The sequence below is a fragment of the Microcoleus sp. N3A4 genome (assembly GCF_036701805.1).
Classification (GTDB): Bacteria; Cyanobacteriota; Cyanobacteriia; order Cyanobacteriales; family Microcoleaceae; genus Microcoleus.
The window spans coordinates 1-57671 of record NZ_JAUBRJ010000040.1; the positions used below are offsets into that span (position 1 = coordinate 1).

The 57671-nt window shown below is 45.6% G+C and carries 50 protein-coding genes (1 of these 50 running past the window's edge); 24 read left to right on the plus strand and 26 right to left on the minus strand.

Annotated features, from left to right (window positions below):
• Nucleotides 1-250 precede the first annotated feature (250 nt).
• The 4 genes from tuf to rpsL all read right to left on the minus strand — a co-directional run bounded on the left by tuf (nt 251) and on the right by rpsL (nt 4976).
• Nucleotides 251-1480: an elongation factor Tu gene (gene tuf, locus QUA56_RS21710; protein ID WP_333361359.1), complete on the minus strand. Its 1230-nt coding sequence runs from the start codon at nt 1478-1480 to the stop codon at nt 251-253.
• 100 nt (nt 1481-1580) lie between these two features.
• Entirely contained in the window at nt 1581-3653 is a 2073-nt protein-coding gene (fusA, locus tag QUA56_RS21715; protein ID WP_333361361.1) for an elongation factor G, read from the minus strand.
• A 330-nt stretch (nt 3654-3983) separates the two neighbouring features.
• Nucleotides 3984-4454, minus strand: a complete 471-nt coding sequence (rpsG, locus tag QUA56_RS21720; RefSeq protein WP_006632196.1) for a 30S ribosomal protein S7 — start codon at nt 4452-4454, stop codon at nt 3984-3986.
• Nucleotides 4455-4595: 141 nt separating this feature from the next.
• A complete protein-coding gene (gene rpsL / locus QUA56_RS21725; RefSeq protein WP_006632197.1) occupies nt 4596-4976 on the minus strand; it encodes a 30S ribosomal protein S12 in 381 nt (126 codons plus the stop codon).
• Nucleotides 4977-5448: 472 nt separating this feature from the next.
• Here rpsL and QUA56_RS21730 point away from each other — a divergent pair, with 472 nt between their 5' ends.
• Together QUA56_RS21730 and QUA56_RS21735 are read left to right on the plus strand one after the other, a co-directional pair.
• The gene (locus QUA56_RS21730; protein WP_333361363.1) at nt 5449-5652 is read left to right on the plus strand and encodes a hypothetical protein; all 204 of its coding nucleotides are present in this window, start codon (nt 5449-5451) and stop codon (nt 5650-5652) included.
• Between the two features lie 206 nt (nt 5653-5858).
• A complete protein-coding gene (locus QUA56_RS21735; RefSeq protein WP_333361365.1) occupies nt 5859-6710 on the plus strand; it encodes an Npun_R2479 family HD domain-containing metalloprotein in 852 nt (283 codons plus the stop codon).
• 562 nt (nt 6711-7272) lie between these two features.
• On the opposite strand, the gene QUA56_RS21740 is transcribed toward QUA56_RS21735, so the two are convergent.
• The 11 genes from QUA56_RS21740 to QUA56_RS21790 form a co-directional block, all read right to left on the minus strand.
• Nucleotides 7273-7788, minus strand: coding sequence for a transcriptional repressor (locus tag QUA56_RS21740; protein WP_333361368.1), 516 nt, complete (start codon nt 7786-7788; stop codon nt 7273-7275).
• 76 nt (nt 7789-7864) lie between these two features.
• A complete protein-coding gene (locus QUA56_RS21745) occupies nt 7865-8203 on the minus strand; it encodes a hypothetical protein (protein WP_333361370.1) in 339 nt (112 codons plus the stop codon).
• A 107-nt stretch (nt 8204-8310) separates the two neighbouring features.
• On the minus strand, nt 8311-9276 hold the full coding sequence (locus QUA56_RS21750; RefSeq protein WP_333361372.1) for a chlorophyll a/b binding light-harvesting protein: 966 nt from the start codon (nt 9274-9276) through the stop codon (nt 8311-8313).
• Between the two features lie 108 nt (nt 9277-9384).
• A complete protein-coding gene (locus QUA56_RS21755) occupies nt 9385-10419 on the minus strand; it encodes a chlorophyll a/b binding light-harvesting protein (protein ID WP_333361374.1) in 1035 nt (344 codons plus the stop codon).
• A gap of 137 nt (nt 10420-10556) precedes the next feature.
• The gene (locus tag QUA56_RS21760) at nt 10557-12047 is read right to left on the minus strand and encodes a chlorophyll a/b binding light-harvesting protein (protein ID WP_333361376.1); all 1491 of its coding nucleotides are present in this window, start codon (nt 12045-12047) and stop codon (nt 10557-10559) included.
• Nucleotides 12048-12069: 22 nt separating this feature from the next.
• The gene (locus tag QUA56_RS21765; protein ID WP_333361457.1) at nt 12070-13140 is read right to left on the minus strand and encodes a chlorophyll a/b binding light-harvesting protein; all 1071 of its coding nucleotides are present in this window, start codon (nt 13138-13140) and stop codon (nt 12070-12072) included.
• Nucleotides 13141-13527: 387 nt separating this feature from the next.
• Nucleotides 13528-14265 carry a response regulator transcription factor gene (locus tag QUA56_RS21770; protein ID WP_333361460.1) on the minus strand — a complete coding sequence of 246 codons (738 nt, stop codon included), beginning with the start codon at nt 14263-14265 and terminating at the stop codon, nt 13528-13530.
• A 192-nt stretch (nt 14266-14457) separates the two neighbouring features.
• Nucleotides 14458-14682 (minus strand): hypothetical protein, encoded by a 225-nt coding sequence (locus QUA56_RS21775; RefSeq protein WP_333361378.1) that lies wholly within the window; start codon nt 14680-14682, stop codon nt 14458-14460.
• A 417-nt stretch (nt 14683-15099) separates the two neighbouring features.
• Nucleotides 15100-16062, minus strand: coding sequence for an FTR1 family protein (locus QUA56_RS21780; RefSeq protein ID WP_333361380.1), 963 nt, complete (start codon nt 16060-16062; stop codon nt 15100-15102).
• Nucleotides 16063-16372: 310 nt separating this feature from the next.
• The gene (locus tag QUA56_RS21785) at nt 16373-16807 is read right to left on the minus strand and encodes a ferritin-like domain-containing protein (RefSeq protein WP_172186430.1); all 435 of its coding nucleotides are present in this window, start codon (nt 16805-16807) and stop codon (nt 16373-16375) included.
• A 353-nt stretch (nt 16808-17160) separates the two neighbouring features.
• Complete coding sequence (locus tag QUA56_RS21790; protein ID WP_333361382.1) at nt 17161-17502, minus strand: hypothetical protein; 342 nt, start codon at nt 17500-17502, stop codon at nt 17161-17163.
• Nucleotides 17503-18521: 1019 nt separating this feature from the next.
• Here QUA56_RS21790 and QUA56_RS21795 point away from each other — a divergent pair.
• From QUA56_RS21795 to QUA56_RS21805, 3 genes are all read left to right on the plus strand, one after another.
• Nucleotides 18522-19448, plus strand: coding sequence for an energy-coupling factor ABC transporter permease (locus QUA56_RS21795; RefSeq protein ID WP_333361384.1), 927 nt, complete (start codon nt 18522-18524; stop codon nt 19446-19448).
• On the plus strand, nt 19441-20097 hold the full coding sequence (locus tag QUA56_RS21800) for an energy-coupling factor transporter transmembrane protein EcfT (RefSeq protein WP_333361386.1): 657 nt from the start codon (nt 19441-19443) through the stop codon (nt 20095-20097). The genes QUA56_RS21795 and QUA56_RS21800 overlap by 8 nt, the downstream gene beginning before the upstream one ends.
• A gap of 92 nt (nt 20098-20189) precedes the next feature.
• On the plus strand, nt 20190-20924 hold the full coding sequence (locus tag QUA56_RS21805) for an ABC transporter ATP-binding protein (RefSeq protein ID WP_333361388.1): 735 nt from the start codon (nt 20190-20192) through the stop codon (nt 20922-20924).
• Between the two features lie 115 nt (nt 20925-21039).
• Here QUA56_RS21805 and QUA56_RS21810 read toward each other — a convergent pair whose 3' ends face one another.
• On the minus strand, nt 21040-22044 hold the full coding sequence (locus QUA56_RS21810) for an ion transporter (protein ID WP_333361390.1): 1005 nt from the start codon (nt 22042-22044) through the stop codon (nt 21040-21042).
• Between the two features lie 244 nt (nt 22045-22288).
• Between QUA56_RS21810 and QUA56_RS21815 the strand changes: the two genes are divergently transcribed.
• Both QUA56_RS21815 and QUA56_RS21820 read left to right on the plus strand, forming a co-directional pair.
• Nucleotides 22289-23296 (plus strand): 2-hydroxyacid dehydrogenase, encoded by a 1008-nt coding sequence (locus QUA56_RS21815; RefSeq protein ID WP_333361392.1) that lies wholly within the window; start codon nt 22289-22291, stop codon nt 23294-23296.
• Nucleotides 23297-23492: 196 nt separating this feature from the next.
• Nucleotides 23493-23930: a CAAD domain-containing protein gene (locus QUA56_RS21820; RefSeq protein ID WP_333361394.1), complete on the plus strand. Its 438-nt coding sequence runs from the start codon at nt 23493-23495 to the stop codon at nt 23928-23930.
• A gap of 274 nt (nt 23931-24204) precedes the next feature.
• Here the strand turns inward: QUA56_RS21820 and aroA are convergent, their stop codons facing one another.
• On the minus strand, nt 24205-25560 hold the full coding sequence (gene aroA / locus QUA56_RS21825; protein WP_333361396.1) for a 3-phosphoshikimate 1-carboxyvinyltransferase: 1356 nt from the start codon (nt 25558-25560) through the stop codon (nt 24205-24207).
• Nucleotides 25561-26002: 442 nt separating this feature from the next.
• On the opposite strand from aroA, the gene QUA56_RS21830 reads away from it, so the two are divergent.
• A complete protein-coding gene (locus QUA56_RS21830) occupies nt 26003-26497 on the plus strand; it encodes a hypothetical protein (protein ID WP_333361398.1) in 495 nt (164 codons plus the stop codon).
• A gap of 149 nt (nt 26498-26646) precedes the next feature.
• On the opposite strand, the gene QUA56_RS21835 is transcribed toward QUA56_RS21830, so the two are convergent.
• Nucleotides 26647-27132, minus strand: a complete 486-nt coding sequence (locus tag QUA56_RS21835; protein ID WP_333361400.1) for a hypothetical protein — start codon at nt 27130-27132, stop codon at nt 26647-26649.
• 288 nt (nt 27133-27420) lie between these two features.
• Here QUA56_RS21835 and QUA56_RS21840 point away from each other — a divergent pair, with 288 nt between their 5' ends.
• The gene (locus QUA56_RS21840) at nt 27421-28098 is read left to right on the plus strand and encodes a hypothetical protein (RefSeq protein ID WP_333361402.1); all 678 of its coding nucleotides are present in this window, start codon (nt 27421-27423) and stop codon (nt 28096-28098) included.
• Between the two features lie 74 nt (nt 28099-28172).
• Nucleotides 28173-29270, plus strand: coding sequence for a DNA methyltransferase (locus QUA56_RS21845; protein WP_333361404.1), 1098 nt, complete (start codon nt 28173-28175; stop codon nt 29268-29270).
• A gap of 11 nt (nt 29271-29281) precedes the next feature.
• On the opposite strand, the gene QUA56_RS21850 is transcribed toward QUA56_RS21845, so the two are convergent.
• Complete coding sequence (locus QUA56_RS21850) at nt 29282-29848, minus strand: hypothetical protein (protein ID WP_333361406.1); 567 nt, start codon at nt 29846-29848, stop codon at nt 29282-29284.
• A 116-nt stretch (nt 29849-29964) separates the two neighbouring features.
• Here QUA56_RS21850 and QUA56_RS21855 point away from each other — a divergent pair, with 116 nt between their 5' ends.
• Nucleotides 29965-30264, plus strand: a complete 300-nt coding sequence (locus QUA56_RS21855; RefSeq protein WP_333361408.1) for a putative quinol monooxygenase — start codon at nt 29965-29967, stop codon at nt 30262-30264.
• Between the two features lie 323 nt (nt 30265-30587).
• Nucleotides 30588-31391: an MOSC domain-containing protein gene (locus QUA56_RS21860; protein ID WP_333361410.1), complete on the plus strand. Its 804-nt coding sequence runs from the start codon at nt 30588-30590 to the stop codon at nt 31389-31391.
• A gap of 245 nt (nt 31392-31636) precedes the next feature.
• Here QUA56_RS21860 and QUA56_RS21865 read toward each other — a convergent pair whose 3' ends face one another.
• The 3 genes from QUA56_RS21865 to QUA56_RS21875 all read right to left on the minus strand — a co-directional run bounded on the left by QUA56_RS21865 (nt 31637) and on the right by QUA56_RS21875 (nt 35134).
• Entirely contained in the window at nt 31637-32464 is an 828-nt protein-coding gene (locus QUA56_RS21865) for a Uma2 family endonuclease (protein WP_333361412.1), read from the minus strand.
• Between the two features lie 40 nt (nt 32465-32504).
• Nucleotides 32505-33374, minus strand: coding sequence for a calcium-binding protein (locus tag QUA56_RS21870; RefSeq protein WP_333361414.1), 870 nt, complete (start codon nt 33372-33374; stop codon nt 32505-32507).
• A gap of 86 nt (nt 33375-33460) precedes the next feature.
• Entirely contained in the window at nt 33461-35134 is a 1674-nt protein-coding gene (locus tag QUA56_RS21875) for a methyltransferase domain-containing protein (protein ID WP_333361416.1), read from the minus strand.
• Nucleotides 35135-35503: 369 nt separating this feature from the next.
• Here QUA56_RS21875 and QUA56_RS21880 point away from each other — a divergent pair, with 369 nt between their 5' ends.
• The 7 genes from QUA56_RS21880 (at nt 35504) to QUA56_RS21910 (ending at nt 49888) form a co-directional block, all read left to right on the plus strand.
• Nucleotides 35504-39532: a glycosyltransferase gene (locus tag QUA56_RS21880; protein WP_333361417.1), complete on the plus strand. Its 4029-nt coding sequence runs from the start codon at nt 35504-35506 to the stop codon at nt 39530-39532.
• Between the two features lie 305 nt (nt 39533-39837).
• Complete coding sequence (locus tag QUA56_RS21885; RefSeq protein WP_333361419.1) at nt 39838-40587, plus strand: peptidylprolyl isomerase; 750 nt, start codon at nt 39838-39840, stop codon at nt 40585-40587.
• Between the two features lie 133 nt (nt 40588-40720).
• Nucleotides 40721-43729, plus strand: coding sequence for a peptidase domain-containing ABC transporter (locus QUA56_RS21890; protein ID WP_333361421.1), 3009 nt, complete (start codon nt 40721-40723; stop codon nt 43727-43729).
• Nucleotides 43730-43895: 166 nt separating this feature from the next.
• Nucleotides 43896-45902, plus strand: coding sequence for a chromosome partitioning protein ParA (locus tag QUA56_RS21895; RefSeq protein WP_445242936.1), 2007 nt, complete (start codon nt 43896-43898; stop codon nt 45900-45902).
• A gap of 239 nt (nt 45903-46141) precedes the next feature.
• On the plus strand, nt 46142-48073 hold the full coding sequence (locus QUA56_RS21900) for a hypothetical protein (RefSeq protein WP_333361426.1): 1932 nt from the start codon (nt 46142-46144) through the stop codon (nt 48071-48073).
• A complete protein-coding gene (locus tag QUA56_RS21905) occupies nt 48070-48831 on the plus strand; it encodes a glycosyltransferase family 2 protein (RefSeq protein WP_333361428.1) in 762 nt (253 codons plus the stop codon). The genes QUA56_RS21900 and QUA56_RS21905 overlap by 4 nt, the downstream gene beginning before the upstream one ends.
• Complete coding sequence (locus tag QUA56_RS21910; RefSeq protein ID WP_333361430.1) at nt 48824-49888, plus strand: NAD-dependent epimerase/dehydratase family protein; 1065 nt, start codon at nt 48824-48826, stop codon at nt 49886-49888. The genes QUA56_RS21905 and QUA56_RS21910 overlap by 8 nt, the downstream gene beginning before the upstream one ends.
• Nucleotides 49889-49975: 87 nt before the next feature.
• On the opposite strand, the gene QUA56_RS21915 is transcribed toward QUA56_RS21910, so the two are convergent.
• The 3 genes from QUA56_RS21915 to QUA56_RS21925 form a co-directional block, all read right to left on the minus strand.
• Entirely contained in the window at nt 49976-50599 is a 624-nt protein-coding gene (locus QUA56_RS21915; RefSeq protein ID WP_333361431.1) for a hypothetical protein, read from the minus strand.
• A 100-nt stretch (nt 50600-50699) separates the two neighbouring features.
• Complete coding sequence (locus QUA56_RS21920) at nt 50700-51299, minus strand: Uma2 family endonuclease (RefSeq protein ID WP_333361432.1); 600 nt, start codon at nt 51297-51299, stop codon at nt 50700-50702.
• A 133-nt stretch (nt 51300-51432) separates the two neighbouring features.
• Nucleotides 51433-52107, minus strand: a complete 675-nt coding sequence (locus tag QUA56_RS21925) for a methyltransferase domain-containing protein (protein ID WP_333361434.1) — start codon at nt 52105-52107, stop codon at nt 51433-51435.
• A 49-nt stretch (nt 52108-52156) separates the two neighbouring features.
• On the opposite strand from QUA56_RS21925, the gene rfbC reads away from it, so the two are divergent.
• The 5 genes from rfbC (at nt 52157) to QUA56_RS21950 (ending at nt 57515) form a co-directional block, all read left to right on the plus strand.
• A complete protein-coding gene (gene rfbC, locus QUA56_RS21930) occupies nt 52157-52702 on the plus strand; it encodes a dTDP-4-dehydrorhamnose 3,5-epimerase (RefSeq protein WP_333361436.1) in 546 nt (181 codons plus the stop codon).
• 2 nt (nt 52703-52704) lie between these two features.
• Nucleotides 52705-53577, plus strand: a complete 873-nt coding sequence (gene rfbD / locus QUA56_RS21935) for a dTDP-4-dehydrorhamnose reductase (protein WP_333361438.1) — start codon at nt 52705-52707, stop codon at nt 53575-53577.
• A 106-nt stretch (nt 53578-53683) separates the two neighbouring features.
• A complete protein-coding gene (locus QUA56_RS21940; RefSeq protein ID WP_333361440.1) occupies nt 53684-55492 on the plus strand; it encodes a hypothetical protein in 1809 nt (602 codons plus the stop codon).
• Nucleotides 55493-55585: 93 nt separating this feature from the next.
• Nucleotides 55586-56560: a glycosyltransferase family 2 protein gene (locus QUA56_RS21945; RefSeq protein ID WP_333361442.1), complete on the plus strand. Its 975-nt coding sequence runs from the start codon at nt 55586-55588 to the stop codon at nt 56558-56560.
• Nucleotides 56561-57128: 568 nt separating this feature from the next.
• The gene (locus tag QUA56_RS21950; RefSeq protein ID WP_333361444.1) at nt 57129-57515 is read left to right on the plus strand and encodes a hypothetical protein; all 387 of its coding nucleotides are present in this window, start codon (nt 57129-57131) and stop codon (nt 57513-57515) included.
• A gap of 31 nt (nt 57516-57546) precedes the next feature.
• Here the strand turns inward: QUA56_RS21950 and QUA56_RS21955 are convergent, their stop codons facing one another.
• On the minus strand, nt 57547-57671 hold the final stretch of the coding sequence (locus QUA56_RS21955; RefSeq protein ID WP_333361447.1) for a nitrate ABC transporter ATP-binding protein. The gene runs 721 nt beyond the window's last position; only the last 125 of its 846 coding nucleotides appear in the window; its start codon lies beyond the right edge, outside the window; it ends in the stop codon at nt 57547-57549.

Sequence of the window (57671 nt, forward strand, 5' to 3'; positions counted from 1 at the left end):
AGTTATTAGTTATTAGTTATTAGTTATTAGTTATTAGTTATTAGTTATTAGTTATTAGTTATTAGTTATTAGTTATTGAACATTGAATCAATAACCACTAACAACTGACCGCTAACAACTGACAACTGACCGCTAACAACTGACAACTGACCGCTAACAACTGACAACTGACCGCTAACAACTGACTAAATAGCAGAAAAGCCTATTGACATTTGCCGGCTTTTCTGCTATTTAGGCTGTTATCGGAGTCCTACTTGAGGATTTTGGAAACGACGCCGGCGCCGACGGTGCGGCCGCCTTCGCGGATAGCGAAGCGCATTCCTTGTTCGATCGCGATCGGGTGGATCAGTTCAACAGTCATTTTGATCCGGTCACCGGGCATCACCATTTCTGCTTCACTACCGTCATCAGCGGTGAACTGTGCGATCGTGCCGGTCACGTCAGTGGTACGGACGTAGAATTGAGGGCGATAGCCAGAGAAAAAGGGCGTGTGCCGGCCGCCTTCTTCTTTCTTGAGGATGTACACTTCAGATTCAAACTGAGTGTGAGGACTGATGGATTTGGGCTTGGCAATTACCATGCCTCTTTCAATATCCTCCTTTAAAATCCCCCGCAGCAGTAGACCCACGTTGTCGCCGGCTATGCCTTGTTCCAACGACTTCTGGAACATTTCCACACCAGTCACCGTAGTGTTGCGAGTGTCCTTAAGGCCGATCACTTCTACTGTTTCGCCGACTTTGATTGTGCCGCGCTCAATCCGACCAGTGGCAACAGTACCCCGACCTGTAATCGAGAATACGTCTTCTACAGCCATCAAGAAAGGCTTGTCAACTTCGCGTTCTGGGGTGGGGATGTAAGAATCTACTTCTTCCATCAGCTTGTAAATCTTGTCCACCCAAGGATTCTCGCCCTTTTTGGTCTTGGGGTTAGCAATCATCGCTTCGAGAGCTTGCAATCCCGAACCAGTCACGATGGGGATGTCATCACCCGGAAAATCGTAAGAGCTCAGGAGTTCGCGAACTTCGAGTTCGACGAGTTCCAGTAGTTCTGCGTCATCTACCATGTCTTCCTTGTTCAAGAAAACAACCAAGCTGGGAACGCCAACTTGCTTAGCTAGCAGGATGTGTTCGCGAGTTTGAGGCATGGGGCCGTCTGCCGCTGACACTACTAGGATGCCGCCGTCCATTTGAGCTGCACCGGTGATCATGTTTTTCACATAGTCCGCGTGTCCGGGGCAATCTACGTGGGCATAGTGCCTATCTGTGGTTTCGTACTCGACGTGAGCAGTATTAATCGTAATACCCCGTGCTTTTTCTTCAGGCGCGGCGTCGATGTCGGCGTAGTTCTTAGCCTTTGCTTGACCTAGTGCAGAGAGAGTCATCGTAATCGCGGCGGTCAAAGTTGTTTTGCCGTGGTCAACGTGACCGATCGTGCCGATGTTTACGTGGGGTTTATTCCGTTCAAATTTTGCGCGTGCCATTCTCGATTTGTTCCTTGTTTTTTTAGCGATTTTAGACTTGAGATTTTAGATTCTAGATTTTGGATTCAATCCAAAATCCAAAATCTAAAATCTAAAATCATTAGTTCCCTTTGTTCTTAGCGATGATGGCTTCAGCCACATTTCGCGGCACTTCTTCGTAATGGCTGAATTCCATTGTGAAGATGCCTCGACCTTGGGTTTTCGAGCGGATGTCGGTGGCGTAACCAAACATTTCTGCTAGTGGAACTTTTACAGAAACTTTGGCAATCCCCTGATCCGTCTCTTGACCCTCGATCTGACCCCGACGCGAGTTGAGGTCTCCGATGACGTTCCCGATGTAATCTTCGGGAACTTCAACCTCTACTTTCATCATAGGCTCTAGCAGCACGGGCGACGCCTTCATCACTGCTTCTTTGATCGCCATTGAACCGGCGATCTTAAATGCCATTTCTGAGGAATCTACGTCGTGGAAAGACCCGTCTACCATAGTAGCTTTGAGGTCTATCACGGGATATCCTGCTACAATACCTGATTCGCACGCTTCTTTCATCCCTTGTTCTGCCGGGCCGATGTACTCTTTGGGTACAGTGCCGCCGACAATTTTGGAGACAAATTCAAAGCCGGTTCCCACTTCGGTGGGTTCTAGTTCGATCACGACGTGACCGTACTGACCTTTACCGCCGCTTTGGCGGATAAATTTACCTTCGGCGCGGACGGCTTTGCGAATGGTTTCGCGGTAGGCTACTTGCGGCTGACCCACGTTGGCTTCTACTTTGAATTCCCGCAGCATCCTGTCTACCAGAATTTCCAGGTGCAGTTCGCCCATGCCGGCGATGACTGTCTGGTTGGTTTCTGGGTCAACGTTGACTCGGAAGGTGGGGTCTTCTTCCGAGAGCGACTGGAGGGCTTTGGAGAGCTTCTCCATGTCTTGTTTGGTTTTGGGTTCGACAGCCACGGAGATGACTGGCTCTGGAATAAACAGAGATTCCAGAATCACTGGCGCTCCTTCTTCGCAGAGGGTGTCGCCGGTGAAGGTGTCTTTCAAACCCAAGGCTGCTCCCAAGTCTCCGGCTCGGAGTTCCTCAACTTCTATGCGATCGTCAGCTTTGAGGACAATTAAGCGAGAAACCCGCTCTTTTTTGTCCTTGGTGGAGTTGAGGACGTAGGTGCCTTTTTTGAGGATACCCGAGTAAACCCTAACGAAAGTCAGCCTGCCGTAGGGGTCAGCCATGATTTTGAATGCCAGGGCTGACAGGGGCGCGCTGTCGTCTGCAAATCGTTCTGCGGTGTCGCCGTTGGGCAGGAGTCCTTGAATTGGGGGAACTTCCAATGGCGACGGCAGGTAGTCGATCACTGCATCCAACAACAACTGAACGCCTTTGTTTTTGAAGGCAGAACCGCACAGCATGGGGACGATCGTGCCAGAGATCGTGCCTGTTCGCAAAGCTGCACGAATTTCTGCTTCTGTTAACTCTTCGCCTTCGAGGTATTTCTCGGTGAGGGCGTCGCTGGTTTCTGCTACGGATTCGATCAGCTTGGTGCGGTATTCTGCCGCGAGCTCTTTTACTTCATCGGGGATTTCTACTTCCTCGATGTCGGTTCCCGTGTCGTTGTTGTAGATATAGGCTTTCATTTGCACTATGTCTACAATTCCCCGGAAGTTTTCTTCGCTGCCGATCGGGATTTGGATGGGTACGGCGTTCGCTCTCATTCGATCGCGAATTTGGGCGTGGACTTTATAGAAGTTTGCACCCATCCGATCCATTTTGTTGACGAACACAATCCGAGGTACGTGGTACCGATCGGCTTGTCGCCAAACTGTTTCGGATTGCGGCTGCACTCCCCCTACCGAGCAGAACACTGCGATCACTCCGTCGAGCACTCGCATCGAGCGTTCGACTTCGATCGTGAAGTCTACGTGTCCGGGAGTGTCGATGATGTTGATTTTGTAATCTTTCCAACTGGTGGTGATAGCAGCGGCAGTAATCGTAATTCCCCGCTCCCGCTCTTGCTCCATCCAGTCAGTGACTGCTGTTCCCTCGTGCACTTCACCCATTTTGTGAACCATGCCTGAATAGAACAGAATTCTTTCAGTTGTTGTTGTTTTGCCCGCGTCGATGTGGGCTGCGATGCCGATGTTGCGAGTTTTTTCTAGCGGGACGGTACGTGCCACAGCTACCTCCTTAATCTTGTGTTGCTGTTATAATACTATTATACTACACAGTAACCCTATTTTGCACTCCCCAGCGACTTACAAAAGTCTCTGGAGCTTATTGTTACATTTTAATATTTTTTGCAAGATTTGTTTACAAAAATATTAAGGATGCGACATGGAGGATTCAGAGAGTGCGTGAATTTTGATTTTGGGAGTGTTGAGTTTGCTTGCGCGATCGCAACTGCGCCAAGGGAAGCAATCTCAACACTCAAAATTTACACTTGCCAATTTCTCGCCCGATGCTTTTATACCGCACGATCGCGCTCTTCTCCATGCCCGAGTTGGCAATTAGTACCGGTAGTGAGCAAAAGCCTTGTTAGCTTCGGCCATGCGGTGTGTTTCTTCGCGCTTGCGAATGGCACTGCCTGTTTCGTTAGCTGCATCCATCAGTTCGTTGGCTAGCTTGGCGGCCATCGAGCGGCCGGTGCGGGCGCGGGCAAATCTGATCAGCCAGCGTAGAGCGAGGGTGGTACCGCGATCGGAACGCACTTCCATCGGCACTTGGTAGGTGGCGCCACCTACCCGGCGGGCCTTGACTTCGACTAGGGGTGTAGCGTTTTTGACTGCTTTTTCAAACAAGTCTAGCGGTTCGGCCCCTGTCCGTTCTTGGATGGTTTTGAGGGCGTCGTAGACGATGCTGGAGGCCACGGATTTTTTGCCGTGCTGCATGATCCGTCTCACCATCATGCTTACCAACCGGCTGTTGTAGGTTGGATCTGGTGGAACTGGACGTTTTTGAATAACTGTGCGGCGAGACATAGTTCTATTTGGGATTTTTGATTTTGAATGATTGAGTTTGGGGTTTTCAGATCCGCTCTCGATGACGGTCGAGGGTGCGATCGGTCGGCGCGATCGGATTTATGGTTGCTTCCCAACCCCGACGATCGGGCGAGATCCGTGTTATTTTTTCTCTTTAGGACGCTTGGCCCCGTATTTGGAACGACCCTGCTTGCGGTCTTTCACCCCGGCGGTGTCTAATGTACCGCGAATGATGTGGTATCTAACTCCGGGCAAATCTTTTACCCGACCGCCCCGGATCATTACTACCGAGTGTTCTTGCAAGTTGTGACCGATCCCTGGGATGTAGGCTGTCACTTCAAAACCAGAGGTCAGCCGTACCCGAGCCACCTTCCGCAGCGCTGAGTTGGGTTTTTTCGGGGTGGTCGTGTACACTCTGGTGCAAACTCCCCGGCGCTGGGGGCAACTCTTGAGAGCTGGCGATTTGGTTTTTTTCTGCGTTTGTTCCCGTGCTGAACGGATGAGTTGCTGAATAGTGGGCATGAGTTACGGCATTTCTAGCTTTTTGCTGAGTATAGTGATTTAGCGGCATCCGCACTGAAAGTCCCTTCCCCTCTAGGGGGACGGGATGAATGAAAATAATTATGGGTAAGTGAGGATACCAGACTCTATATTGTACACGACGCGACTTTCTTTGGCAAGAAATTTGCACGGCGGGCGATCGAACTTCCTTGCTGCAAGTTGTGAGGGGCGACGGCAACGGGCCAATGGTATGTGACATCATATAATTTAGGCGCAACTATGATTGTCACAAAGATTGTCACAACCGTCAGCAAAATTTATGAGGATGGAAATATCGCGATATTTCGATCGAATCACCATTTTTCGGAGACGCCTATCAAGTCCAGCCGGCGATCGCATCACAGTCTTCGATCACAGTCTTTGGTCGATCGATATCACATAAAGTTATCTAAAATTGCCGGACAATAAGAAATATACATTGAGTTGACCGCAGATGACAACCAAAGCTTATATTCTTGAATATGGAATTTCCGAACTTTACTTGAACATTTGGAAATCCCGTAAGATCGATCGGGCTGTGTTCCACCAAATTCAATACGCAATTAATTCTCATAGTTTAAGAAGTTCAGACGAGCGAAAAATTGTCAGCAGGCTGCTCTATGCAGTACGGCGTGGATGGGTGTCAGTGATGGATTGAGTTGCTTGGGAGTTTAGAGTGCGCGCACGAGATTGCTTCGTGACTCTCCGGGCGTTGCGGCGTCAATGAGTTTTGAGATTGCCACACGAGCGCGAACAACGCACGGGGTGCATGAGTTGTGAGTTAAAATCTCATCCATAACATTAGAGGAATCCAAAATAGATTCACGGCTCTTGAAAAGCAATATTAAGTTAAAAGGATTGGGTATGTTTAATTCTACAGAACTGCTAATCGAGGCTTTCATCGAACAACTTCAGAACGGGTACAGCCGCACTTACGGAGGGTACAAATCAGATTATGCCGACATTATTGCCTGGGTGGGGGCAATGGCATTAGAAAACATCGCCAACAGCGACGCTCTTTATCACAATGTAGAACACGCCATTTGCATTACCTTAGTCGGTCAAGAAATCTTGCGGGGAAAACACATTCGCAAGGGCGGAGTCTCCTGCGAAAACTGGCTGCACTACATCATTTCTCTGCTATGCCAAGACATCGGATATGTCAAAGGAGTTTGCCGGCAAGACAAGGAATCAGAAGGATTGTATGCTACGGGAAAAGATGGCATGAGAATTGCACTTTCTCCCGGTGCAACAGCGGCCAGCCTAGCTCCTTACCGAGTTGACAGAGCAAAACTGTTCATTGACGAGCGCTTCGGCAACCACAAGCTAATTAATGCTGAGATAATTAAACATAACATAGAACAGACTCGTTTCTCGGTGCTTGACGGTAACACTGAGGAGGATGCAGTTAATTACTCTAGTTTAGTTCGAGGTGCTGACTTGATAGGTCAGCTCAGCAACCCGCAGTATTTGCAGAAAATTGGCGCGCTGTTTTACGAGTTGGAAGAAAGCGGTGCTTCTAAAGTTTTGGGATACCGACATCCGGGCGACTTGCTGCAAAGTTACTCTAAGTTTTACTGGAGCGGCATTTATCCTCACATCAGCGAATCTCTAGGTTACTTGCAATTGACGCAGGAAGGCAAACAGATTGTTGCTAGTTTGTACGCGAATGTATTTCGGATGGAACACCAAGGTTGCGATGCGGAGGTTGCTTGATTGCTAAAGCTTATTCTGTATAACTGATACGGTGGCTCCTCGGACAAAGGAGCTTTTTTTTTGCGATGTGTTTTAAGTCAAACAATACTTATATCAAGTCCAGTTAAATAATTATAATTAATTTGGTAAGCTGTTCAGTATTTAAATTGTATGTCAAAAAACAATCAAACTCTTGTGGGGTGGGCGTCCCGCCCGCCCAAAAATACAATTTAAATGCGCGACAGCTTAGTGACTGCGGAATTCCTCAAACTCCTAAAAATCGATCGCAAATAATTTTATTATCCGTAAATAACCGGACTTGATATTACGCATAAAAAATCAATAAATCGGTTTTTTATACAAGGGGGGAGAGCTGTAACGATGTTTTTTCAGAGACAAGACTTACGCACAAAACTCAAGCGTTCCGGTTGTTTTTTACTCTTAGCGCGGGCTGTAACTATGTTTTTTTTATTAAAAAACATAGTTACAGCCCCGGAATATTAAACATAACGGAACCCGACTATGACAGAATTGCTGTACATAGTTTGTAGGTTCGCTTGAGCGCTTAGTTATGTCAATTTAGTCAGCTAATGTTATCTTCCATTTCTGAATGATATCTTGGACACAACCAATTGCTCGGCAACAAAGAAGGCCATCCCTCCCGCAGCGCTTCCAAACAAACAGATCGCACAGTTAATTGACAGTCAAGCAGTTCTACACCAGCTTTTTCAACTTGCTTTTTGCCAATTCTTAAAATTGATTCATCGCTAAATTCAAAGGTTTTGTGACACTGAATGCAAACCAGATGGTGGTGATGGTGCAACTCCGGCAAATTTAGTTCGTAATGTTTGTGTCCTTCTGCTAATTCTAGTTCACGCAAAATCCCAATTCTTGCTAATAAGTGCAGCGTTCGGTAGACAGTAGACAAGCCAATTCGTTCTCCTTGATTCTGCAAAGTCTTGTATAATTCTTCCGCACTTAAATGATGACCTTGCCGCAGATTTTGAAAGACACTCAAAATAGTTTCTCGCTGGGGAGTCAGGCGGCAGCCTCTCTGGTTGAGTTCGACTTTGAGTGAGTTTGCGCTGTATAAATTCATATTCTTGAAGAAATAAAAAAGAAGTAAGAAAGATTTCGTGAAGAAAGAAGAATGGAGTGATTCATCATTAATGGCTTTAGCTACTTATCCCTGTTGGTAAACGTGTAACTGGAGGATTAGTTGTCGGTATTTCTATGTAAGCTTTGTGAAGCTTTGAGCAATGTTGCTGACAAGAATTGGCTAAACAAGTTTTCGGTTCAAAGTCAGTACAGCCGATCGCCTCCTCAGTACAAGCAACGCACGGCCGCACAGTACACTTGAGGCGGTAGTCATTAGTAAAAAACTCGCAATCCGAACACGGAATTTGATGCAGTCGCCGAATTTGATGGACTCCTTCTCGCAGCGCTACTGCAACACTCCACAAAAACAGAACGGTCGCAGTCACGATACAGAAACAGCAAATAAAAACACTCATAGACTAATTTTCTCTCTTGGTACCTACAAATCCAAAACTGATGTAATTTAAGCAAGAAACTTTAACTTTGTTTCTTGCTTATCTTGCTTATCTTGCTTAAATAGCATTCAGCTTATATTAAGGCGGGCGCGACAAGCGTGCCAAATGTGACCGGCAAGCGCTGTGATACCCAAGAAAAATTGTGCATTTGTCAATGCGAGCCGATCGCTCCCGTAGAATTCCACAGGATAAACAGTCGTGTTATATCCCGCAAAAGCACAGGAAACAAAAGCCATAAAAGCCAAACCCCCCAAACTGTAAGCAAGAATAGCATCGGCATTAATAATTAAAAGTCGCTTTGCCCAAGGAAAAGGCTCAACGCGAGTGTGCCACACGCCACCTGCAATTAACATTGCACCAATCCAAATGTGACCACCAATAACATCCTCCAAATTATTAACAGCAGCCATTCCCAGGATTGTCCAGCCGCCGTTAGCAAATCCAAACAGATAGCCAAAAATTGTTGCCGGATTCAAATTAGGATTAGCAATCAGGCGAACATCGCCGATCGCACTATCATAAATACCCCCAAAACTCATCGCTTTCATCACTAGCAAAAAAGCACCCAATCCCAAAACAATTAAGTGACTTCCCAAAATAAATCCCAGCTTCTTAGCGTCATTCCATTCATAGTGAAACAGAGGAGCAATTCCGCCGCCGTTGTGCAAAATCGCAGGGCCGCGAAACACATGAAAAAGACCTCCCGCACCCAACACCGCCGATGCGACTAAATGCAATATGCCGATCGCAAAATAAGGATAAGTATCAATCACCGCACCCCCAGCACCAACACCCCAACCTAAAGTTGCTAAATGCGGCAGTAAAGTCAGGTTTTGCTCGTACATCGGCGTGTCTGGTACAAAGCGAGTAACTTCCGAAATAGTAGTTGATCCCGCCCAAAACATAATCAAACCTGCGTGAGCGACATGAGCACCCAACAACCTACCCGACAATTCAGTTAAGCGGGCGTTACCAAGCCACCACTTAACATTATTTCCATCAGTTCCAAAGTCATTAATGTTAGCAATTGTCACAGCTTTTTACCTTGTAAAATTATAGCTTGGCGGGCAATTTATAACTTGAGTATTGTTGCCCGCCGCAGTCTTTGCAGGAAAAACAAATTTCCTGCAAATTCTCAAGTCTTACGACTCAGTTCCTAACTCATTCAAGGAAGTTTCAACTTGCTTAAAATTGAAGCCGATCGCCCGCAGAGCGTGCCACAGATGACCTTGCAAGCAGAAGAAAGCTAAGAAGAAATGAGCATTTGCCAGCCAGCAGCGGGGAGTGTGAGCGCCCATCGGCAGTTCGATCGTATCTGCAAAATAGGGGCTAACACCCAGCTTGACATCTAGCACAGGCCCGTAGAATTCAACCGGATAAGCCAAGGTATTAACCGCACAGAAATAAGCCGCTGTAAACCCTGCTAAAGCAATACCGCCGAGAGAGTAAGACAGAATAGCTTCCCCAGAGAAACTTAACACTCGCTTTGCCCAAGGAAGAGGCTCTTTGACGATGTGCCAAATGCCACCGAGAATCAGCATAATGCCGACATAAATGTGACCGCCAACTAAATCTTCCAAATTGTCAACACTAGCAAAATGAGTTTGATAGCCGTAGATAACTAACGGATCGAGAGTAGGACTCACAACAGTGCGGACTTCGTGAATTGTCGAGTCGTACAAACCGCCAAAAAACATCGCTTTTGCTACCAGCAGCAGCGCGCCCGCGCCCAGGAAAATCAGGTGGTGTCCTAAGATGAAACCCAGCTTTTTAGGGTCTTCCCATTCAAAGTGGAACTTGGCGGCATGACCTTTAGCATCTTTCAAATTTTTAGGCGCTTTAAAGGTGTGAAATAAAGCACCGGCACCTAAAACAGCAGATGAAATAAGGTGGACAACTCCGACTACAAAATACGGATAAGTATCCACAATGTTGCCGCCAGATCCTACACCTAAACCGAGAGTAGCTAAGTGGGGCAGCAAAATTAACCCCTGTTCGCCCATAGGGATTGCTGGGTTGTAGCGAGACAGTTCAAACAGAGTAAATGCTCCTGCCCAGAAAGTAATTAAAGCTGCTTGAGCGACGTGAGCGGCAATGAAATATCCCGAAAGATTGGCGAAGCGGGCGTTGCCGGCCCACCAGTCATATTTAACGTTGGGATTGTCGTAAGTTTGCATCGTTTTGTATTTCCTTGTTGTCTTGGTCTGGTGTGACAGAAATTGAGCTAAGACTTGAAGAGAAACCGGATTTCTGGAATGTATTAGAGAGCGCCTAGCAGGCAGAAACCCAGTTATTTAGCATTGCGGATTTGAACTCAGTTCACAACACCTCTGAAAATTGCATCAATGCCAGCAAAATTGTCTAGCAGCAAATAGGCAAGGAAGGCTCCGCTAGTACCTCCCATCACCAAACCGCCCCGGAATAAACTCCAATCTTCCGGCGTTTTGTGCCAGTAAAAAACTTTACCTGCTTCGATGTTCCGATTCTCGTAAATGGAGAGGCCCATTGCCAAAATCAAGACTAATGCCAGAGTTGCCAGCAATGCTGCTAGAGGTGCTAAACCTTTTTCTTGTAAAGGCAGCAATACTGCAAAAGCTCCTACCAGGAAATAGCCGTGAGCCAAACTAACTTCTAATCCCCTGACTATGGGAGACAATCCTTTGCGGTAAATCGGCAAATTCCGCAAAAAAGTTACAGTCACATCGGAAAAACTTACTGCTGCTGCGGGTTGAGCTTGAACCCGATCGGACTTTTCAACATTGCGGGCAGTTGCCGTTACAAATTCGCCCGATCGAAAATCAAACCCCGCCGCTTTTGTCCGAACGCGCAGCGCGTGCCAGATGTGACCCGAAAGCGCCAAAATCGCCAAGACAAAGTGAGTTGTTGCCAGCCAAGTCCGCGAAGAAACAACGGCTGCATCTGGACCGGTCAAACCCACAGGGCCGTAGAAAACCTCTGGATAAACCGTGTCATTTACAGTCACGAAGTAGGCTGCCAAAAAGCCCATATAAGCCAGAGCGCCCAAACTGTAAGAAAGGTAAGCTTCCCCAGACCAAAAAAGCACTCGCTGGGCCCAAGCAAAAGGCTTGGTAAAGATATGCCAGAAACCGCCAAGAATGCAGAGCAAGCCAACATAAATGTGACCGCCGACAACATCTTCTAAGTTGTCAACTGCTGCCATTCCTTCCGGGCCGTGTACGGGCAAGAGATAGCTAAAAATGCGGGCGGGATTGAGCGTCGGTTCGCTAATTATCCGCACGTCAGCAACGTGGGGATCGTAAAGACCGCCCCAAAATAAGGCTTTTGCCACCAACAACCAAGCACCAGCACCTAACAGCAATAGGTGAATGCCGATGATGGTTGTCATCTTGTCTTTGTCTTCCCAGTCGTAGCCGAAAGAACCGAAGAAAGTTTTGTTTTGCGGCAATACTTTCGGGCCGAGCAAGGAATGGTAAAGCCCGCCTGCACCGAGAACGGTAGAGCTAATTAGATGCAAAACTCCGATGACGTAGTAGGGATAGGTATCAATAATTTGACCTGCTTTTCCTACTCCAAAACCCAAACTTGCCAAGTGCGGCAGCAGGATTAAACCTTGGTCGTACATCGGCAACTCTGGGTCGAAATTCGAGAGTTCAAACAGGGTCATTGCCCCGGCCCAGAGTACGATCAAACCTGCGTGAGCTACGTGAGCTCCCAAAATTCGCCCTGAAAGGTCAATGAAGCGGGCGTTGCCGGCCCACCAGCCGTACTCTCTTTCTGACTTTTCCGGCTCTGGAATTAAATTCGGATCTGCTATTGCTTGCATTTTTGCTTTCCTCCTGATGCGGTTAACTGGCTGGACTGGCTGCAATTGGGCCGCCCCCTGGCTGGATGTCTTCGCGCATTGGCTGCACGACTTTGCCTTGGCGGAAGTCGAATCCTGCTGCTCGCAGGGCGTGCCAGAAATGTCCTTGCAGGACGAAGAAGGCGAGCCAGAAGTGGGTGTTAGCCAACCAGACGCGGGAGGTCAGCATTCCTTCGCTGTGGAAGTAGGGAAACTGCTCGAAGCCGATTTTGAGGGCCGGCCCGTAGAATTCCTCTGGGTAGACTAGGGTGTTGACCGACACAAAGTAGGTGGCGATGAAGCCCATTAAGGCTAGGGCGCCGAGACTGTAGGAGAGGTAAGCTTCTCCTGACCAGATGAAGAGGCGCTCCGTCCAAGCAAAAGGTTGAGTGCGAATGTGCCACAGGCCGCCGGCAATGCAGAGGATTGCTACCCAAATATGTCCGCCGACAACATCTTCGAGGTTGTCAACGGCGGCGAGCCAGTGTTTGCCACCTGCACCGAACAGGTAGCCGAAAATGACAGCGGGGTTGAGTGTGGGTTCCGAAATTACCCGCACTTGCCCGATCGTGGTATCATATAAACCACCGAAATACATTGCTTTGGCCACCAACAAGAAGGCACCGATACCTAACAAAACTAGGTGGATGCCCAAGATGGTGGTCATTTTGTCTTTGTCTTCCCATCTGTAGCCGAAGAAAGGAGTTCTTTCTTCGAGGGTTTCTGGCCCTTTGAGGGAGTGGAAGATGCCGCCGAAACCGAGAAAGGCTGAGCTGATTAGGTGAATCGCGCCAACGGCGAAGTACGGATAGGTATCGACAATTTTGCCTCCGGCACCGACGCCCAAGCCGAGTCTGGCTAGGTTGGGCAGCAGAATTAAGCCTTGTTCGTACATGGGCAATTCTGGGTTGAAGCGGGAAAACTCAAACAGGGTATAGGCTCCCGCCCAGAGGACGATGAGGCCGGAGTGGGCGACGTGAGCGCCCAGCAAACGACCGGAAAGGTTGGTTAAGCGGGCGTTGCCGGCCCACCAGGGAAAGGATTCTCCTTCGGCTGGGAAGGATTTTTTTGCCATGCTTGTCACGGCGATTTACCTCTTGAGAAAGATGTCAGTTGAGTCTTAAGCTTTTGCGGCTTATTGATATAGATAATCAACAATTTTGGTTGGTTAGTCAAGTCTTTTTGATAATTTTTTTCACTTTTTTTAGTTAAGATATGTAAACCACTCGCCCAAAAGAGCTTAAAGCTAATGTTTTAGGGGGGTTTGAGCGATCGGCTCGCACAAGCTTGATTACTGGTCTAGGTTGAGAGTCAGTAAATATTTATAGATTTATTGATAAAAAATTTTATTAATGTCTAGGGATTGAGTGGCACGGACATTTCAAATCAAAAGCCTGAGAGCAAGTGTTCCCAGGCTTTTTTAGCTAGATTTGTAATTGCTTGTGGCATCGGGCCCGATCGCTCAAGCAGAGGATTTGGTTTCCTCGGCTACTTGCTCGTTGTTGGGCAACTCCAGGCAATAACCCGCCCCGTATACGGTTTTGATGTACCGAGGATGGCGGGGATCGGGTTCCATCTTGGTTCTCAGGTGTCTGATGTGTACGCGAATAGTTTCGATGTCGTCGTCGGGGTCGTAGCCCCAGACTTCTTTGAGAATTTCGCTGGGAGAGACTGTCTGACCGTGGCGCTGGAGCAAGCAGTGCAGTAACTCGAACTCTAGGTGAGTCAGTTTGACTGTCTGAACGTACCAAACAGCTTCAAACCTTTCGGGGACAAGGGTCAGCGGGCCGTAATTCAGGATTTCGGAGTGTTTGGCAGCTTGGGGGATGCGGTCTGTGCGCCTCAGCAAGGCTCGCACTCGCGCCAGCATCTCTTCTAGTTCAAAGGGTTTGGTCAGATAATCGTCGGCGCCGGAGTTGAAGCCTTCTACTTTGTCTTGAGTTTGACTTAAGGCGGTCAACATCAAGACGGGAATGTCGGCTGTGCGATCGTCGCGCCGCAAACGCTGACACACTGTGAATCCGTCTACTCTAGGCAGCATCAGGTCTAGCACGATCAGGTCGGGGAGCATTTGTATGGCTAGTGCCTGACCTTTGATGCCGTCTTCAGCTTGGGTGACTTCGTAGCCAGCCATTTCTAGGTTGACGGCTACGAGTTCGGCGATCGCCGCGTCATCATCAATAACAAGTATCCGAGGCATCATTATTTATCTCACCGCTAACCGAATGGCAGAGCCTACAGCCTTCTGGGGGTTCCAGGTAACTTTAACGAACAATTTTTTAATTTTAAGCTTCATTAAGGATTATAAGGTTGATTAAGAGCTTTTGAGCTATGTAAAAATTGTTGTACTAATTATAAGCGCTAAGGGTGTCTATCATAAAGACTGTTTGCCCTAAATCTTGCCTGGGGTAGATTTTTTGTTGGCGGGCGCGACTTCTCTGTGTTCTGTACTCCTGTAAATATTTTCGACGATCGCCCACTCTACGGCTGGAGATTTATCGAGTTTTTGAGGTTGAGAAAAATTTTGTTTTTTTTGAGGCTTAGCCCTTGCATTTTTGGGGTATTGACTGTATTCTATAATAATAGAAATATAAGTATTTTTTTTTAAAAATGTCAATATTCCCATTATTAAATGCTATCATACAAATATCAATAAGTCAATTCACAAACCCGAAAATTTGGGGCCGATTTTTGAAACTGGGGCAATATTTTTGGGGATCGCGTTAAAAGCAGTGAAATAAGCTGTAATATCAATTCCGGTTGCACCGTCAGGTGATTGTTGACTGTTGACTGTTGACTGTTGACTGTTGACTGTTGACTGTTAACTGTTAAAAATCTCAAATCTCAAATCGGTTGACTGTTGACTGTTAAAAATCTCAAATCTCAAATCTCAAATCGGTTGACTGTTGACGGGCGGGTCGAAAACCTGAATGGTTGAGTGTTAACTGTTGACTCGATTTTATGATTCCGATGCAACCGGAAACGATATAACAATCGCCGTCACAACTACGCCGTCAAAACTACTGAGAAAGATTTACTGAGAAAGAGTTGATTCTGGAGCCGACTGAGTATTTTTGGGGGAAACAGTGGGGCCCCGGCCTAATTTTTGGAAATAAAGACTGCCGACGGTGACTGAGAATATAGCATAACCGATCGCTTGGATGAGATAAAGTCGATCTCTGTATCCAAATAGTGCTTTGAGAAGGACTCCGGGAAATTGCCGATCGGGCAAAACTGCCTCTGCATTCCACACGAGGGGCCCTAAAATACAGGAGTGGAGTTGTGCAGTGCGATCGAAATAAACACAAATAGGTGCATACTTGCTATCCGTTTGCGACAAAATGGCAGCAGCTTGGTCAAAATGTTTGAGTGCAGATACTGCTAAACCCGCTACAATTAGCAGCAACAAAATCCCCATAAACTTGAAAAACAGGCGAATATCAATTTTGACGCCCCACTTGAAGATTAGCGCGCCAACGATCGCAGCCCCAAGCAAACCGCCCAAAGCACCTAAAGCCGGAGTTAAACCTTGTTGAAATTGAGCGCTGACAAATATAACTGTTTCAAAACCTTCGCGAAGTACGGCGATAAAAATTAAGCCGAATACGCCCCAGCCAGCATTAGTATTTTCTTTCAAAGCTGCTGTAACTGCCCCTTCCACTTCAGCTTTGAGAAAGCGCGCTTGCTGAGTCATCCAAATGAGCATCCAGCTTAGCATTACTATGGCAACAATTCCCAGAGAACCTTCGAGCAGTTGCTTAATTACTGGTGCGTAAGGCAGATTTGATGTTGATAGCGCGTAGAGTAACTGATTGAATAATGCACCTACACAAGCGCTAGCAGCAATGCCGGCTGCGATACCTGTATAAACCCAAGAATTGAGGTGACTTTGCTCTGATTTTTTTAAGCAAGCTAGCACAATTCCCACGACTAAAGCGGCTTCAACGCCTTCGCGGAGGGTAATTACAAAAGTTGGGATGGCTTCAGTAAAATTCATTTTTTGATAACTGCTAATTTGTAGTTAGTCCTTAGTCCTTAGCAACTTTTGTTTTAGCGCTGGCAGAATATCAAATTCTTGAACCGCGAAGGCGCGAAGGACGCTAAGGAATAGAAAGAAGAGAAGGAGCGGGTACTTTTAAGGCGGTTCGGGAGTAACTAAGGACTAAGGACTAAGCTGTGGAGCATTTAAACCATTAACGATCCCCAGGTAAGGTGCGTCAGCTAGAACACTTACTATACATGGAAACGCTTATTTACTGACGCACCCTACTATCCTCCTTTAAATGCCGAACAGCTTAATGACTAAATCAACTAAAATCCCGCAGCATTTTTTTTAGTTCTACTTGGTGCAATTCTTCTTGTCCAATCAGACTGCGGGCATATTCTTCCAGATAAACGCTGGAGTTTGTCACTACTTCAAGTAAAGATTTATACTTTTTGAGCGCTTTTTTTTCGTGATTGAGACTTTCTTCCAAAAGGTCTTTTACTGAGTGTTTGTAGGTTTCTTCGATCGTAGCAATTTTTTGGGTGGGATGCCCTTCTAAACCTGTTAAAATTTCTCCGGCTTGTTGGGCGTGGAGTAGGGATTCGGTTGCTTGTGCTTTAAAAAACTGTACGATGGGAATCCGGTTTGGCCCTGTCACCATGAGTGCATAGTGGGTGTAGCGCACGACTCCTGCTAGTTCCCATTCCATGATGGTGCATAGCAGTTCTTGGGTTTTTTTCTCGTCAAGTTCTTTCATTTGTTGTTTTAGATGTAGAATACCCTACAGGGCGCTGCTTATAATATCACATTTAAGTTAAAAAGTAAAATTAAGGCGCACAGTTTGCACATTACCGGATAGGTGTTGTATGTGAGTTACGGGTTAACTTCTAAGGTTCCAGTAAGAGCAAATACTACAGTAAACTTAGCGACTGGTGGTGCACTGCTGCTGTTGCTAGTCTCGGCAGATTTGAGCAGATTTGGCAAAGGAGTTTGTTGGGTGTAATCCTTGGCTGGTTGATTCAGGGGATCGAAGTTGCCGATCGCCCCATCTTGACTTGCACTGACCCTACAGACTAGATTTTGAGTGAAAGTAGGGCTAGTTTGCCAAGTCTAATTTATGCGATCGTAGACTTTGAGAGCTAACTCATCTAGTTTAGCGCGATCGGTAATTTCTGCTGTCTGATTTGTTCGATAGATCGTCTGAACTTCTTGCAGGCCCGCTGATACAGGTGCAGCTTCGACAGTCCGATCTGTAGGGCTACTCGCAATAGCCGTTTCAGAAGACTTATTCGTAAAAGGTGCAACATCAGGAGACTTTTCAGGCAACTTTTTTTGACTCTCAGTAAACATAGCCGGAAGCGCACTGCTACTCGCAATAGCTGATTGGGCCAGCCAATTACCAACAGCATTAGCATCTGCTAGCTTAGCGGGATTTTGCCCCTCAATTGTCAAAGACTTGACGTGAAAATCGCGAAACTTTTCTTTTTGACTAACGCCACATTGCGATGGGATAAGTCACAAAGAAAAGAATCACAACTCCGACGCTAACCCAAACTATTTTGTGCATCTCCCTGGCTGGGAGTGCCTTATTTTGGGTTTCCATTATCAAACCTCACATTACCTAATGTAACGGTAAATAGGGAAAGAGAGGATGCCAGTACATATAGCTCTTCTCAGGTAGATGAGTATGACTGATAATTGGTAATTGGAGTTGTTAGGCACTTACCTCACTTACTGCATAAGCACGATCGGAGGGCTAAAGCCCAACTACGTACCTCACTTACTTGAGAACCGCTATAGCTGTGACGGAAACCAATAACTATATTAATACTAATTCTCAAAACTCATGCAACAATATCGCTCCGGGTGCGTCGCCACCCTTAAATCTTAAATAATATCCACAATTTTTGAGCGACGCACCTTACACAATATTTCAGCAGACAAACCCACACTCATCATTGTTGCTTTCTGGAGGCGAGAATTGGTATAACTAGCAATAATTCGGAGTTTTTAGTTTCAAAAACACGCAATATTTTGGCTTTGATTAGCGATCGGGCAATTTCACTGCTGCTGTCGTCAAAAACTTAATGCAATTAATTCTCAAGAAATGAGAATAAAACCCATTAGGGATGTTCGGTTAATTCTTTAGATTTTTTTAATATTTTTGTTTGAGCTTGACGGTGAATACATTTTGCTTGTGAATCTGTAAATAAATATTGATAATTCTTATCAAAAAGCTTCAATGTGCAGGCTGTCTGTAAAATATCCGAATAATTCTTCAGGATGATTTAATGTAAAATTTCTCATCCTCAAAATTCTGCCCGTGAGGCGCTAATCTATAGCGAATAAGCGATCGCCCGCCGCAAATCCCCCGATCGCCCGCCGGCACGAATACCCCCACAGGGGATTGTAAATTTTTGTAAAAAATAGTTGACTAAAAGGTTGGAAGTTCTCTCGTTTGGGATACATCAATGCACATACCTGATGGTTTTCTTTCACCTCCAGTAGCCATTGCCACCGGCATAGCAAGTGCAGCAGTGATTGCGGTTGCCCTGAATCGAACCCGCGCCAGTCTTGGACTGCGGCAAGCCCCAATCATGGGCTTAACCACAGCTTTCGTGTTTGCTGCCCAAATGATCAACTTTCCGGTAGCCGGCGGCACCAGCGGGCACTTGTTGGGAGGGGCGCTGGCATCCGTCGTTTTGGGGAGCCCTTGGGCGGCAACTCTGGCGATGAGCACGGTTTTTATAATTCAAAGCGTCTTGTTTGCCGACGGGGGCATCACCGCCCTGGGAGCCAATATTTTTAACATGGGGCTAGTTGGCATTTGGGTGGGCTGGTGGCTGTTGCAGCCGTTGCAGCAACTCTTGGGAGGTTCCAGAAATCGTTTGCCCTTAGCCGCGGGCATCGCCGCCGCCCTCAGCGTCGTTGCTGCTTCTATTTGTGTGGCGATCGAACTCGCAATTTCTGGTACAGTACCGCTCAATATCGCATTGCCAGCAATGGTAGGCGTACATATTTTAATTGGCATTGGCGAAGGGGTAATTACAGGCGGCGTTTTAACTTATCTCGTCAAAGTACGGCCGGATTTACTGCCGGGAGAACAGCCGCAATTGCAGAAATGGGTAGTGCCAGTAATCGGAGTGTTATTAATTTCGGGGGTGCTTTCGCTGTTCGCTTCAAGTTGGCCCGACGGGTTAGAAGCGGTAGCCGAAAAATACGGCTTTAAAGATAAAGAATCTGTGGCGATCGAAAATCCTACTCCTTTAGCTAATTACAGTGTTAAAGGATTAGAAGAACAGCCTATAGGTACTAGCATTGCTGGAGTTTTAGGCTCTGCTGTCTGTTTCGGCGCGGCTTTTGGGATTGCTCAGTTGGTTAAACCTAAAAATGCTTAAATTCTCCATACCTTTCCGATTGCGTCTGTCTCTCATAATTGTCATCGGTATTGGTTTTATGAAGACAGGCGCTTGGCTGTGGCTGGCGATTTATGGGGCGATCGCACTTTTTTGGTCGTTTTGGCTCAGGGCTCCGGTGCGAACCCTAGCGCAACTGTTGGGAGCAGAATTGCTTTTTCTCTCCTTATTAGTGCTGCCCCAAGGTTGGGAACGCGCCAGTTTTCTGTTGCTGCGCTCCCTAATTTGCCTGCTAATTATGAACAGTTTTCTGCTAACTTTGCCGCCCCACAGTTTCGGAATCGCCCTCAAAGGATTGCCCTTACCAGCAGGTTTGCAAGAGATTGTACTTTTAGCGGGACAATACTTAGAAATCCTGCTGACCGAAGTCAACCGCATGAAAATATCCGCCCAACTCCGAGGCTTGTCCGGCGCCGGAGGATGGCTGCGCTACGCCAGTGCTTCCATGATCGGAGCCCTTTATTTGCGAAGTCTCGATCGGGCGGAAAGAGTACACGCAGCCATGCTAATTCGCGGCTATCAAGGAAGTTTGCCCGCCGACTCAAAATCGACACCAAAAGAGCGACTCTGGCTCACAGTCACAATTGTAACCGCAGCCGGATTAACAACAGCTTCTTACCGTAACTGGTAACTTTTTGCAGAATCCCTTCCCCTCCCCTCTCTGCGCTCTCTGCGCCCTCTGCGGTTAAAAACTCTTAATCCAAAAATCGAGGCTAATAAAAATTGACTAATCTCAAAGTGATGCCAACAATTGAAGTACAAGATTTAGTATTCGGATATCCGCAGCAAAAACCAGTATTGCAAGGAATTTCCTTCACCTTACAACCCGGAGAAAGAGTTGCTCTACTAGGTTTAACGGGCGCTGGAAAAAGCACTTTGCTCGAAAACTTGATCGGATTAAAAATGCCTCAATCGGGCGAGATTAGAGTGCAGGGAAAAAAGCTGGAAGAGGCGACTTTATCGCAGGCGCGCAGGCAAATTGGATTTTGCTTTCAAGACGCTAACGACCAGCTATTTATGCCCACTATTTTGGAGGATGTAATGTTCGGGCCGCGCAATTACGGAGTGCCGGCAGGAGTTGCGCGCGATCGAGCTTTATCGCTATTAGACGAATTCGGTTTACTAGAATTTGCCAACCGTTCGGCCCACGAACTTTCGGGAGGTCAAAGAAGGTTGGCAGCATTAGCAGCAATTTTAGCATTAGAACCTGCAATTTTAATCTTAGACGAGCCGACCAACGGACTCGACCCCTCGTGGCGGCGTCACTTGGCTAAGGTTTTGTCCCAATTGCCGATCGAGGTAATTTTGATCGCGTCCCACAATTTGAATTGGATCGGGAAAACGACTCAAAGGGCGTTAGTTTTGGCTGACGGTCAGATTCAGGTCGATCGAGAAACGCAAGAATTGCTAAAAGATCGATCGACTCTTGAATATTACAATTTGCCACCAGACTGGTAATTAGCCATCAGTCATTAGTGCTGTACATAAAGCCGTCATAACTGCAAGTGATTGCTTTCCTTCGGCTTGCTCTGCTAACGCTTCGATCGCAATTACAGGCAATATATATCTGTAATTAAAGCTCGAATTTGCGAACTGCTTCATTATAAAAATGAATAGCTAAATCGCGAATAATTTCTTCATTTTGAAAATCATTTCCTAACTTCTCTTTCGCCGTTTGAACACACATTTTCATCAACTCGGATGAACTTTCGATGTGAAGCGCGATCGCACTTTGGTTTTGTTGAAACCCGACCTCGATTTCCGCCAGCATTTTGACCGATTGATAATTAACAGATTGCTCTAAATTTGCCGCTATTTTTTCCTGCTTTTTCCTTTGGACTTCCTCGGAAAAACCCGCAGCAATGAGCCCCGCAGGTAACGCAAAAATTCCGATTCCCAAAAATGCTAATATTGCGCCTAAAAACTTCCCTAAAGGAGTGATTGGATAAATATCGCCGTAACCGACAGTAGTTAATGTCACAACTCCCCACCACATTGCATCGGGGATGCTCGCAAAAGTTTCTGGATGCGCCTCGTTTTCAACAAAATACATGACGCTAGAGGCAAATATTAACAGAATGAAAACTGCAAATGCAGTGGCAATTAACTCCTCTTTTTTAGCGTACAATACTGCTCCCAGAGTTCTGAGTGACTCTGAATAACGGCTCATTTTTAGCAACCGCAACAAGCGCAGCAGGCGAATTAAATTAACGAAGCTTAAATTAGGAAATAACAGCGATGAGTAAAAGGGTAGGATTGAAATTAAATCGATCAGACTTAGCGGTGTAAGACCGTATCTCAATCTTCCCCAAAGCGGGTGGCTGTATCTGCTATCGACTGTACACACCCACAGCCTCAAAAGATATTCTATGGTAAATACTAAGGATGAAACAATTTCGATATTTTCCAAAATCAACTTTTGTTCTTGCGACAATGCGGGCGAAGTAGAAGCAATAAAAGCTGCGACGTTGATTAAAATTAAACAAGTTATAACAATATCGTCTGCTAAACTGTATAAATTGCCGATCTCGGATTTTTCTAAAATTTCATAGATTTGAGTTTTGATTTGTTTAGGCATCTGAGTTTCTCCTAAAAAATGAACAATTAACGCTCGCGCTTTACTACAGTCTAAGCAATTAAATTCAAAAAATTAAGCAGGATTTGCCTTAAAGCTAAAAATCTGGTTTCTTCAGAGATGCTCTCGTTGCGAAACTCAATATTAATCGTGGAAATTGAATTGTTTGGGGCAACGGCATTCTAGTAAAATTTACAGTTAATCTGGAAAGAATTTCCAACTATTACTGGGTTTGCAGGCAAAAATCATGAAGGTAGCCGTATTCAGCACCAAATCCTACGATCGCACATTTCTGGAAGCAGCGAATGTCGGCGGCAAACACGATTTAGTTTTTTTTGAACCGCGTCTGAACCTGGAAACCAGCGTTTTGGCTGCTGGATTTCCGGCAGTCTGCGCGTTCGTGAACGACTCCTTGGACGCGAAAACGCTGCTGGGCATCGCCCAAAAAGGCGTCCGCTTGCTGGCCCTGAGATCCGCCGGATTCAATCACGTCGATTTAGCAGCAGCGAGGGATTTAGACTTAACTCTCCTCCGAGTTCCGGCTTATTCTCCGTACTCCGTCGCCGAACACGCAGTCGCTCTGATTTTGTCCCTCAACCGCAAAATCCACCGGGCCTACAACCGCGTCCGCGAAGGCAATTTCGCCCTAGACGGCTTGTTGGGTTTTGACCTCCACGGCAAAACGGTGGGAATCGTTGGAACTGGCAAAATTGGTGCAATTACTGCCAAAATTCTGCACGGATTCGGGTGTCGCCTGCTGGGATACGATTTTTTCCAAAACGTAGATTGCCTCGCCCTAGGCATGGAATACGTCGCACTCCCGGAACTGTTCGCCGCTTCTGATATTGTCAGCCTCCACTGTCCGCTGATGCCGGAAACTTACCATTTGATCGGTGCAGAGGCGATCGGGCAAATGAAACCGGGGATGATGCTGATCAATACCAGCCGCGGTCAGTTGATTGACACTAAAGCTGTGACCAAAGCACTGAAGTCTGGTAAAATTGGCTACCTCGGCTTAGATGTGTACGAACAAGAGACGGATCTGTTTTTTGAGGATTTGTCAAATTACGTCATTCAAGACGACGTATTTCAGCGCTTGCTGACTTTCCCCAACGTCCTGATTACCGGACATCAAGCTTTCTTCACCGAGGAGGCTTTGAAAAATATCGCCGAAACCACGATCGCCAATATCACCGACTTTGAACAAGGACGCCCTTGCCCCAATCAAATCGACCTCGCTCAAGTGAAAAAATGAGTCAAAAGACCGATTTGCCAGCTAGGGGAATTGTTTAAAATCAAGTTATATGCTTATTTTTGCTTGCAATTTTGGAAGCTCTGCCTTAGTCTCATCAATTAGTCGCGGCTGCATGAGTCCTGTGCTAATTGCCTGAGAATTATACTGCCAGCAACTCACAGCCTGCAATTTTACCTGACAACGGAGGAAGTATCAAATGACACAAGCTAACTTTTCTGACGAGACACAAACAGTCACTGAAGTCGTCACAGTAGACCTGGTGGAGGACAAACCGGGGGTCATGACTACAGTGACAACCGCAGAAACACCGACAAGCCAGCTTCAAGATATTAAAGACCAAGTTATTACAATTTTGTCGGAACTTCCAGCTTATCTATCCAATTTTTTTGCTGACTACCAAAAACCTCTCATAACTGTTGGTTTAATCCTGGCAGGCGGTATTAGCATTAAGGTAATGCTGGGAGTTTTAGATGCTCTTAATGATGTCCCTTTGGTAGCTCCAATTTTTGAGTTGATTGGCATGGGATATACGGGCTGGTTTGTTTACCGCTATCTGCTCAAGGCTTCTACCCGCCAAGAGTTGTTAACGGAAATCGATTCTTTAAAAGAACAAGTTGTAGGTAAAGATTCTTAGAGGAAGTCATTAGTCATTGGTCATTAGTCATTAGTCATTAGTCATTAGTCATCAGTCATTAGTCATTAGTCATTAGTCATTAGTTAGTGGTTATTTGTTAGTGGTTATTTGTTATTTGTGAGGCTATACCAATAACCGATAACAAGTAACCAGCAACCAATGCCCAATGCCCAATGCCCAATGCCCAATACCCAATGCCCAATGCCCAATGCCCAATGCCCAATGCCCAATGCCCAATGCCCAATGCCCAATGCCCAATGCCCAATGCCCAATCTTAATTTGGATGGCAAACTTGTTGCAAAGTGGCGGTAAAGTCCGGGTAGGAAATGGCAGCGGCTTCTGCCCGGTGAATGTTAGTAATACCTGTGGCGTTGAGGGCTGCGATCGCCAAACTCATCGCTATTCTGTGGTCGGTGTAGCTGTCAACATCCGCGCCAGTTAAAGGAGTTCCCCCGGTAATTTCTAAACCGTCGGGTAACTCGGAAATTTGGGCTCCCATGCGGTTGAGTTCCGCAGCAGTCACGGCCAGCCGATCGCTCTCTTTGACTCGCAACTCGGCCGCATCTCGAATTATTGTAGTACCCGACGCAAAGACCGCCGCTACTGCCAAAATCGGAATTTCGTCAATCAGCCGGGGAATTAAGTCGCCCGCAATGGTGCATCCCCGCAATTGACCGGAACTGCGAACCAAAATATCCGCTACAGGTTCTCCGGCGGCCTCTCGCTGATTTTGCAGTTCAATGTCGGCGCCCATCATTTCCAAAGCTTCCAAAATCCCTGTACGAGTTGGGTTGACGCCGACATTTTCGACTACGAGTTCCGAACCCGGGACGATCGCCCCAGCAACTAGCCAAAATGCCGCCGAACTAATATCCCCCGGTACAATCACATTCTGCCCTTGCAGTTGTGTCGGCCCAGTGACTGTCACGCTACAAGTTTCTGGATCGACGCTCAATTGGGCTCCAAACGCCCGCAGCATCCGCTCGCTGTGATCCCGCGACAGAGCGGGTTCTGTGACTGTAGTTTCTCCGCTTGCCATCAAACCGGCGAGCAAAATGCAAGATTTAACTTGAGCCGAGGCGATCGGAGAATGGTAGTGAATCGGTTTTAACTGCTGTCCGAGTATCCCTAAAGGAGCTAAAGAATTGCTCTTTCTACCCCAGATTTGCGCTCCCATTTGTTGCAGCGGTTTAATGACGCGCGACATGGGGCGCGATCGCAGAGAACTGTCACCCGTAACCGCATAAAAACGCCCCGGATGAGACGCTAAAATTCCCAACATCAGCCGCATCGTCGTGCCGGAATTGCCCGCATCCAAGACTTCCACAGGCTCCTCTAACTCCCCAATTCCGACGCCCGTGACTGTCACCCGTTCCGCGTTGAGTTCAGAAACTTTGGCTCCCAAGAGCGAGAAACATTTAGCAGTGCTGCGGGGGTCTTCTCCTAGCAGCAATCCCTCAATAGTAGTTTCACCTCGGGCGATCGCACCCAACATCAAAGCTCGGTGAGAAATCGACTTATCGCCCGGAACTCGAATCCTCCCGACCAGCGACAAGCCCGAGGCCGGTTTTTGAATGCTTAAAGTTTGGCTTTTGTCAAGAAGCGTAGTAGTTATAATGTCAGCTTGCATTGAGATAAACTAGGATGGGACGGCGTTAGCTATCCTACCTTTTTCCCAGTCCTAAGTCAGTCGTCTTTTGTTATGCCTGCGGGTTTTTCCCAATGTGTCCGGTTAACTTAAAGGCTGATTAAACTCGCCCGGAGACTCCGCTGTCACTTGTTGGCGACACTGAGGACGAACGCAACCGCACGGATTTCACTTTAATTGCACCTTAACTTCACAAATATTATCCGTGTATCTGGCTAGATTTCATGTCCTGCTCTCAGTTATCGACCAGATGATTGACTTTTGACTGAACCATTTTATATTTTCGATGGCGAGTTGTAGATTTTTCATTTTTTAAGCAAAAGCTCCGGAATTTGGAGTCCAGCTAATCTAAAATCTAAAATCTCAAGCCTAAAATTTCAAATCTCAAACCGCCCGATTCACCATAACTCCTAAACTTTTATTTATGCTGACGCATCACCGCAAGCCTGTAAGTTTATCGCTGGTATCCACAGATTTACCTTTGTGGTCATTCGTTGAAACGGCTGGTACGCTTTATCAAAAAGACCGCGATCGCTTTCACTTGTTGTTGCACGAACCAGCCATCCTCGATCGCCAATTTTCCGACGAATCTGCCGAGCAAGTTACTATCTTGCCAACAACAACAAAACCCCGGTTGCTCTGGCTAGAAGTTTCACCGTATCGAGTCATTATGACCATGCAAGGAAACGGCAAATACAGCTACCGCCACTGCTGGGAAAGAGGAATGTACGGCTTGAGCCGTTATTGGCTTCAGGGTAACTCGCTCGCGACTCCCGAACAGTTGCGGCTCCGCAACTTCACCCGCAACTTGACGCTGACAGGAAAGCCGGAACCGGAACACCTGCGGTTAGAATACGAGTTGTGGTCGGATAAAGTACAACTCGGTCGCTATATTTTGAATCTAGAAATTCATCACTAAACTGGGTAATTGGAAAGGGGGTAATTGGAAAGGGGTAATTGGGAATGGGTAGATGCTAAGTCAAGCCCGCGCATTCCTCAAACTCATTCACCCGGCGTGCGTTATTCGCGATCGCGTTGCAATCTCAAAACTCCCAACTCTTAGCCTTTTTAGCGATCGCTCTTACAATAATTAATCAGTTTGCCAGTCAAAGCGTCTTGATTTGCGGCTGCTTGATTCGCCTGCTGTCCGGCTCTAATAATATCTGCTTGAGCTGTTTGGATTTGCTCTCGACCTTCTATACTTGTAGAAGCCAGATTTCCTGCCTCAAGACTTTTGCCTATGTCGTCGAGTGCTTGACCCATTTCCTCGAAGGACTTAACCGATCGCCCCTGAATTTCTTTGAGGGTGGGATCGGTTATTCGCAGAGCCTCAAGTTGTTTCGCTGTCTGGTTCAAATGTTTAGCTACGTTCTCGGTCGTTGCAGCATCGTTGCTGTCTTTATTAAGATTAATGAGAGCGTTGCCTGTGGTGACAATTTTAGTAAGTTTAGTACACTGGACGGCTCGGCTATCGCTGCAACTAATCGTCAGCGTACAGCAAGCAACAACTATCAGCAAGATGGCAATCTGTTTGCGAAAAAAGTGAAAGTACATGAATCCTCGGTTGCAAAAAAAAGTAGATTCTGGGATTTTGTAGTAGAGTGCGTCACTCGATTTTCGATTTTCGATTTTCGATTTTCGATTTTCGATTTACTTGCGACATTGAATCAAAGGAGCTGGAACTTTGGTCTAAAATTAGGGATTGTCCACAAGGCGAGTGTACGCGGCACAGTATCCGTTTTTGGGTGTGTCAGCGGGCCGATCGATATATCGACTGTCGAAAAACTTTCGCGGCATTCAGAAACGCTCTACTAAGCTAAACTACGTACCTGTTTAGGAACTATGGTCAAAAACAGCAATAACCTAAAGAAGGGCAGCATTTGGGGATATCTTACCTTGCTTTTGCCTATTTCCTTGATGGCGGTTGCCAGTTTCGAGTCGGGAAAGATATTTTGGGCGATCGCCACCACAGCCGGTATTGCTTTGGCTTACAGACTCTACCAGCAGCAGCAAAAACATAAACTCGCTCATTTAGACTCGGTTTTCTACAAGTTGATCAAGGAAAATCAAGGGCGAGTTACGGCTTTGGATTTGGCGATGAATGCCAAACTCCCCGGAGAAAAGGTTCAAGAGTATCTCGACGAACGGGCTTTTGAGTTTGCAGCAGATTTTGAAGTGACGGAACAAGGCGGAATTTTGTATTATTTTCAAATAGCTCCAACTGTCAATCAAAGCGAAACAGTTAATGCGACAATAGCTGTTCAAGAACCTCCCATAAATCGGGAAAAAGCACAAGAGACAAAACCAAATTTATTCCCCATTGCTCAAACCAAGACTCCTGAAAAACCCAAAATCTCTTTTACCCAAACGGAACTATCCCGCAGGTTCAAAGTTCACGCAACTACGATCGGCAAGTGGAAACTTAAGCCGGAGTTTGCTCAGTGGAGCCGCGAAAAAGACCCGGAGGCGATCGCCTGGGAATATTCTACAGAAAACAAGCGATTTTATCCCAAAGATTGAGGTATTGACTAATTGACTGGTTTGGGTTATCTTCAGTTAAAGTAGAAGTTTTTTTGAAATTAAAGGCAAAGCAAATGCAGCAGCACCAGAACCGAGAACAGCTCCCGCTCGATCGGATATTTCTGGGAAATTGTCTGGAACTTCTGAGCAGCTTGCCAGATGAATGCGTTGATTTAGTAGTATCCTCTCCTCCCTACAATTTGGGCAAGGAATACGAGACAAAGCAAGCTCTCAATATTTATTTAGAAGAACAGAGAATTGTGCTGCAAGAGTGCAGCCGAATTCTCAAAAAATCAGGTTCGCTGTTCTGGCAAGTCGGTGCTTTCTCCGATCGGGGTATGCTAATTCCGCTCGATATTCGCTTCTTCCCAATTCTAGAATCCTGCGGGTTAATTCCTCGGAATCGAATTATCTGGGGGAGACAGCACGGTTTGCACGGCAGAAAGAAATTCTCATGCCGCCACGAGACAATTCTTTGGTTTACTAAATCCGATGAATATATATTTAACTTAGACGATATTAGAGTACCGCAAAAGTATCAAAATAAAAAACATTACCGGGGATCTCGCAAAGGCGAACTTTCATGCAATCCTGACGGGAAAAACCCAGGCGACATTTGGATGTTCCGCAACGTCAAACACAACCACGAAGAACAAACTATACATCCCTGTCAATTTCCCGAAGACTTAATAGCTAGAATTGTCTTGACTACAACCGTGAAAGGTAATGTTGTTCTCGATCCTTATATGGGTTCTGGTACGGCTGCGGTTGTAGCTAAAAACTGCGATCGGCATTTTATCGGTGCAGAATTGGATCTAAAATATTATCAAGTTGCGCTGCGTCGTTTAAGCGGGGAACCGGACGAGCGCGGCTATTTCCCCAACTTAAAAACTCTGCGGGACTATGTAGAAAAAACCGGACAGCCCATTGAAGCATTTCGGTTTGACGTACAAGTAGGTAAAAAAGCAACAGAACGCAGCAAAGCAAAAATATATCCCGAAGAGTATCACTTAGAAGAAATGGAGAAACGTTTGCTCTATGAGGAAGCTGCTTTTGCGGCAGATATTCGGGGAAAAGCTCCACCAGTAGACCTCAAGCTAAATGGCAACGGTAAGAAAACGCTGACTTCTACTAAAATTGGAGAGCAATTAGAACTTGAGTTGTGGAGCTAGTATATCATTTTTCACATAATCCGAATAGAACTGCGACTGCGGGGCGATCGCCCGGAAATTATTTGACATTCACACTCTTGCTGAGTTACTATTGTCCTTGATGTTTGAGCGCTGTAAACAGTCAATTTTGCAGGTACTGTTGTATTCCTTTGCTTGAATAAACCAACTATTCTGAGCGGTACATTAAATAGATAGGCCGATAATACTGTTAACTGGTTCACAGCTTGCTCGTAGTAAAGGCTGCTATTAGCAGCAGGAAATATTTGTGATTTTGTAACTATAATAACAACCCTAACGGGCTGTCCTGTGAGAGGCGTATTAGTGTTGAAAAACAATTGCGATCGCACGGTATTGTTTAATAGAAATGAATAGTGAGAAAACTGAACTTCTACAATTGCACCAGCAGAACCAAAGTCAACATCTGTTCCCAAAAATCGATACATCGGCGGAATCTTGATTTTCGCTAGCCATCCAAGTTTGAGCAACTCAGTTTTGATGTATTCATTGGTTGCTACAGTATCGAAAACTGCATTGCCCAGAAATCCAGCTTGACCTGAAGGTTTTATGTGCAGTGGCATAGCAGCAAGTACGCTGTTGATTTGGTTCCATTCCGCGCTACAGTAGTTACTGATGACAGTGCTTGCCTCATTGAAATCCGTAAATTCAATTAAAATAGCAGATCCTCCTTTTTCCCATGTCCAAACCCACCTTGCGCGTAGTCGCCCGCCTCGCCGCCTTTCCCGACAAAGTAGCAGAACTCAAATCCCTTCTGCTGAGCATTATAGAGCCAACTCGCCGAGAACAAGGCTGCATCACATACGAACTCCTGCAAAATCAAGCCGATCCCACAGATTTTACGTTTGTTGAAGAGTGGGAAAGTGCAGCTTTGCTCGAACAACATCTCGGTTCAACTCACATTCAAGACGCCGTGAAGAAATTAGACGGTTTGGCCGTTGGACCTCCCGATATCCGCCGCTATGAATTGCTAGCTTAATCGGGTTTTTATAGCAATTTTATTAATGTTTATGAAATAGCTTTGACCTCCCTAGCCCCCTTAGTAAGCAGGGTGGATTAATTGTCATCCTAGAAATAGGTACGTAGTTGGGCTTTAGCCCTCTTCATATATACGTCGAAAGAGGGCTAAAGCCCAACTACGTACCTTTATTAATATAACAGTTCCGTCCCAGACGCGAGCTTTGAGGATTGCTTTCTGTCGTTTCAGATTGCTTCTCCCCAGAATAAAACCACCCTGCCTAGCCCCCCTTACTAAGGGGGGGACAAGAGTCCAGTTTAAAGTGAAGCACAGCTAAAAAAATTATGACAGTAGCAACCATAAAACAGTTATTCACTTATCCAATTAAAGGGCTGACACCGCAAGAAATGTCGGAGTTTGCTTTAACAGCCGGACACGGAATTAAGGGCGATCGAGCTTTTGCCTTAATGTTTGCAGATAATATTGAAGCTGCAAAGATACCCGCCCAAAATGTCCCTTGGATGAGCAAAAAACATTTTGCCGTCCAAAACGATTGGCCTCTGTTAGCAGCTTTAGAATGTCATTATCAACCGGAAACGGCCGTTTTAACAGTCCAGCGTCAAGGAGTTGCAGTGTTATCCGCAGAAACAAACACAGCAGCGGGGCGCGATCGCATCGGCACTTTTTTCACAGAATATCTGGCCGCAATTCAACCCACAAAAGAAGCGAGACACCCGCAGTTTGCACCTTTGCACTTAGTCGGCGACAGCAGCGGCGAAACTCGCTATCCCGATCGAGAACCCGTACACATTTCTTTACTCAGTCAAGCCACATTAGACCAATTAACAGAAATCGCTGTTCAAAACATTGACGTAGGCCGATTTCGCCCGAACATTGTGCTAGAAGGTATGGCAGCTTGGTCAGAATTTGAGTTGATCGGAAAACAGTTTCAATTAGGCACAGCGCGCATACAAGTTACAGCACGAATCGGTCGCTGTGTCAATATAGAAGTGAATCCAGAAACGGGCGATCGGGATATTTCCCTACTCAGTTTACTGCAAAAGGAATTCGGTCACGCACAAACTGGAGTTTTAGCCAAAATTATTAACAGCGGCACAGTTAAAATCGGCGATGTTTTGACTTCTTAAAAATAGGATTTTAGTAGGGTGCGTCAGTCAGAGTTTTTTAGGAATAATTGATAATTTAAGAACTGACGCACCGTACAACTACAAATAAGGTGCGTCAGTATTGATGATTTTTTCGATGGCCGTTAACTTCATACTGACGCACCCTACGGCTGCAACTCGCTCGCGAGCCTTATGCTCGCACTAAACAATCAATATAAGCGATCGCTCGGACTTGATATTAACTGAGATATTAATCAAAAGCGACATCAAAATGGTGAATACTGCCTAACTTCCTCTACTGATAAACCGAGTGCTTCTGCTACTTGCTCTGTATTCAATCCCATTGCCAACAACCGAGGGATGGCATCCCGCCGCGCTTGGGCTTCTGCCGTCAAAGCCTGCTCTGCTAAGGAAGCTCGTTCTGTACCTGTCAGCAGCAAATTGCCCTCGCTGTCCCACCACCGCAGCCACAGCATTGTCTGGTTTTGATAACTGCCTTGCCACAGTCCTAATTCTACGCCCATTGGCGCGATCGCATAATGACCGCGATCGTTCGGAAGCAACTGCTGGTAAAACCCATTGTTCAGGCTGTAAACCTCCAGCCTGCCACTATTGATTTCATAGATGCCATAATACGGAATCCGCACGATCCGCTCATATACCCAAAACTTCCCAGGCCTTTGCGCCGATTCGACTTCCGAGTACGATAGCGGCGTTGTGTCTCGCTCTTCTGAACCGTCTCCCGATGCGAACTCCAAAGCAATCATCGGAGCCATGAATTCGCGCCACAGCAGGTAATAGCCACGAATTTGATTTCCTAGTGTTGGTGGCACGTTGGGCACGTAGAACCAATCAGGAGCTTCTGCTCCCCTTTCTTGCGGGTCAGTTTCTCGCCAGTAGATGCCAAAGTCTTGCCCTATAGCATATTGCCCATCGGGATGAAGCCGTTGCAATACCGACCCGATCGAATCAGTCAAAATAATACTCTGCGGATGCTCCTGAAAATTCTTCACAAAAGTGCCGTCTTCCTCTGGCAGTTGAGTGCGATCGGGGAAAGGAGAGGGAAGGACAATTTTTTCGGTTGCCTGGTTCATGCTACCTCTCAAGTATTGCAGCTTACCTGAATATCTTAACTCATCCTGCTTCCGACACCCTCACCTTATTACCAATCAACTTCAGAAAACTCGCTCCAAAATGTTGAACCTCCAAAAAATTAGCATAAGCAGGAGTTGACTTGTAAACTCTAAAAGTCCGCATAATTCCTAAAGTCGCTGCACTTTCCAGCGGGCCGATAAAGCTAGTATCCCTGTCCAAAAAATGAGACTGCTTAGCCCAGTGTGCCATCTGTTCCGCATTCAAAAAATAGCAGCCGGAATGAGGATTCAAAGCCCGCTCAAAAGCGATTGTTTGTTCCATGATTTTTCCCATTAACTGCCGCTGCTCCTCCACATTTTGAAACTTAGCAGTAGCTGTTGCCGCTAAATCACCATCAATATATGCTTTAAAAACAGCTCCTTGAGGCGATATTTCATAGCGATTAGGTTGCAGCAAATTTCCATTTCCCCCGTGATGTGTAAACCAATTTAATTTACTAAAAAACCACGGATCGTGCAGAATTAAATCATCTTCTAAATAACAAAAATAATCGTATTTGTCAAGACAAGCTCGCAAAACTGCTTGACACTCAAAACCCAACAGCAGCGGTTCGCATTTTGTAGCGTGGTGCATAAAACATCTGGGCTGCACTGGCAGTTGAGGCAACAGATGATAGCCTTGAGTAGTGCAAACAACAATGTCAATTTCGTGCTTTTGAGATTGATTGGCTGGGATAGTTGCACATTCGCGAATGTCAATCATGGACTGAGATTTGCCGTACAAAGCTTGCAGCGATGTCACGCAAGCGGTTAAAGCATTTAGTCGCGGTTGCGGATCGTTTCGCTGGGAAGCGTGTTTCCCGTCGCCGCTGGGATTGTAAAAGTGAGCAATAGTGAATAGAATTCGCATTGGTGTGGAGTAACAATTAAAAATTAAACAATAATAAAACCATAAAACAGAACGATCGCACAATAACCCTCTAAATCTTACCGCATTTAGTCACCAAACAACTCCGGCAGGCGATCGCGCAACTCAGCATTTAAACGCGGCAACTCGTCCCGCATCTGTAAGTACCAATCTCGGCGCTGCCGGTAGTGACCGCACAGCAAGCGGTTGTCGCGCACCCATTCGTAAGCATTCGCGGCTATTTCCCGGCGCATAGAAGTGTCAGAAATCAGCGAATTTAGCTTAATCTCAAACTCTTTTTCATATCTATAAATCAATCCGGTTTCACCTTCAACAATCGAATGTTCGTACACTGTGGGACTTGCCAGCACCGCTACTCCCCGCGCCGCACATTCAATGAACTTTAAGTCGGATTTCATTTCGTTAACCGGGTTGGAAACAAGCGGCAACAGAGCGATATCGCAACTGTACATAATTTCTTGATAGCGTTCGTAACTGCAAAACGGTTCAAATTCTTTTTGCTGTATTTTCAAGGCTTCAAAAAATCTGCTGTCGTGGATTACTTTAACTCGAATCCGGTGCTTGTGTGCGACTAAAACTCGATTTAGCGCTGCCATAATCGGCTGCCAATCTTTTTCGCGGTTGAGCGCACCAAAAAAGATTGTGACTGTATCTTCTGCCGGATAGATTCGCGGCGGAGGTAGATAAGCTAATTGATTGGGAAATACGGCAACATTAGGATTGTAAGACCGCAAAATTTTTGCGAGGGGTTCTGTAGAAGTTTGCACGCAGTGACAGCCGCGATAGCTGAGGTAATTATTGTCTGCGTATTCGCGGCGGCGGACGGGATTATCGTCAATTTCAGCTACTATTAAATAGTCTTGTTGCAGCAGTTCTTTGAGTTGGGGAATATAGCCGGGATATTGCATGATTGTCCGCTGCCAGATGAAGACTTTTTCTTCTCCTGACAGCGGCGGAATTAATTCTGCTGCTTTCACGCCGGATACGGTGCGGACACCGGGAATTGTGGCGCTAAATTTGTCCGGTTCCAAAACTCGCACGCGATCGCACCCTGTAGGAGCCATAATGATAGTCTGAATCAGCAGTCTGCGCGCAGGTACGGCCGATTTGGTCGATCGCGCGATATAATATTCAGCACCTGTTTCCGTAGCAAAACTGCTCGATGTGAGCTCTAAAGCCTTTACCATTGGATTGAGCAATTCCTGAAAGCGGACAAAATTTTCGGTTTTGTGTCCCTTTCCTTGAAATTCGTAAACCTGCAATCCGGCTTGAGCAAATAGTGATTTAATACTTTCTAGGGTAAACCAGTGCTGCATCTTGCTGTCGGCATTTTCCCACTGTCCCCGCAGCAAATTGACAATTCGCCGCCAGTATTGAACGTTGGGGATTCGGGCGAGAATTTGCCCCTCTGGATTCAGCAAACCACTGTACTGCTTGAGGACTTCCCAGGGATTTTTGAGATAGGGAAGCAAGTCGCCGAAAATCAAGCAATCGACGCTTCCTGGGGCGATGTCGAGACTTTCGATGGCAATTTCTTCAATATCGGCTACAGTCACCCAGTTTAGCCGATCGACCGCAATTTTAGCTTTTTCTCGATCGCATTCAATGCCAATATACTGACAATGGGGATTGATCGGCTTGTACTGTTCGCCCGTCGAACCCGTACCGCAGCCAATTTCAACAATGACTTTAGCATCCGGCGGTAGCAGCTTCAAGAGGTCGTGGTTGGCGCGATCGATCACTTTCTCTAAAATTCCTGATTAGTTTATCGTAAAATAAAACAGAGCAACCCATGCCGACACACAACCAGCCGAAGGTTAGCATTGCGATGCCAGTATACAATGGCGATCGGCACATTTGTCAAGCATTAAATTCTGGCGTTGCGAACTCTTTCTCTTTTCTCTTCTCTTGCTTTGCGTCAAAAGCGTCAAAAGCGTTTAATTTAAATCTCGTTCACCAATCCTGCAAGGATGGCGATATGTTAGCAAATATTGGGCATAATTATAATTTCTTCTCAACACCTACCATCCTTTAGCGCAATTAAGATTATCAATTAATTCTGCTTTTTTCCCAAAAATCAACACAACACTTTGCTGAATACATTAAAAACTATGAACCAAAATCTAGGAATTAACATCGCCGGCTACATCAACGGCGAATTTGGCATAGGAGAAGGTGTCAGAGCAAATATCAGAGCCGCAGAAGCCGCCAACATTCCCTTCAATATTAACAATTTTACCCGCAGTCCCCACCGCAAACAAGACACCACATATCAAAATTTCAACCAAGACAATCCCCATCCCGTCAACTTAATTCAAATCAACGCCGATCAAGTTGCAACCTTTATCAAATATACAGGTTCCAGCTATTTTGAAAACAAATACAATATCGGCTTTTGGGCCTGGGAACTTCCCGTATTTCCCCCGGAATGGCAGCCAGCATTTAATCACTTTCACGAAATATGGACTTACAGCAACTATTGCGCCGAGGCAATTTCCGCAGTCTCGCCAATTCCCGTCATTAAAATCATGCCTGCTCTTGCTCTCCCCGCACCTTACCTTAGCAGAGAAGCACTCGATTTGCCTAAAGATAAATTTATTTTCTTGTTTGTATTCGACTTTTCCAGCCGCATCGAGCGCAAAAATCCTTTAGCGGTAATTCAAGCGTTTAAACAAGCTTTCGGCGAAGATGACGGCGTATTATTGACGATCAAATCTTCTAATTCAAACAAATTTCCAGAGGAGCAAGCATCCTTAAACTCAGCCATAGCAAATAATTCAAATATCAAACATCTAGACGGGTATTTGTCCAAAGATGAAATTAACGGTTTGCTCTACAATTGCGACTGTTACGTATCGCTGCACCGCTGCGAAGGATTCGGCTTAACAATGGCTGAAGCCATGTTTTACGGCAAACCAGTAATTGCCACAGGCTATTCATCAAATACAGAATTTATGAATGTCGGCAACAGCTTTTTAGTAAAATACAAGTTAGTGCCAATTGCAGCAGATTGCGGGCCTTACAAAAAAGGTAATATGTGGGCAGAACCCGATACAGAACACGCTGCTGATTTAATGCGTCATGTCTTCAACAATTACCGGGAAGCTCAGCAAGTTGGAAGAATAGCTGCTGAGGAAATTAAGACTTTACTGAATCCGCAAGTTGTCGGGAGGAAAATTCAAAACCGTCTCGAATATATTGCCGAAATTACAGATAATTTCAAAAGCTTGGATAGCGGAATACGAAAAAAGTCATCTCAGGTAGCGACAGTAAAAAATGCACCACCTTTAGTTAGTATTTGTATTCCGACATACAACGGAGCGGCATTTATTGGCGAAGCGATTCAAAGTGCTTTAGCCCAAACATACCCTAACATAGAACTGATTGTATCCGACGACGGTTCCACAGACGAAACAATTGCGATCGCCCAATCCTTCCAATCGCAAACCTCAGTCGATTTCCGCATCGTACTGCACCGCAACTACGGCTTATCACAAAACTGGAACTTCTGCATATCCCAAGCAAAAGGTCAATACATTAAATTTCTGTTTCAAGACGACTTGCTCGCACCAGAATGTATTGAAAAAATGGTCGCACTCGCCCAACAAAACCCAGAAATAGGCATGGTTTTCTCCCCGCGCGGCATCACCATAGCTGAAGAGGAATCTAACCCCATTTTGCGGAGAGCTTCCAAATCAATTAAAGATTTGCACAAAAGTTGGTCGAATTTAAAAACAATTCAACCCGGAAAAGCAATGCTAGCAGATACTAACTGCTTGAACAACCCCATAAATAAAATTGGCGAACCGAGTACCGTCTTAATTGCCGCCCGAGTATTTGAAGAAATAGGATTGTTTGATTCGGGATTGTCTCAGTATGTAGACTTAGATATGTGGTGGCGCATCATGGGGAATTATCACATCGGATTTATAGACAAAAAACTGTCGTCATTGCGGATTCATCCCGAACAACAAACTTGGAAAAACTTTGCGGCTGGGGAAAATCATAAAGATGTAGTCAGATTTTACAAGAAACTCCTAAATAGTCCTGATTACAGTTTTCTGAATCAATCAATTAAAGAGAAAATTCGCCAAAAGTTGGCATTGAGAACCCAGCCGAGTTTATCTGACTTGTCAGCACTGCTCGAGCAATATAATAAATTGCCATCAAAACAGTCTATTCTCGCGCAACTGCGCCAATACCGCCAACAGCTAGCTGAATATTGGCTGAATTTGCCAGCGGAAAAATTAGAAAGTGCTTACTCGCAAGAAGCGGGGAAAGCTCATAAGTTGCTACTAGATAGCGGCATAAAAAATGAAGCTTTAACTGAGTCAGAACAAATTTTTGTCCAGCAGTTATCCTCGAAACTTGCTGAAAAAGGGGAAATTGCCGATCGGATTCAATATCCTCTCGCAGCGATGCTGTACCGCGACGCTTATCAGTTGCCACTAGAGTATAAAAATGCAGCGATTCCCCAGTGGTTTTTTGAAGACTTTCTGAAATTCCTATTTCAGTCGCCGAATTATTTTAAACAGAGATGTTGGGCCATTGTCAAGAACGGGCAAGATGCCCGTTCCACAAGAGATGAATTTTCTGGTGGAACAGGCATCTTGCCTGTTGGTTCCACAAAAGATGAATTTTCTGGTGGAACAGGCATTTTGCCTGTTGGTTCCACAAGAGATGAATTTTCTTGTGGAACAGGCATCTTGCCTGTTCCTAAACAAGTAATTGAGAATGGTGCAAGATATCAGTTTAAACAAAAGTCGGAAGTTGAAAGCTACTCTGAATATTTCCAGCAGTTAATCAAGTACGTCGCTGCTAATATCGCCAGTTTTCCTGAGTCGGAAGTTTGGCGTTATTTGGCAGCTTTTATTGCCAAAAATGTTAGCTTCCAAGCTTTGTATTTGAGCGAGGCAAATCTGCTCAATGTATTGAGTCAGCGAGCTGATATTCTGGAATTTCATTTGAAAAATATCGGCTGTCAAATAGAATGTAAGTTTCCTCACATAGAACCTGAAAAAGCACAAATTAGACTTGGCTTTTTGCTCGATCAAATTAGCGATAAGTCCGAGACTCGTGCGGCAATTTCGAGTTTTGAATATTTAGACAGAAGCAAATTTGAAATAATCGTGTACCATTTTCAGGTACAAGACGAGCGATTGGGGAAATATTGCGAAGATTGCGCCGACAAACTGGTGCAACTCCCGGAAGATTTGCCAAATCAAGTCCGAGAAATTCGATCGCACGATTTAGATATTCTGCTAATCTGCACCAATACTGCCGACACTTCCCAACCAAGCGCGCTGCTGTGCCTGCACCGACTAGCGCGAGTGCAAATAGCTACCGGTGCATCAACCCCCGCCACCACCGGCGCCCGAAATATCGATTATTTAATTGCCGGAGATTTGACAGTGTACGCAGGTGCAGCAGCAGAGTATCGCGAAAAATTAATTACTTTAAAAGGCTCGGGAGTTTGTGTAAGCTATACTGTAGAATCAGCACCTGCCAGAGTTGAACCGACTCGCAAAAGTTGGGGAGCCACCGACGAATCTGTAGTGTTCATGTCCGGCGCTCGAGCTTTTACAATTATCCCTGAATTGAGAGAAACTTGGGCAAAAATTATTGCTGCCGTACCGAATTCTCTTTTAGTTTTGTATCCCTTTAGTTCCCGCCATGAAAACTATCCAAGTGTGCCTTTTTACAAACAAATTCGATCGCTCTTTGCGGAATTTGGGATTGACAAAAAGCGCTTAGTGGTGATTAAAGCGCTGCCATCTCGCGCCGATTGCATAAAATGTCTGGAATTAGCTGATATATATTTAGACACCTATCCATACAGCAGTGCTTGCTCCTTAGCAGAACCGCTGTTGGCAGGGTTGCCTGTAGTGGTAAGAAAAGGGCCAACAGGGCGATCGCGACAATCAGCCGCAGTGCTCGAAGAACTGCTACTTCCGGAACTGGTAGCAAACAGCGAGAACTCTTATTTAGAGCTGAGTACAGCACTGGGAACCAACCCAGAACTGCGCCGGCACTACCGCGATCGAATCCAGCAAAAAATGGCGGCAAACCCTAAGTATCTCGACAGTCGCGCTTGCTCGACCCAACTCGGAACACTATTTGAAAGACTATTTCGAGAGTGAAGGAAGAAGAAGGTTCGGCAACGCACAGTGTAGGGGTTTTAACGGATTTAACAGATGGATGTTGAAGTAAGAAGGAAGATGGCAGAAGGAAGATTTTCTCACTCTCCAATTTTCGCCCGATCGAGATACCATTGTGAGACACCCGGGGAACCCCTCGCAAGGCAGAGCGTCAGGAAATAGACAGCAATAGCGCTAGCCCGCTGACGGTCTGCTATCATCGGGGAATCGAGGGGTTAGTGGTTGTCGCTCTTTTCCTGCCACAGCTAAATTAAAAGGGGAAGCGCAAGTCAGTTGGAGATAAAAAAATGACAGGACTTTTTCAAATAGGCGATAAATTACTGCAAGCTCAGGATATGCCATCGCTCCTGAAGCGGTACCAGTTGATGCCGCAATTCTTGCGCGGTGTCATAGTAGACCAAGCGATCGCATCCTTTAGTTGCAGCGACGAAGAACGCCAATCCGCTGTTGAGAACTTTCTGGCACAGCACCAACTGACAGCCCCGGAAGCCAAAGAAGCTTGGCTGCGCCAACAAAATATGACGGCAGAAGAACTTCAAGAGATGGCCGTCAGGCCCTTGCTGATCGAAAAATTTAAGCAAGAGACTTGGAGACCTAAAGTAGATAATTATTTTTTAACCCGCAAAGCCAGCCTAGACCACGTAGTCTATTCCCTGGTACGCACCAAAAATCCAGCACTGGCAAACGAACTTTACTTTCGCATCCTCGAAGGGGAACAAAGCTTTGCCGAAGTGGCCCGCGACTTTTCCGAAGGGCCCGAGTCCAAGTCAGGCGGCTTGTTGGGCCCAGTACCGCTCTCGCAGCCCCACCCGGCAATCAGCAAACTTTTGTCCGTCAGCCAGCCAAATCAACTCTGGACGCCGCGTCCTCTGGCAGAATGGATGGTAATTATTCGACTAGAAAAGTTCATGCCGGCCCAGCTCGATGAATCGATGCGGCTGCACTTGATTAACGAACTCTTTGAAAGCTGGCTCGCCGAACAGATATCGCAAATAGGCCCGCTACAGCCCCTCTCCTCCGTGTCTTCAATATCATGACCGAAAGCAATTTTGCTCTGGGGCCCCCGGATTTACCCGTGGAGACTTTAAAAAGCGTAGCATCTTGACAAAAAGCCTTCGGATTCATCTGTGGATTCAAATCTAAAATCTAAAATCTAAAATCTAAAATCGGATGACTTCTTCCGCTGTTTCCCTCTCCCAGATTCAGGATTTCCTAGCTCAAACACATCCCTTTGACCGGCTCTCAGAGACGGCTCTGTCAGCCTTGGTGGCTAAATGCCAACTCCTCGGCTACCGGACTGGGCAACCTCTGTTTGAACGGGAAAAAATGCCGACCCAGGTGGCAATTATCTATCAAGGCCAGGCCCGGCTGCTGGGCTTTGACCAGCGATCGCAGCGCCACGTAAGTTTGCGCTTGGTGCAGTCGCAGGAAATTCTCGGCTGGGCTGGTTTGCTCAGGGGAGTTCCCTGCGAGACGGCGATCGCCTCTACAGATGTGATCGCGATCGTCCTACCTGCCGAAGATTTCCTGAGTTTACTGGAAAAACAGCCGACCTTTGGAGAGGCCTTTCGCGAACACTGTTCCTTGAGCGAAGTATTTGAACTGTTGAGCCTGGAATTGCAGCGCCAAGCCGACGGGACTTCCAATCTCAAGGAACTCAGCTTGCAAGCTTCGGAAGATGCGACAGTTGTCAACGTACCAAACGGCAACAAAAAGACTCAAGACCTCGCTAAAGAGCTAGATGCCGATCGAATTTGGCTCGTCAGCAGCGGCGTCTTGGGCGAATTTCCCACCGGCAGCCGCTTCTCTGTGGAAAACGCAGCCAAATCCTTAAAAGTAGAAGGCCGCCTCGGCGCGCGATTGGTCGGCTTCCGGGAACCCCCCGAACCCCAACCCGAGACAGACCCATTAAATGGCACGACAGACATAGTAGGCCCAGGGCCCAAGCCGCTCGGCGGAAAATTGATCGAGGTTCTACCCGGCCCTGACCGTCCCCCAGAAGCCGCAACCGACCAACCAAAGGATGCGGCGAGATACCCAGTTTTCCGCGCCAAAGGGCAGATTGACGCCCCGCTAGCTTGCTTCCAGATGTTGAGCAAGTATTTCGGCCTCAAATTTCGTCGAGATATCATCCGCAAAGTTCTAGAAAATCAGTTAAAAACGGCTGGTTCTATCAGTATGCAAGCTTGCGGGGCGATCGCCCAAAGCATCGGCCTCACGCCTCAATTGGCGCAAGTGCCAGCAGAAGCCATCAACCGCATCAAAGCCCCGGTAATGATTAAATGGCAAGATAGCTTTGCCATTATTTACAGCATCACCGAGCAAGAATTGGTGATGGCCACGCCCGAAAAGGGGCTGATGCGGAAGCGGATACCTCAGTTTAAAGAAATCTGGGGCGAACAGGGAGAAGTCCTGCTGCTGCAAGCTCCGCAAGTCGAACAAAAAGAGCAGTTCAGCTTCTGGTGGTTTGTGCCGGCGCTGATGGAACACAAGACAGTGTTTTTTGAGGTGTTGCTCGCTTCGTTTTTTGTACAGTTATTTGGTCTTGCCAACCCATTAATCAGCCAAGTAATTATTGATAAAGTATTAGGTCAGCGCAGCATTGACACCTTGGATATTTTGGGGGCATTTCTGTTAGGTGTTGCCCTGTTTGAAGGACTGCTAAACGGTTTACGCACCTTTTTGTTTATAGACACCTCAAACCGCATCGATGTCAAATTGAGTGCGGAGGTAATCGACCACTTGCTGCGGCTTCCCCAAAATTACTTTGACAACCGGCGCGTCGGAGATTTGGTCTACAAATTCAGCATGATGGGCCAGATTCGGGAATTCATGACGAGTACAGCTCTGACAGTGGTTCTCGATGCGGTATTTTCGGTGGTTTATGTCGCCGTTATGCTCTCCTACAGCGTGCAGCTAACGTTTGTATCTTTGGCAGTGGTACCGATACTGGGGCTGATGATTGTTCTAATCAATCCGCTGGTGCTGCGCCTGATCAAACAGAGAAATATGCGTTTTGCTGACTCTCAATCTTATCTAGTGGAAGTAGTCAGCGGGATTCAAACTGTTAAGGCTCAAAATATTGAATTGAAATCGCGCTGGGAGTGGTCGAGCCGCTACGCAAAATACATTACAGCCAGTTTTAAAACAATTATCACGGGGACTACGGCCGGTACGGTTAGCAGCTTTTTAAACCAAGTGGGTAACTTGGCTCAGTTGTGGGTGGGAGCTTATTTGGTACTGGGAAATGAGATTACTTTGGGTCAGTTGATTGCTTTCCGAATTATTTCCGGGAACGTGACTGGTTCGCTGCTGCGTTTTGTGAGCGTGTGGCAGAGTTTCCAAGAAGTCTCGATGTCGATCGATATGCTCAAGGATGTGGTCGATACGCCGACGGAAACCAGCGATGAAGACCGCAGCAATATCCCGCTGCCGGCAATTCAAGGGCAGGTTACGTATGAGGAGGTTTCCTTCCGATTCCTGGAGAGCGGGCCGCTGCAATTGGCTAATGTGAATTTGGAATTTCCCGCTGGCAGTTTTGTGGGAATTGTGGGGGGAAGCGGTTCCGGTAAAAGTACGGCGATGAAGCTGTTGCAGCGTCTTTATGCGCCGCTGTCGGGCCGGATTTTTATTGACGGGTACGACATTGCTAAGGTGGAATTATATTCGCTCCGCAGCCAACTTGGGGTGGTGCTGCAAGATACTTTGCTGTTTAACTGCTCGGTACAGGAAAATATTGCTCTGAGCAATCCCGATGCGAGTACGGATGAGATTGTGCGAGCTGCGAAATTAGCGGTAGCTCACGATTTTATTATGAGCTTGCCTGCTGGCTACAATACGATAGTCGGAGAGCGGGGTGCGTCGCTTTCTGGGGGTCAAAGGCAGCGTTTGGCGATCGCCCGCACGATTTTGCAAAACCCGAAACTGCTGATTTTGGACGAAGCTACAAGCGCCCTCGACTACCATTCCGAACGCCAAGTTTGCAATAACTTAGCAGAAGCTTTCGCCGGTCGCACGGTGTTTTTCATTACTCACCGCCTGACTACAATCCAAAACGCCGACATAATTATTATGATGGATCAAGGTTCTGTAGTCGAGCGGGGAACTCATAAAGAATTAATGGCTCTTAAAGGGCGTTACTACTGCCTCTTCCAACAACAAGAGTCGTCGAATACCTGATAATGGGTAATCGGGTAATCGGGTAATCGGGTAATCGGTAATCACTAAAAAATAATGGCAAACAGTAAGGTGCAATTCCCAATGCCCAATTCCCAATGCCCAATTCCCAATGCCCAATGCCCAATTCCCAAATAACCAATAACAACTAACAAATAACAACTCACAAATGGCTATGAAATCGGTAATACTTTCTGAGCAACCAGTCATTCTAGAAAAACCAGCGATTTGGTCGCACTTGTTTTTGTGGATGATCATGCTGATGACCACTTCAGGTGTAGTTTGGGCTTATTTTGCTAGCGTAGAGCAAGCTGTCCCCGCTGTCGGCCAATTGGAACTCAAAGATGGTGCTAGAGACATCCAAGCACCTGCTACGGGCGCTGTGGTGAGACTTCACGTTGAAAATGGCGATCGTGTGGAAAAGAACCAGCCTCTGCTCACTTTCAACCCCCTTGCACCCAGTGCCGATTTAACATCGGTCCAGAAAACTAAAGAAGCTCTGGAAAAGGAAAATAAATTTTACGAAGATGTTGTCAACGGCAAAATTCAAGGCGCTGTTCCTTCTAACCTAGAATCAACAATCAAGGACAGACAGAGCCTCACGGCACAAAATCAAGTGCTGCAAGCTTTGATTGACGAACTGTACCTCAATCGGGGAGCCAGCGGAAATTTTGATGCAGCCCAGCAAGGACTTTATGTTAATTATCGATCGGAATTTCTGTCTCGCGTCGCCGCAGCCCAAGGGCAAGTTCAGGAGTTGGAAAAACAACTGAAGCAAGCTGAGGATGCTGAGAAAGCCGCCGGCGATCAAATGACAGTGGCACAGCAACAATTGGGTTTTGCCCAGAACCAATTAAATTATGCTCAGCAGCAGTTAAGTTCTTCGCAAGAGCAAGTAAAATCTGCCCTGGCTCAGAGAGATTTGGCGGACGAACAGTTAGCGAAATCCCAACAAGTATTGAAGTCGAATCAAAACATTCTAGGCAGACTCGGCCCCCTGGTAGAGCAAGGAGCCATCGCTGAACTGCAAAAAGAAAAGCAGGAACAAGATGTTTTCAGAGGCCAAAGCGACGTTCTCAAACAGCAAGATCAAATCAAGCAGCGCGAAGGTGAAATCAACTCCCGTAAAGGTGAAATCAACACCCGCCGAGGTGAGATAAATACGCGCCGAGGCGAAATTAACGCGCGTCAAGGTGACATTCAAAAAATTAGTGCTGAAGTACAGCGCCAGCAAGGAGAGCAAGCGCGCCTTCAGGAGTCTATCAGCCGCGCCCAAGAACAGTTGAAAAACACCAAAGATTCCTGGGCTAAAGAACTTTACACCAAAATTGCTGAAAACCAGAAACAAATTGCCAGCAGCGATTCTCAGCTAAGCCGCTTCAAAGTTGAAAACCTGAAAAAGCTGTCCGAGGTGAACGCTCAGCTAGAAAAAGCACAGCAAACCCGCGATACTCAAATTCTGAAAGCTCCGGTATCCGGCGTTATCTTCGATTTGAAACCTTCTAAGAAGGAGAATGCTAAGTTGGATATGGCGAAAGATCCGATATGCCAATCCATTATTAACTCGGTGGTGAAACCGGGCGAACCGCGTCCCACACGCTGCGAAGAAGCTTATTATGAAGCGCAGCAAACTGAGAAGCTGCTCAAGGTTTTGGACGACGAAAACGGTCTGGAAGCAGTTGTTTATCTGGAAAACAGCAATGTGGCTCTGGTATTGGATGCTTTGAGACAGAAGCGGGAAAAATTGGAGAAGTATCACGGCAAACAATTGGATGGAGAAAAGATTGACTGCGAAATAGGTAAAAGTTGCGTGTGTCCTGAGAAGGAAGTTAATAGAGAGAAATTGGGTCTGACGCACTACGACTGCGTGCCTGTGGAGGTGAATGTTGAAGCTTTCCCGGCTTTGGAGTTCGGTACTGCTGAGGGTGAAGTGAAAGAGATTAGCAGCGATGCTGAGCCTCCTACGGAACTGCGGAAATACTACGCTTTTAAAACCAAAATTAAGCTCAAAAATCAAAAGTTTCTTTTGAATAAGGGCAAGCCCAATCAAGTGGAGGTTAATTTGCAGTCGGGAATGGCCGTAAGCTCTAATATCAATATCGGCAAGCGGACTGTTTTGCAGATGTTTATCAACAGGTTTACTGGGAAGCTGGATACGTTCAAGACTGTTAAGTAGCGAACAGTTGACGGTTGACTGTTGACGGTTGACTGTTGACTGTTGATTGTCAGTCGAAAAGCTGATGATATCATGTCCGGTCGAGCGACCGCGATTTTTGTAGGGGCGGGTTCACCAACAATAGCTGCCAACAATCTCCAATCTCAAAAACCCGCCCCTACAACCGGGATATTATAGTTAATCGATCGGACATGATATGACTAGATTTTACAATTCCGATGCTACCGGATTTGATATTAATGAAAAAAATCATATTATTTACTTTATACGTAATTCCTGTTGTCTTGTTAATCGGATTTGTTGCGAATTTTAGCGTTAACGTTCCCGTTGATGACGAGTGGAGGTTAGCTAGCCTTTTTGAGAAAATAGTTCAGGGAAATATAACTTTTAACGATTTTTGGGCTTTGCACAGCAATCACCGCATAGTGTTCCCGAAAATAATTATTGCGGTGCTGGCTTTTGCTTCCAGATGGAATATTAATTATCAGTTGTGTCTCAGCATAGGTTTGGCTGCGATAACTTTTCTCGCTACGTACAAGTTATCCTCGATGCAAGTTAAGAAGGTTGGGGATGATTTGTGGCATTTAGCTAATATTTTAACTTGTATTTTGGTTTTCTCTCTAGTTCAGTACGAAAACTGGCTTTGGGGATTTCAATTGGCTTGGTTTTTAGTCAATTTGTGTTTTGTAGCTGCGGTTTATGCGCTGAGTTCAAATCGCAAATTTTTGCCTAATATAGCGGTTTTCAATCGGATGAAACAGAGATGTTGCACCAATATCGATAAGCTATTTAGGAACGGGCAAGATGCCCGTTCCACAAGAACATTGAATTTTTGTGGAACGGGCATCTTGCCCGTTCTTGAAAATGATGCAACACCTCAGATCGAACAGAGTACGGACACGACAGTGCCGTGTCCGTACTCTGTTCAAATATCGATTGCTGCTTTATTCTGCTTTATTGCTAGTTTTTCCCTCGCGCAAGGCTTGCTGTCTTGGTTGGCTGCAATTGCGGCTGTGGCGGCTTTAGAAGGAAATGCGGTAGAAAAAAGAAAAAGATTGATTCTATGGATATTGCTGTTTGCTGCAACTTGTGCTGTTTACTCAATTGATTATCATCCCAGTCGGAAAACAAGTATTATTTCATTGTTGAATAAGCCCCTGGTGGTAATTGATTACTTTTTGAGTTTGCTGGGTTCGCCAATTGTTCGTATGTCGGGAATTTCAGCATTAGTTGGATTAGCCATATTTGCAAGTTTCTTATTTTTTGTGTTCCACTTTGGGAGAAAGATTACCGAGCATCGTGAGGCTTTACCTTGGCTGTCAATAGGTTTGTTTTCGGTTTTATCGGCTCTGTTTATTACGGCTGGTAGGGCGGAATTTGGGGCGATTCAGGCGCTCGAATCGTCGAGATATACGACGAATTCGATTTTGCTGTTAATTGCTGTGGTTCAGCTAGGCCAATTGTTTGTCAGAGGTAAATATCAAGAAACAAAAGCAACGTTAAACCACAACTACATTTTTTTTTATCGGATGTTGGCAGGGCTGTTAATTGCTACAATTATTGTTAACTCTCAACAGGCGATCGCCCAATCTCGCTCGACACTTCTTTACAAACAAGGCGCTCAAGATTGTTTGCAGTTAATCAACTATCTGGAACAGTCTGATTTTTTTAAGAATTCGCCGGAAAGCTGTTTGAGGGTGCTGAGCAAAAAAACTTGGCTGGTGAGAGAAGGCGCTGCAATTATCGACAAAATAGGTTGGAGAAAGTTCGCGAAAAATGTAGAGTTTATTTCTAATACCGAGAAAGTTTACGGCTATTTAGACCAACCTCAAACCAGCAATCAATTCTTGACTGTTAAGCAAAATGATGCTGTCAAGGCTGCTGGTTGGGCGGTTTTACCCGAAAATTTACAACAGCCTAATATTGTACTGCTATCTGTCGGCGACAAACAATCTTTTTTTGCTAACGCTTATGTCAACTCAGACAGTCCCGACATCGCTAAGAGTTTAAAATCTGAGTTATACAATAATGCAAGGTGGGCTGTTGAGTTGTCGGCTAATAATTTGCCGATCGCCCAAACTGAAATTAAAGCTTGGGTGTATAATCCTGTTGACAACCAGTTTGTCCAGTTGCGCGGTGGCGCGAGGCTAAAAGTGGAGGAGAAGGAGTGAAAATTTCTGTAGTTATACCAGCCCACAATGAAGAGGGCTGTTTGGAAGGTACTGTGCGGGCGATCGCCCAGACGCTCGATTTAGAAGGCATTCCGCACGAAATTTTGATTGTGAATGACAACAGTGTCGATCGAACTATTGATATTTGCCAGGAGTTGTCAGAGACTTTTCCCACAGTTAGATACATCAACAATCAACCTCCCAACGGTTTCGGATTTGCCGTGCGACGGGGATTGGCGGAATTTGACGGAGATGCTGTGGCAATTGTGATGGCGGATGCTTCCGACGATCCGATAGATTTGGTAGCAGGATACCGCAAATTGCAAGAAGGATATGACTGCGTTTTCGGTTCCCGCTTTATCAAAGGCGGCTTTGTGGTTGATTATCCAATTCACAAGTTAGCAATTAACCGCTTGGCAAATTGGTTTGTCAAAACTATTTTTGGCTTGCGCTACAGCGATGTTACCAATGCTTTCAAAATTTACCGCAGAGAAGTGATTGAAGGCGTGCAACCGATTTTGAGCCATCATTTTAATTTGACAGTGGAACTGCCTTTAAAAGCAATTGTCCGGGGTTTTTCCTATACGGTGATTCCTCTGAGGTGGTACAATCGGACTGCTGGTATTTCTAAGCTGAAAATAAAAGAGATGGGCAGCCGGTATTTGTTTATTGTCTTGTATGTCTGGCTCGAAAAACATCTCTCTCGCGGCGACTACCACCGGACTAGAAAGATAGCAAAATTAAAAGTGAATGCCTGAGAGAATTTTAATTGTGGGCGGTGCGGGTTTCATCGGTAGTTGTTTGGCAATTGGCCTGAAGAAACTGCACCCGGAATGGCAAATAATTTGTTTAGATAACCTGCGTCGCCGGGGTTCAGAATTGAATCTGCCTCGGCTTAAAAGTTGCGGGATTCAGTTTGTTTACGGGGATATTCGCACAGCGGCAGATTTAGATCCAGTTGCACTGAATGCTGACTGCATTATAGATTGTGCTGCGGAGCCTTCTGTGCTGGCTGGTTTTAGTTCGCCTCAGTACGTTTTGCAGACGAATTTACTGGGCACTGTAAATGTTTTGGAGTTGGCGAGACAAACTGGTGCGAGTTTGTTGTTTTTGTCTACGAGTCGGGTTTATCCGATCGCCAGTGTGAAATCTGTTAAGCTGTTAGAGTTGCCGAATAGATTTGCGATCGCCCCCGAGCAAACTTTACCCGGTATATCCGAGTTGGGCATATCAGAAGACTTCCCATTAAAAGGACACCGTTCGCTTTACGGAGCGACTAAATTAGCCTCGGAATTGCTGATTGAGGAGTACAGGGAAGCATACAATGTACCCGCAATAATTAACCGCTGCGGGTTAATTACGGGTGCTTGGCAAATGGGTAAAGTCGATCAGGGAGTTTGCGGTTTGTGGGTGGCCGCTCACTATTTTCAAAAGTCGCTGAGTTATATCGGTTTTGGCGGCAGCGGGAAGCAAGTTAGAGATTTACTGCACGTTGAAGATTTGTTGAGGTTAGTTAATTATCAGTTAGAACATTTTGCTGAATTTGACGGCGAAGTTTTTAATGTTGGCGGCGGTTTGAGCAACAGTCTTTCTTTGGTTGAGACAACTGATTTGTGCCAAAAGATTACCGGAAAATCAATTTCAATTAATCCTGTTTTGGAGGAACGCGCGGGGGATATTCCGATTTTTATTACTGATTCTTCTAGGGTGATGGAGAAAACAGGATGGCGGCCTGTTATTGGGCCGGAAGCGGCTTTGCAGGATATTTATGATTGGATTGCTGCTAATGAGGTTGTTTTGAGTTCGATATTATAGGGATTTTTTTAATTGCAGATTGCAAATAGTAAGGTGCGTCGCTATGGGAAATTTCGTCACTATTTGAGTGACTAGAAGCGACGCAACCTACGGCGAAATTTCATCCCCGTCTAAAATTCCCACCATTATTTTCATTAAATCCTCTAAATCGTCAGGCACTTTAAACAAATTGATATCTTGAAAAATAGTGTGCTGATTTCGGTCTAACTTGCCAAATCGCCAGACATCTCCCATTGTCACCGCACCGTAAAAGATATTTTGCTCTTCAACGTGAGACATCGCGATCAATTCTACAGCTAGTTGGGTAAATGCTCTAGTCATATCGTCGTTATTTGCTTCAATGACTAGCAATTCTCGCTCGGATTTTAGGAAATAATCTAAATTCCCCTTTAACCAGCTATTAACGTTGAGAGTATACTCAAATCGCAGTTGACATTTGCAGTACCGGATGATGTCTAGCAAAACTGGCGATACTAATGATTCTCTTCTAGCTGTTTCGCTGCTGAGACTGACAAAAAATAAAGTTTCTTTAATTCTTTGTTTGAGAAAAGCTATTTCTGCCAGTTCTCTAGAGGTATGCGGCAAAGACAGCTCAGTTTTAATCGGCGAGTAATCAAATTCTGCTAAAATTTGATCCGTTTCGTAAGGTAACTCAAAGTATGAACGAAATGTATATTCTCGACCTTCCTGTAAGATTTTTTGCTTGGTCATACTGTTTGAAATCGCAATGTGTTTATTTGTAAATAATAGCAAATCTAAATCATTCATACAGATTTGTAGGGGTAGTGCTCCCGTGCCTACCCTCTATCGCTTATCCCCAAACTTCTGTCAAATCTAAGACAAACCCAGGCAACACATCTTCACCGGACAAACTAATAGGATTTTCCAAGACTTCTACATCTTGACTTTGCCTGTAAATCTCCACCTTTTTGTTTTTCCGATCTATCAACCAACCCAAACGAGCGCCATTGTTCATATACTCTTTCATCTTGGCTCGCAGCGGTTCCATGTTGTCAGTTTTAGAACGGAGTTCTACCACAAAATCAGGACACAAGGGAATAAAACTTTCTTTTTGTTTTGGGGTGAGCCCATCCCACCTTTCTTGACGCACCCAAGCTGCATCGGGAGAGCGATCGGCTCCATTGGGCAAGTGAAAACCAGTAGAAGAGTTAAACGCTTTACCTAGTTTAGTTTGACGGTTCCACAACCAAAGTTGTCCTTCTATATCGAGATTTCTGTATCCTGTTTCGCCTCCGGTTGGTGGATTCACGATTAACTCTCCTTGTGCTGTTCTTTCTAATTCTAATTCTCGGTTGGCGATCGCCAATTCAACGAATTGCTCGCGGGTAACGGTGAGTGTTAGTGTCGGCGGAATATTCACAGCAATGGCGCGGGATGTTTGTGTCATCATTTTTTTCCTAAAATTGATGCTTTTTTAGCAAATTTATCCTGATTTTGCCCAGCCCTAACTACAGGAATACTTGCAATTTTTATTATAACAATTGAAATGGTCTAGGGGTGGCGATCGATCGCTTTCCCGATCGTTAATTGTTTGGTTTCGATGCTTTGACAAACATTTGCCCTCCCAAAAACCGCCACAACAAAGGTAATTTCAAGTAAACTTTTAACAGCAAAGGCGAGGCAGGTCTGCCTTTAGTCGAAAACGGTAAAAATCTTGGTATAATTAAGTCGATTTCAAACCCGACTGTTTGTAAAAGCTCTTGCAGCGATAAGTGGGTAATCGGTAATTGATGGTCAATAAAATCGTAATATTCTTTGAATGAGTATTTAAAATTCGGCTGGATGACCAAGAGAGAACCCCCGGGCTTAAGGGCCTCAAAACAAAATGAGATAATTTGAATTAGTTCTTCTTTATTGCGGAGATGTTCAAAAAAGTTAGAGATAAATATCCGATCAAATTTTTCGCTAAAAGCGGGTTTATCGTCAAAAGTTAAAATATCGATATTCAGCACTTTTACATCAGGATGGGCAAATAACTTTGAATCTGGATTGAGGTCAATCAAATATTTTTTTTCAGCCATAATTTGATTTATAAACTCGCAGTAACCGCCGCCAATATCTAAGACGGTTGATTCGGGAGGAACATAATCTTGTAAAAACTCATCAATGAAAACTTTCCAGAGTGCCACCTTTGCTTGCATCTGTGTGGAATCAAATCGATTGGCGTACAATTTTTTGAGATATGCGTCGGCTTTCATAGTAAAATAGCAGAGACAGAGTATGAGTTTATCACTTTCACAGCTAACTATGAATGTTATATCTACCGAAATACCGGAAGTTCTGATAATTGAGCCAAAAATTTTCGGAGACGACCGCGGTTTCTTTTTTGAGAGTTTCAATCACAAAGCTTTTGTCGAAAAAACAGGCGTGACGGCAGAATTTGTTCAAGACAATCATTCCAAATCCTCTAAAAATGTGCTGCGCGGTTTGCACTACCAAATGCAGCAGCCTCAAGGCAAATTGCTGCGGGTAGTGGCTGGCGAAATCTTTGATGTAGCGGTGGATATTAGAAAAAGTTCGCCGACTTTTGGGCAGTGGGTTGGCTGTTTGCTGAGTTCAGAAAATAAACGGCAACTTTGGGTTCCGGCGGGATTTGCACACGGTTTTTTAGTAGTATCAGAAATTGCTGAAGTTTTGTACAAAACTACAGACTACTATGCACCGGGACACGAGCGGTGTATCCTGTGGAATGACCCCGATTTGGCGATCGACTGGCCGCTAGATGGTGCCCAACCAATCTTATCAGCTAAAGACAAAGCTGGACAAACGTTGAAAAGAGCTCAAGTGTTTTGATCATGAAAATTTTACTCGCAGGCGGCAGCGGACAGCTAGCTCAAGAATTGCAGCCGATTTTATTATCTTCGGGAGAGGTTATTGCGCTCGATCGCACTCGCCTCGACTTATCACAACCCGAAACCATCCGTCAGGCAATGGCTGAAATTCAACCTGATTTAGTCGTCAATTCTGGTGCTTACACTGCGGTAGACAAAGCGGAAAGTGAACCAGAATTAGCACGCGCAGTCAACGGTATTGCCCCGGGAATTTTTGCAGAAGAATGCGACAAACTGGGAGCAAGTTTGATTCACTTTTCTACTGATTATGTATTTGACGGCAGCCACGGTTCTGCTTATCTGGAAACAGATTATACGAATCCGCTGGGAACTTACGGCAAGTCCAAATTAGCAGGTGAGGAAGCAATTCGGAAAGCGGGAAACCGACACATTATTATTAGAACTGCGTGGGTTTACGGCAACGGAGGCAAAGGCAACTTTGTCAAAACCATGCTGAGGTTGGGAAAGGAAAGGGAAGAAATTCGAGTAGTAGCCGATCAGATCGGAAGTCCTACTTGGACTGGGGATTTAGCGGAGGCAATTTCGCAAATTATTCCTCTCCTTGGGTCAGAAACTTTTGGGACTTACCAGTACACTAATAGCGGTGTTTGTAGTTGGTACGATTTTGCGATCGCCATTTTTGAGGAAGCAGCACAACTCGGCTTACCTCTAAAAGTTCAGCGCGTAATTCCCATCACCACCTCCGAATATCCGACACCCGCAAAACGTCCCGCTTTTTCTGTTCTCTCTACGGTGAAAATATCAGCACTTCTGGGAACCTATCCTCCCCACTGGCGGCAAGGACTCAGAAAAATGCTGGCAAGAGAAGTGAAATAAAAAATTGAGGAAGACTCAAAACGCGAGGGCGAGTTTTATTCATGAGTTACCTGTTATATGCAAAGTTTCTCACCTAAACTCGCCCCTAAAAATTAAAAATATCCCCATGTCTGAATCCATGAAAGTCAAGCAACAATATATTTTAATTGCCTCATCAGTTCTTGGCATTCTAATACCAGCGTCATATATTTTGTACCTGATATCCCAAGCGGGAGACTTGTCTAATTTTGATTATTGGTGGATGACGTGGAATTTTTATTCAGTAGACGGTTTCTCTACAAATCCTTTTAATTGGATATTTCGGGCGAACGAGCATTTTGTCTTGATTCCGGCAATTATTTATGGCTTAAATATAGTTTTCACCCAAGGTTCAAATATTGGTTTGTGTTTAGTTGCCTGGTTCTTGGCTTGGATTCAGTGTTACGTATTAATTGCTCTGCTGCCGTTAAATTTGAGGCGTTTTCCGCTGCAATTTATCTCGCTACTCCTTTGCATTTCTATTTTTAATTTTACTCCGGCTGCGGCTCACAATTGGATGCGGGGATTCAGCGGCGTTCACTGGATAATTGCTAATTTATTTGTGATTTGTTCGATATTTTGTTTGCAATCCTATGCGACAGTTTTGTTAAATAAAAGGGAGGCAGAGCCTCCTGATATTCATTCCCAGGCAGAGCCTGGTAACGAGTTTGTAGGGGCTGCGCTCCCGCATTTACAAAATAAGTGGGTAATTGGCAGCATTGTTTTTGGCGTTTTAGGCTGTATTAGTTACAGCACTCCTTTAGCTTTGTGGCCGATATTGTGTGCTGCTGCTGTTGTGCTGCGGTTTCCTCGGCGAATAACTTATTTGTATTTCATTGCTGCGATTGCGGTGATTGGAATTTATTTTGTAACTTATAAAACTCCATCTCATCACCCTTCTTTAACTAAAATAAACCCGCTCAAAACAATCGAATATATTCCCACGTACCTCGGCGGAATTTTTAGCGAAAATATTATTGTTGCTTCAATTATTGGTATAATTGGTTTGATGGCAGCGACGGGTTTTGTGGGTTATTGGCTATTTGTAAAAAAGGTCGATAACCCGGATTGGCTGCCTTGGCTATCAATCCAACTTTACACGCTGCAAACGGCGTTAATGGCCGCGGTTAGTCGATCGGGATTTGGCGTCGAACAGGCCACCGCTTCCCGCTACGCCACACTCCCAGCTTTGTTTTGGATGAGCACAATTGTGCTGACAGTATTGTGGGTGCGCGAGTTGCAACCAACACCCAGAATTCAAGGGCGCTGGCTGACACCGCTGTTTGCAGTCGCCACAGTCGCGGTTATTTTAATGTACGGGGTGGGAGGCGAAACTGCAATGGCGATCGCCCGCAGAGCAACCTATCAACCGTTAGTAGCATTATCACTGCAATTAGGCATCACCGACGTAACGCTAATTAAAGACCGCGTAGGCAATAGACCGGCCGCTTTTATCGGGTTAATTGATGCCTTAAAAACTAATAACTTAGTGCCATTTAACCGAGACATCAAAAAACACAATTTCTGTGCAGCATTAAACACAAAAATCGACGCAAATTTACTGTCAGCACCCAAAGACGGAGTACCCGGATATTTTGATACAGCCACCAGACTTGCACCAACAGCAGCCAGAGTAATTGGCTGGGTAGGAGACCCCGAAAACAATGTAAAATGTATTGCCATTCTCAACCAAGAAAATATCGTTAGAGGTTTTGCCATGTCAGGATTTCCGCGCCCAGATTTAGTTAAATTATTTGGCCCTTCCTACGAATTCGCAGCTTGGAGAGGATACATTCAAACATCACCAACAGATAAACTATTGACAGCCTATGCCTCCTTTAAAAACCGCAAAGGTTGGGTAGCTTTGCGGAACTCCCAAGTTATCAATAAAAACTAAAAAACCTCTCTTTCTCCTCCTCTGCGCCCTCTGCGCCCTCTGCGGTTAATAAAAAAAATCTCATTTACAACACAAATGAAATAGAATAGCCCTATGCCAAAACATCTCAGCTTCGTAATCCCAGTTCACAACGAAGAAGCCACCCTCAAATTGCTGTTTGAAAAAATCCAAATTGTCATGTTCCAAACCGGAATTGACAGTTACGAAGTCATTTTCATAGATGACGGCAGTCGCGATTATTCTTGGCAAGAAATCGCCGATTTAGCCAGCCAAAATCCTAAACTAATTAAAGCGATTAAACTGCGCCGCAACTTTGGCAAATCCGCCGCACTTTCAGCAGGATTTCGCAATGCAACAGGGATAATTATTTTTACTCTTGATGCTGACCTTCAGGATGACCCCGCCGAAATTCCCAAATTTTTACATCATTTAGAATCGGGATTTGATTTAGTTTCCGGTTGGCGAAAACAGCGGAACGACCCCCTTTCTAAAACTTTACCTTCCAAGCTATTTAATGCCGTTGCGTGTTTGCTGACTGGGGTGCAAATGCACGATATGAATTGCGGTTTTAAAGCTTATCGCAGGGAAGTTTTGCAGTCGATTAAATTGTACGGGGAATTGCACCGCTACATTCCGGCTTTAGCAAACAATTTAGGGTTTAAAATAGGGGAAGTAGTTGTCGAACACCATCCGCGAAAGCACGGAAAATCGAATTACGGCTGGGAACGTTATGCGCGGGGATTTATTGATTTGTTGACGGTGTTAGCCACGACGCAGTATTTGCACAAACCGGGTCATTTGTTTGGGGGTTTGGGATTGTGTTTTGGCTTGGTTGGAACTGTTTCGCTGAGTTATTTGATAGTTATTTGGTTTCTGAATTTGGCGGGGATGAATTTTGGGCCGATCGGCAATCGACCTTTGTTATTTTTTGGAATTTTGTGTACAATTCTGTCGGTGCAGTTGATTTCTTTGGGCATTTTAGCTGAGTTGATGGCGCGGAATGTCGATGCTGATTATGTGGACAAGCAGATTTGCGAAATTATTGATGATTCGGGTTTTGATATTTAACTGCTGATTAAGGCTGATTAAGGCTGATTAACGCAGATTAATCGGCGATTGAAATCGTTTATAAGCTGTCGCGCATTTAAATTGTATATTCGGGGCGTTGCTCAAAGCCCACCCCACTCATTGTTTGATTGTTTTTTGACATATAATTTAAATGCCGCAACAGCTAAGGAATGAAAAATAAATAACTTGCACAATTCAACCCCAGAAGCCTCGATCCAAGGTAAACTATTGCTCTATTAGTCACCTTATTTATTTTTCATTCCTTATGGCGCTGCTGTTGATTCCACCGATAAGCACGGGTCTGACACCGGCATTACTTTTGTTGGCATTTCTGGCGCGGAAAAATCAGTATAGGTCGCTAATTTGGAGAACTTATTACTCTTTAATTGCGCTAGCAGCCTGCGGATTTGTATAATTTTTGATAAACTGGAATCTTTTAGGAATTCAATTGTAATCCTTTCTTCAGTCCTCACAATTCAGTATTTATCTGTATCTATCTGCGTCTATCTGCGGTTCACAAAAATCGATCGCCCGCAGCCATAATCCATCCAATGCCAATCTATGCCCCGTGGTGTGCCAGTTCAAAGGGTGGAATGCACAAACCCTCGATCGCCCCAAAACTGTTAATAACATGAAGGAGAAGCCCACCCTCGGATCGAAGGTGGGCTCTGTTCATGCCAGCTTACCGACAGCTAGGCAATCGGGTCTCTTGGCTGGTAGACGTAAAAGTCGAGAAAAAGATCCGAACGTCCGAAAAAACTTATCGCCAACCATTAAGCTTCAGTTTACCCAACCGGATCTGGAAAATTTTGCCCGCAGCGATTTTCCCCTGACATCGGGGAACACTGGGGCTTCAACTTTTCAAGAGACTTCTGCAAAAAAGCTCGTCTTGGGCCGGCAGGATGCCCAACGCCTACTCCGCACAAGAATTAAAATTGTTCGAGAAGTCTCATAATTCTCCTCTTTAACTTTGATTTGCCAACCGATTAGGCATCGTGATCGTGTGCAAAGCGACGGAACAGGAAATCTAGGGCGTAGTTCCGCAAATTGTAGTATTCCGGATCTTCCATCATTTGAACCCGATCGCGCGGACGCGGGAAAGGAATCTCCA

What these genes read in the sequence shown, in the direction of transcription:
- tuf (WP_333361359.1), bottom strand. Translation starts at nt 1,480, where the DNA reads ATGGCACGCGCAAAATTTGAACGGAATAAACCCCACGTAAACATCGGC.
- rpsG (WP_006632196.1), bottom strand. Translation starts at nt 4,454, where the DNA reads ATGTCTCGCCGCACAGTTATTCAAAAACGTCCAGTTCCACCAGATCCA.
- rpsL (WP_006632197.1), bottom strand. Translation starts at nt 4,976, where the DNA reads ATGCCCACTATTCAGCAACTCATCCGTTCAGCACGGGAACAAACGCAG.
- QUA56_RS21730 (WP_333361363.1), top strand. Translation starts at nt 5,449, where the DNA reads ATGACAACCAAAGCTTATATTCTTGAATATGGAATTTCCGAACTTTAC.
- QUA56_RS21735 (WP_333361365.1), top strand. Translation starts at nt 5,859, where the DNA reads ATGTTTAATTCTACAGAACTGCTAATCGAGGCTTTCATCGAACAACTT.
- QUA56_RS21740 (WP_333361368.1), bottom strand. Translation starts at nt 7,788, where the DNA reads ATGAATTTATACAGCGCAAACTCACTCAAAGTCGAACTCAACCAGAGA.
- QUA56_RS21745 (WP_333361370.1), bottom strand. Translation starts at nt 8,203, where the DNA reads ATGAGTGTTTTTATTTGCTGTTTCTGTATCGTGACTGCGACCGTTCTG.
- QUA56_RS21755 (WP_333361374.1), bottom strand. Translation starts at nt 10,419, where the DNA reads ATGCAAACTTACGACAATCCCAACGTTAAATATGACTGGTGGGCCGGC.
- QUA56_RS21760 (WP_333361376.1), bottom strand. Translation starts at nt 12,047, where the DNA reads ATGCAAGCAATAGCAGATCCGAATTTAATTCCAGAGCCGGAAAAGTCA.
- QUA56_RS21765 (WP_333361457.1), bottom strand. Translation starts at nt 13,140, where the DNA reads ATGGCAAAAAAATCCTTCCCAGCCGAAGGAGAATCCTTTCCCTGGTGG.
- QUA56_RS21770 (WP_333361460.1), bottom strand. Translation starts at nt 14,265, where the DNA reads ATGCCTCGGATACTTGTTATTGATGATGACGCGGCGATCGCCGAACTC.
- QUA56_RS21780 (WP_333361380.1), bottom strand. Translation starts at nt 16,062, where the DNA reads ATGAATTTTACTGAAGCCATCCCAACTTTTGTAATTACCCTCCGCGAA.
- QUA56_RS21785 (WP_172186430.1), bottom strand. Translation starts at nt 16,807, where the DNA reads ATGAAAGAACTTGACGAGAAAAAAACCCAAGAACTGCTATGCACCATC.
- QUA56_RS21795 (WP_333361384.1), top strand. Translation starts at nt 18,522, where the DNA reads ATGCACATACCTGATGGTTTTCTTTCACCTCCAGTAGCCATTGCCACC.
- QUA56_RS21800 (WP_333361386.1), top strand. Translation starts at nt 19,441, where the DNA reads ATGCTTAAATTCTCCATACCTTTCCGATTGCGTCTGTCTCTCATAATT.
- QUA56_RS21810 (WP_333361390.1), bottom strand. Translation starts at nt 22,044, where the DNA reads ATGCCTAAACAAATCAAAACTCAAATCTATGAAATTTTAGAAAAATCC.
- QUA56_RS21815 (WP_333361392.1), top strand. Translation starts at nt 22,289, where the DNA reads ATGAAGGTAGCCGTATTCAGCACCAAATCCTACGATCGCACATTTCTG.
- QUA56_RS21820 (WP_333361394.1), top strand. Translation starts at nt 23,493, where the DNA reads ATGACACAAGCTAACTTTTCTGACGAGACACAAACAGTCACTGAAGTC.
- aroA (WP_333361396.1), bottom strand. Translation starts at nt 25,560, where the DNA reads ATGCAAGCTGACATTATAACTACTACGCTTCTTGACAAAAGCCAAACT.
- QUA56_RS21830 (WP_333361398.1), top strand. Translation starts at nt 26,003, where the DNA reads ATGCTGACGCATCACCGCAAGCCTGTAAGTTTATCGCTGGTATCCACA.
- QUA56_RS21835 (WP_333361400.1), bottom strand. Translation starts at nt 27,132, where the DNA reads ATGTACTTTCACTTTTTTCGCAAACAGATTGCCATCTTGCTGATAGTT.
- QUA56_RS21840 (WP_333361402.1), top strand. Translation starts at nt 27,421, where the DNA reads ATGGTCAAAAACAGCAATAACCTAAAGAAGGGCAGCATTTGGGGATAT.
- QUA56_RS21845 (WP_333361404.1), top strand. Translation starts at nt 28,173, where the DNA reads ATGCAGCAGCACCAGAACCGAGAACAGCTCCCGCTCGATCGGATATTT.
- QUA56_RS21850 (WP_333361406.1), bottom strand. Translation starts at nt 29,848, where the DNA reads ATGCCACTGCACATAAAACCTTCAGGTCAAGCTGGATTTCTGGGCAAT.
- QUA56_RS21855 (WP_333361408.1), top strand. Translation starts at nt 29,965, where the DNA reads ATGTCCAAACCCACCTTGCGCGTAGTCGCCCGCCTCGCCGCCTTTCCC.
- QUA56_RS21860 (WP_333361410.1), top strand. Translation starts at nt 30,588, where the DNA reads ATGACAGTAGCAACCATAAAACAGTTATTCACTTATCCAATTAAAGGG.
- QUA56_RS21865 (WP_333361412.1), bottom strand. Translation starts at nt 32,464, where the DNA reads ATGAACCAGGCAACCGAAAAAATTGTCCTTCCCTCTCCTTTCCCCGAT.
- QUA56_RS21870 (WP_333361414.1), bottom strand. Translation starts at nt 33,374, where the DNA reads ATGCGAATTCTATTCACTATTGCTCACTTTTACAATCCCAGCGGCGAC.
- QUA56_RS21880 (WP_333361417.1), top strand. Translation starts at nt 35,504, where the DNA reads ATGAACCAAAATCTAGGAATTAACATCGCCGGCTACATCAACGGCGAA.
- QUA56_RS21885 (WP_333361419.1), top strand. Translation starts at nt 39,838, where the DNA reads ATGACAGGACTTTTTCAAATAGGCGATAAATTACTGCAAGCTCAGGAT.
- QUA56_RS21890 (WP_333361421.1), top strand. Translation starts at nt 40,721, where the DNA reads ATGACTTCTTCCGCTGTTTCCCTCTCCCAGATTCAGGATTTCCTAGCT.
- QUA56_RS21895 (WP_445242936.1), top strand. Translation starts at nt 43,896, where the DNA reads ATGGCTATGAAATCGGTAATACTTTCTGAGCAACCAGTCATTCTAGAA.
- QUA56_RS21900 (WP_333361426.1), top strand. Translation starts at nt 46,142, where the DNA reads ATGAAAAAAATCATATTATTTACTTTATACGTAATTCCTGTTGTCTTG.
- QUA56_RS21910 (WP_333361430.1), top strand. Translation starts at nt 48,824, where the DNA reads ATGCCTGAGAGAATTTTAATTGTGGGCGGTGCGGGTTTCATCGGTAGT.
- QUA56_RS21915 (WP_333361431.1), bottom strand. Translation starts at nt 50,599, where the DNA reads ATGACCAAGCAAAAAATCTTACAGGAAGGTCGAGAATATACATTTCGT.
- QUA56_RS21920 (WP_333361432.1), bottom strand. Translation starts at nt 51,299, where the DNA reads ATGATGACACAAACATCCCGCGCCATTGCTGTGAATATTCCGCCGACA.
- QUA56_RS21925 (WP_333361434.1), bottom strand. Translation starts at nt 52,107, where the DNA reads ATGAAAGCCGACGCATATCTCAAAAAATTGTACGCCAATCGATTTGAT.
- rfbC (WP_333361436.1), top strand. Translation starts at nt 52,157, where the DNA reads ATGAATGTTATATCTACCGAAATACCGGAAGTTCTGATAATTGAGCCA.
- rfbD (WP_333361438.1), top strand. Translation starts at nt 52,705, where the DNA reads ATGAAAATTTTACTCGCAGGCGGCAGCGGACAGCTAGCTCAAGAATTG.
- QUA56_RS21940 (WP_333361440.1), top strand. Translation starts at nt 53,684, where the DNA reads ATGTCTGAATCCATGAAAGTCAAGCAACAATATATTTTAATTGCCTCA.
- QUA56_RS21945 (WP_333361442.1), top strand. Translation starts at nt 55,586, where the DNA reads ATGCCAAAACATCTCAGCTTCGTAATCCCAGTTCACAACGAAGAAGCC.